Raw genomic sequence first — 49,481 nt, 5'->3', positions numbered from 1 at the left:
AAGTCTGAACGTAATGTAGAGACTGAGCCTAAGACAGCGAAGCCGAGGGTGAACTGTACACGTTGTGGAGGAACATTTTCGGCAAATTCGAATCGGCAGAAATATTGTGACAAATGCAGAGGTAAAGCGAGAAAAGAAAATATTAGGATACGTGTTCGGAAGTTCAGACAAAAAGACGGCTCGATGTAACGCTTTAGAGGTGGAAAAAGCCCTATAAACAAAGGGTTAAAAATAGGTAAAAATGAGGAGTTGGCATGCTTGTACCTTTTCGTCACTTTTGCATTTTCTAATGCGTTACATGATTGTCTTGAGCATGATATTCAATATGATACAGTTTCAGCATACATATACGTTTCTGAAGTTTAGGCAAACAACAGGCTTGATGTAACGCTTTAGGCTGTCAAAAAGCTATATAAACAAAGGATGAAAAATAGGCAAAAGTGGGGAGTGGGTATGTTTGTACCTTTTCCTCGTTTTTGTGATTTCTAAAGCGTAACAAATCCTGTCCTGAGCATGACATTAAACGGCTCAATACATACATAAGCGTGTTCGGTTCTACAGAGTCGAATGGGCAATAAAGGAGATTAACGAAAATGAATTTAGAACAAGTGAAGCAGTTAATTGAGGAAAACCAAACCAATGAGGAATGGCAAACATATTTTCAGGGTCTGAATCCGTATAGCGTAGAGGGAATGGAGCAATTTATTCAATCTAATTCGCAAGCAAAAAGTTGGTTCGATAGCACGGTGGACAAACGATCCGCTAAATCGCTGGAAACATGGAAGGCCAACCATTTGGAAAGTGCAGTGGATGCTGAGATCAAGAAGCGATTCCCGGCTAAGGATGAAAAAGAAATTGAAGTTGAGAAGCTACGAGCTGAAGTGGAGCATATGAAGCTAGAGAAGCAGCGTGAACGATTAACCAGCCAAGCAATTAAAATAGCATCCGAGAAGAATCTTCCACTCCCGTTAGTGGATTTTTTTGTTGGTGCAGATGAAGACACAACGACAGCGAATTTAGCTATGTTGGAACAATCACTCCAACTGGCTATCCAACAGCAAGTGGAGCAACGGCTCAAAGGGGATGGATATACCCCTCCGGCTAGTTCAACAGGTAGCACATTTACATTGGATTCGATTAAAGGGATGTCCCCAAACGAGATTAATCAGCATTGGGATCAAGTCAAGCAAGCATTACAAAACAAATAATAATTAACGAAAAGGACAGGGTGACTAGAATATGACAGTACAAAATTTTATTCCTACCATTTGGAGCGCACGTTTAAATGAAAGTCTGAAAAAGAATCTGGTATACGGAAATGTGGTCAACACCGATTATGAAGGTGAGATTCAAGGGCAAGGCTCTACAGTAAAAATCAATTCGATTGGGGCAGTAAGCATTGGCAATTATGATAAGGTGGCAGGAATCGGTAATCCACAGGAACTGGATGCTACACAAAAAACATTGGTGATTGATCAGGCGAAGTATTTCAACTTTCAAGTGGATGATGTAGATGCTGCCCAAGCGAATGTGAATCTGTTGGATGGTGGGATCATGGAAGCTTCGTATGGGCTTGCTAATGTGGTGGATCAGTATCTGGCTGGATTTTATACGGAGGTCAAAGCTGAAAATACGATGGGTAACGATGCAACGCCGATAATTCCTACAAAAGATACAGCCTATGATTTACTGATTGATTTAGGTGTGCTATTGGACGAAAATAATGTACCTGAATCGGAACGTTTTGTAGTGGTTCCTGCATGGTACTATGGCTTGCTGCTGAAAGATGCCCGTTTCACCAAAGACCCGAATCTTATCCGCACAGGCTATGTGGGAGATATTGATGGCATGACCGTTTATAAATCCAACAATGTGCCAAATACCGCAGGAGCTAAGTATAAAATTATTGCAGGTCATAAAAGTGCCATTTCCTTTGCAGGTCAAGTGGATTCGGTGGAAGCATTCAGACCAGAGAAACAATTTTCAGATGCAGTGAAAGGGTTGCAAGTATTCGGAGCCAAATGTATCAAGCCGGAAGCCATCACTGTACTTACAGCGAATAAGTCTTAATTGAAAGTAGATGATATGAGAACACATTATAATAGAAGAAACACGTTCGGGGTGTCCGTTTTGGATGCCCTATTTTATTTTTTTGGAGGGTAATAAGATGTGGTTTTTGAATCAGGAAACAGGATGTATATGGGAAGTCACAGATCAGGAGTTAATGCTGCGGTTACAGGCCAGTGGGCATTATGAGCAAGTGGAGGAATCTCAACCAGATGAGACTGAAGAAGATGAACCTGTAACGAAAGTTCAAGCTGCCAAGAACATGAAGCGTAACGAGAAGGCACAGGTAAAGGAGGAACAGGAGCCAGCACATGAGTGAGCTAATGGATTTGATGAAACGATTATTAGGCATGGAACCAACGGACATATCCAAGGATGATATCCTAATCCACTATTTGAATAAAGCGAGGAGTAATATTTATGGCTATTGTAATGTCTTAACACTACCAGTGGAATATGATGAAGTCATGGTCGATTATGCTGTGTATCTTTATAAAAATAGGGATTCGGTTGGACTTATAACTAAGCAAGAAGGTGAACGCTCAGCTACCTATGAAACAGGGATTCCGACAAATATTCGACTGGCTCTTCCTCTGCCTAAAATCAAGGTCGGAACAGATTAATGTTCTACGATACGAAGTTGGAAATTTTAGATGCTGAATTCATACCTATTCGGTCAATGATGGCAGATGTACAACCTTATCGTAAAAGCTTTTCATTTGAAGATGGTTACACACTGGAGACTACATATCGAGCTTTCTGTCCACTGGAATCTTTATTGCTGTCGAACTGCTATATTCGAATTAGCGAAGATATTTTTATTATTTTGGATAAGAAGGAATGGAGTGATTATGTGGAGTTGTACCTGTATCGCTGCAAGCCAGATTTTGGTTTGGAGGTGGAGGAGTGACAAGGAGCCTAGAGCCGATGATAGATTTCTTCCTGCGAGAGAAAGGCGAGCTTGTACACATAAACGGTGTAAGACAGCTTGGTCTGATTCGAGATGCGACAGATACCATTCGGATGACCGATGAAAAAATTATTCGAGCAGCAACACCTTTACAAACAGGTGATATCGTAGATTATCGCTATGAACGATATTTAGTTATCAGTCAGGTGGATCGAAATGAACAGTCTTGTCGAGGCAGAATGAAAAAATGTAATCAACGGCTGGCTTTGAACTGGAACGGGCAGATAAAATGGATTGATGCTGTGGTGGAAGCCAGAACGTTTTCAACGGAAACAGGTAAAGTTATCTCCATGCCAGAGGGACATATCCTGGTTACAGTACAGGACAACGCAGATACGAAGGGCATTACATTAAGCCAACGATTCTATATGACTCATCAGCCATTTAAAGTGACTGGAATTGACCGCACGATGAATGGCATCATCCAGTTAAGCTGCACATTGGATAGCATAAATACAGCTTATGATGACTTGGAAAATAACATCGCAGACCGATGGAAATATGAGATTGCTCATACCTACGCATTACATATCAATCACGGAACGATAACCTATGTACGGCTCAACGAAATAATACCGTTGAATGTGACCGCTACGGATAACGGGAATGAGATGGTTAATCCAGCCATAACTTTCATTTCAAGCGATCCGAATGTGGTTAGTGTAGATCAGCAAGGCCAGATTATGGGCATCGCTTTAGGACAAGCAAGCATCACCGCAAAACTAACGTATCATCCGACAGTACGAAGTACCATTGAATTGAGAGTCGTTGAAACGGGAACGCATATCTATTCGATAGCCATTATCGGCAATCCCATCCTCAAAACAGGACAAAGTGCATCATACTTCAGCCATATCTATGACAATGGAGTGGAAGTGTTTGACCAGTCGGTAGAGTGGAGCTTATGGAACCAAGATGATTCAATTCCGATCATGGGGAGCATAACAGCCAGCACAGGAAATAGCGTAACCATAAAAGCAGGAAGCAGTAGTGGAGCAATCAACAAAGCCCTTGTACTGACTGCCATCTTAGTAAGCGATCATAGCATTACTACAGAAAAGACCATTAGCCTTAAGAATTTATTCTAAGCATTATATCTATCGGCTTGCCTTAGAGGTGAGCCATTTTTATTTCAAAGGAGCACATACATATGCAACGAAAATCCATCGACTACTTGCTCAGTCTAAGCCTATTAAAGCAATTGAGATCACAAAATGTCATTACAGAAGAAGAGTTCATCGCGATTGATGAGCTTAATAAAAAGTCTTTCAAATAGCTATAACATGGGCAGAAATGGACTTGATGATGTGCCGCAAGCATTATACCATGTGACCGTATAAAGAAGATATCGAAGGGAGAAACACCTATGGCCCAAGCTACAACCGCAAAAAAAGTCGTGATCGTTCCCATTAAAACGATGGACATCGTAGAAGGAATTCAATCGATTCAAAAGAAGAAAGTCGCTGCCTATTGTCGGGTCAGTACCGATTCCGAGGAGCAAAAGGAAAGCTATACCAATCAGGTCAACCATTATACCCAATACATTCAAAACAACTTGGAATGGGAAATGGCTGATATTTACGCCGATGAAGGGATCACTGGAACCAGTACCAAAAATAGAACACATTTTAATCGGATGATACAGGATGCTCGAAATGGTAAACTGGATCTCATTCTGGTCAAGTCGATTTCAAGATTTGCTAGGAATACACTAGATTTATTAAAATATGTACGGGAACTGAAAAGTCTCGGAGTCGCCGTATTCTTTGAACGGGAGAACATTAATACGCTAGATACCACAGGTGAGGTATTGCTGACCATCCTGAGTTCACTTGCTCAAGACGAGAGTCGAAACATTTCTGAGAATAGTCGATGGGGCATATTACGCGGCTTCCAAAACGGCAAAGTCTTCTGCAACACGACTCGCTTTCTCGGCTACGATAAGGATGAACATCGTGAATTGGTGATTAACGAGCCAGAAGCAGAGATTGTACGCAGAATATACGAGGAGTATTTGGATGGGAAAAGCTATCAGGCGATAGCCAGAGGATTGATGCGAGATCACATTAAAACAGTCACGGGTGGCGATACGTGGTGGGATTCCTCGATTACATTAATTCTGACCAATGAGAAATATTACGGAGCTTTGCTTCAGCAAAAGACGGTAACGGTAGATTTTCTAACCCACAAACGAGTAAGGAATAAAGGACAAGAACAGCAATATTTAATTGAGGACAACCATGAGCCGATTGTATCCAAGGAACTATTTGAAGCGGTGCAAAAGGAAAAGGAATGGAGGGCCAAGCTGAAAGGTAATGTCATGGGGGATAGTAAAAGATATTCCAGTAAATATGCACTCAGTAGCAAAGTATATTGTGGATGCTGCGGAGCTATTTTTAAACGCCGAACCTGGAACAGCAATAATCCATCCAAAAAAGTAGTATGGCAATGCAAAACGTATGTCAATAAAGGTAAAGTAGCCTGTGATGCCAAATCAGTCGATGAACCCATTTTACATTCCGCGTTTGTACGATTGTTCAACCGGATGTATGAGAACAAGAAAAGATTGATTAAAACGCTGAAAGCCAATATTGAATCGGCACTTTCCAGCAGAGTAGAGCAAACATCGTTATTAGACATCGAAGGACAGATGCAACAATTGAAATCCGACTTGAAGGAATTAGTGAACCTCAAGCTACGGAATCAGATTGATGAGATTGTATATGATGAAGAAACGAACAGACTTTCAAGTGAACTCAATGAGCTACGACAACAGAAGCTGACACTGGAGCAGGAGCATGAGCAGCAAGCGAAAATCAAGGAGCGTGTAGATGAAATCATCCAAGTACTAAGCACACAGCAGGATATACTGGAACAATTTGATGATAACCTATTTAATGCGTTGGTGGAGAAGATAACCATTCTTTCACCAGCGCATTTTGTTTTTACCTTGAAAAGTGGAATGGACATAGACGAAATACTGGACTAACGAAATCTTAGACTAAAGTGATCAAAAGCTAACGAGTAACTGTGGTTTGTACGACGGGAAGAATTAATCGAATCCCGTCTTTTACTCCTTCCATATAGATGGACTGTTTGTCCTGACTTAGCTGATAACCTATGGCTTCTTCCCATTCAGATAACAGACGTTGGATATCTTCGTTTTGGTTGGTTTTGAATTGATCCATTTGAGTGAATAGATTTTTGTCCTCAGATAAACATGAAGCCTGTTGTTCACTGGCTAGTTCTAATTGATAAAAACGTTGGCGTAATGCTTCCTGAAACCAATCTGGCCAATTTGACATGGTACATTTCCCTCCCGTTGTTTGAGTGTGTGTATGTTAACTCTGATGGAGAGGGATGGCAAGTCATTGTTTTAGAGTATTGGGGTTATTTCTTCCTCCTTTGAGCTTGGGCATGCCAAAAAGCTCATTCCTCGCTTAAGGTTCAAGTTTGGAATAAGCTTTGAAAGTTTATCAAGTGTTTGAATCATTTTGTGTTTGGTTTGCTGGTTGTATTGTACGATCTTGTTGTTGGGTCTGTAAACGAGTTCACACAAAATACTTGACAATCCCGAACAAGCTTTTCAGTTATTTATTATGTCTATCCGTTACTTTCAATACTCTTAACTTCTACCATTTTTAGTTCAATCCAATTCATAACCATTTCTGCCTCTTCTTGAGTAATCACTTTTTTCTCTTTTTTATATTTATAAGTTTCATAAGCCCATACTAATATAATTTTCACAAATTCAACTGTCTCTAATTTACAGATCGGTTCAATTTCATCTTCTTCCTCGTCATAAAATGGATCTTCAATTATTGTATAGTCTCTATAGGATATAACGCTTGATGCATTTCCTCCATGTCTATATTCGGGTATATTTCCCCTTAATAAATCAACATAATTATCAATATCAATTTTCAAATCTTTAAATCTCCAAGGTATATCAGATCCTAAGGGATCACTTATCATATTTGCGAACTCCAGTGATTTTTCTTCGTCAAAATCCAATACAACTATATTGAATTCGTCCATATAGTTCAATTTATATTTATATTTAATCATTATTCGAACACCCTCCAATTCAATATACTGGATAAGCTGAAATTATCTTATCATTTCTTAAAATAAACTCTATTCCCATTCCAGTGCTTGTTTTCCCTATATATTTATTGTTTTTTATAATTACTTTATTTTTAAAAGCTTCATTTACTGATTCTATCACCTGTTGTGGTGTCCATTCCTTTGGAAAAAATGTGGATTTAGGTCCTTTTAATACTCCATTAATTTCAATATTGGCTTGATAGACACCAAACTCATTAGGTGGGTCAATATTTCCGACAATTTTACCGTTACTATTCGGCATCCCTTCATAATGAAAACCATTGGCATTTCCATTTTTGAGTATTTCACCATCAAAAATATGGTTTAATCCATTTTCTTTAGTCCCTTGTTTAAAGTTTTCTGTGTTTTGTAGACTTTCAAGCCATTTCTCTTTCTCTACAACAGGCTTACCACCTTGTCCCGTCCTCTCAATCTCTATCTCTTTATTGGGCTTTGTGTTTGGAAGTTGGGGTGACTCTGTTTTTTCATTTATGATTTTAGGACTTGAATGAACCGGCTCTTTACCTGGTAATTTTAGTGTAGGTTTGGGCTTGAAAAATGAACCGGCTCCCTCAACGATCCCTGCTACACCAATGATATTGGACCAATGCTCTGATGACAAAGGATCTTTAGGTGTCAACGCTCCACGTATAGTCTCTGTTATTCCGAATGTAGCAAAATTGATAGCGTCACTACCAGATTTACCTTGATTACGTGCACGCTCCATATAAGCCTGATACAATCCTTTAGGTATTCCAAATGACCAATAATCTAAAAATTCGCCAATTGAGTTTCCTTGATTTTGGTACCTTACGTTATTAGCCTGCTCTATGCCTTTGTATAATTCAACTAGGCTATCTGCCGACTTCACAGTCGCATTTTGTGCTGTATGTGCCTGGTCCATTGCTATTTGGCCTTTTACCATCTCACCATTACCCGTATAATTTAGATAACGATCCCACCAAGATTTAGGCTCCTCAACTTGTAGTTTCGGTTGTTGTGCCATGTAGCTGTCATAATTTGATCTCCAGCGTTGTCTCAATTCCATAGGAATCTGCTGATAGGCATGAGCCATAGCATTCGACTCTTTCAGCAGGTTCTGAACCAGTTCCAATGGGCCTCCAGAATTCGCTATATGACGCGCACTTGTATATGCTTTTCCTAAAATCCACTTGCTATAGTAGGCTTGTTTGGCTCGCTCATGCTCATACTCACTAATCAACCCCTGCATGGCTAAACCAGCCAAGTGTTTCAACGGATGTAAACCGCTACCCTCACTGCCTCCAACCGTTGGCGTTCCTTTACTACGAATAGGGATGGCTCCAGTTGCTTGTAACACCGTTGCTGCTACTTTACCTGCTGGCCCACCAACAGCATTCAACATCACACTGGCTACGTTCCCTACTGCTGGAATGGAGCCTAACAGTTTGGATATCGTCCCCATCAAGGCATTCGCCTGTTGAAGTGCTGCTGGAGTCGTAATTTTTGCTTTAGGGGTAGGGGCTTGGCTGCTAGATGAATCCTTTGCTGCTGATTGGGCTGCTTCATAAGCTTTTATACTCATTAATGGTGGTTCAGGTACAGGAGGGAGGTCAGCCACGAAAACGGGTGCTTTCACCGTACCTTCCTGATAAATCACTGGAGACTTGGTATCCGTCTCACCATCCAGCACCATGCTACTTTCTCCACCTTTGAGATACAGCGCCGTTCCAGCTTCCAGAGACAGTTCCTCACCTGCATCGAGCTTCACGTGACCACCCTGAATCTGCACATTCCCCGGACTGCTAACGGTAATGCCACCATCTTCATTTAGTGTAATTGAAAATCCATCGGAGGTGGACAGGGTCAATTCATGCTCAGACATTTCTACCCCGCTACCTTGTGCATGCTGCCAGACCTTAACCTCTGGTTGTCCATGAGCGTGGCGTTGTTGTCGCAGCGAATCCGTTACATAGGCATCCTGTTCGCGGTGTGTAGGCAGATACAGTTCAACCTGTTCCCCGATTTCAGGCATATCGTACCAGCCACTGTGTTCTTCGGCGACATAACGGGTGGCTACAGGAAACCAACAGGCTTTGGCAGGATCTTGCTTCGGGTCGATGTCCAGTTGAAGCTGTACGAAATCCTGCTGTACCTTGAGCACCGTTCCTGTCAGCGAAATCCCGGTGGCCTGATCATTTTCATACCGGGCATAGCGAATATTCTGTTCGGTTTGGAGATCATAACGGGTACGCAGTAAGCCATCCTCTAACCGTGTCACTGCCCGAACCACGACCAGTTCTTTACCTTGTCCAATGGGTAACGTGATGAGGTCACCTAGAGCGTAGTATTGCAGGCTTTCAATTGTATAGGTGACATACGAGCCAGCACGTTCTCCCGGCTTTTCGGCATCCAGTTCATGAAACGTTTTTCGTACCCGATAAAATACATCCCGTTCTACCTTGTACTGTTTGCCTTCCGGCATCCCGAAGAAAACCTTGGGCGAGGCTGCGGTTACCTCTGGCACAAGTACGGAGCCAAAGCGAGAAGCGAGGCGTTTTAAAAATGCCCAATCCGTCTCCTCATATTGTAAAACAAAAGTATCCAGTTTAGCATAATTAGTTACGGTATCAATGGCGTCTCCATACTGATATTTACGAACCATCGAGGTGACTAGATCATCATAGGTACGGTGAATATCCTGATAGGAACGTTTTTTTAGTTTAATATCCATTTGATAGGAATGCGAAGCAGCCTTCAGTTCAAAGGTATATACTCCACGTATACAATGTACGGACATTTGCGTAACGATCCCGTGAAACAGTCTTCTTAGCGATTGTCCTTGATCATCCAACTGACGAATCACAATCGGCTCTTGCTCCATATTTTGTCCGATACATGCGGCTCCCTGTTCTTCGGAGAGCATACCACTGATATGTAAAAAGGTATGATCATTAATGGTACGTGTTATTTGAAGTTGTTCAATATGTTGTGGCTGAAAGGGACCATAAAAGCGTAGGCTTTCATACCCGATTCCATCTGATAGTAAGCTCAATTGAGTTCATGTCTCCTTTCCAGATGTGATGGCTGATTTCAAAAGTAAAGTGCAGCATGTTTAATTCGAGTCTGACGAATAGAAGAAATGGATGGTACAAATTTGAGTCGAGATAGATATGTATCACTGAGTTTATTGGGTACAAAAACGTTCTTAATCAGATACAGGAGTTCCAAGTAAGATTTCATTCAAGAAACAAAAGGACAGCAGAAGATATTTAATTACGAACCCAGCATGTGTATTTATCGGTTGAAAGAGAGATTTAGTTTACAGAATGACCCATTGGTTGGTGTATTTACTATGTGTATTTTTGGAAGGGAGAGGTATGGGAATAGAGAAAGCTGATAGTAATTTTGAGCAATTGCTTTTCAAAGTCAGGAAGGGGGCTGATTTAATTGTGATTATGGATTCGGGTAAATTAAATACAGGCTCATATGGAATTAGTAGGATCGACAGAAGTGAAGGGGGAACAGGCATCATCTGGGAAAAGGGGGTGTTGTGAGAAGGAGCGGCTTTTGATATTATAGGTAATATATATAATAAAAAGGAATATATCCCTTTCGCTGTCTCGACACATGTGGAGTGTATTGCATGTTTGCTATACAAGGGTTTAGAGTATCATAAGTTTATTTTAATGTCTTCCGATATTTTTCGTCCTACATCTTCCAGAATTAATTCATCTAGGTCACTATTATTTTCCTACCATTGCTACGTATCCACGTACCACATCTAGTACCATCCTTTGCTACACTGCTTATATAAAGGAGATGATAACTTGGATACTCAACCGAAACAGCCAAAGAGCGAGGAACATACGAAGCCATCCGAAAATACGGCTGATCAATATGAAAGCTTGGTGCAGCAGGAAGACGAACACATAGAGAGACTTAAAACTTGCACAAAGCTCATTTTGGATGCGCTGGCTATTATTTCGCAGAAAGCGAGCGTACTGCACATGGAAACGGTCAAAGAAGCGGAGCGTTCGGCTGAAAGCTTTCCGTAGGAAAACTGCTTCGTAAGCATAAACCTTCACCGGATTTTTACCGTTAAAATATAATAAAAAACCTGGGGGCAACAGCGATCGAAAGAATGATCCGTCCACGTAGCGGCCTTAGATGCAATACTTTCTCAATCCAGCCCGTAATCAAAATGCGTCAAATAACCCGATATGACCCTTCACGGTCTAATCGGGTTTTCCCATTATCCCTCTCCCGATCCCCGCGCATAGATCTTCACGCCCCTCCCAACGCCGACACCCAGATAGTTACACCCACTCCCAACATCATGTATAGTAAAGTTATGGGAAATGAACATGAACCCGCAGACCACTATGCTTAACTGTACTATTTCTATAATGCAAAAATGCAAAAACGAGGAGGAACGTGATGATACATCCAACACAGATTCAGGATATGCTGCAAGCCGCGCTGGAGACGGGCGGAGATTTTGCAGAGGTGTTCGTCGAGGACCGCACCAATGGACAATTAGGTATGACCGGGGGAGTCGTCGATACGGCGCTGTCAGGCCGGGATTTCGGGATTGGTATTCGGATCATGAAGGAACATTTTTCGGTGTACGCCTACACCAGTGACATGAGCCAGCAGAGCCTGATTCGACTGGCCAAATCGGCTGCCAAGGCCATTCGCGGGGGTGGAGCGTCAGGTACACAACCGATCACACTCCATCCCCACGCGATCCTTAATCACCATCCGATTGCTATCATTCCCGACGGCTCACAGAAACGCGCCAAGATCGACATGATGAGACGTGCGCATGAGGCGGCAAGCCAATACGATCCTTCTATCACGCAAACCTCCATTGGGATTAGCAACTCGTTCCAGAACGTGCTGATCGCCAATAGCAACGGACTGCTGGTGGAGGATACCCGCACGTATACTCGGATGAGAATAAGCGCCATTGCGACCGCTGGGGAGCATAGACAATCCGGTTTTCGCGGGCCGGGAGCTTATGCGGGGACTGAATTCCTGGAGAATCTGAATATCGAAGAAAATGCGAGAGATGCGGCCCGTATTGCTACCACAATGGTAACAGCAGGATATGCGCCTAGCGGCAGACTGCCCGTGGTGATTGAGAACGGCTTCGGTGGTGTTCTTTTTCACGAGGCGTGTGGTCACGGGCTGGAATCTACGGCGGTGGCACATGGAACTTCCGTGTTTGCGAATAAGATCGGGCAGCAGGTGGCTTCGCCGCTCGTCACGGCTGTGGATGACGGAACCATTCAGAACGCGTGGGGATCGCTCAATATAGATGATGAAGGAGCGCCGACACAGCGCAACGTACTGATTGAGAACGGTATTTTAAAAGGATATCTGATCGACCGCATGGGCTCGCGCCAGATGGGTGTACCTGCGACAGGATCGGGACGAAGACAGTCCTATAAATTCGCGCCTGCTTCCCGCATGAATAATACGTTTATTGCTAACGGAGATTCGACCCGTGAAGAGATCATTGCGAATACGGAGTACGGGATCTATGCCAAATCGCTGGGCGGCGGTTCAGTGAACACCTCGACGAGCGAGTTCAATTTTGCGGTCGAAGAGGCGTACATGATTCGCAACGGCAAGATTGCCGAGCCGGTCAAAGGCGCAACGCTGATCGGAAAAGGGATTGAAACACTCCAAAATATTGATATGGTCGGTAACAATCTGGATCATGGTCAGGGGATGTGCGGCTCGGTCAGCGGAAGTCTTCCGGTCAACTGCGGACAGCCGACGATTCGAGTGTCCGAAATGACCGTCGGCGGACGGAAGGGGGAATAGGCGATGAATATTCAGCAATTTCAGGAAGCGTTGTTCACGAAAGGTCGGGAAATCGGCTACGCGGATATGGAAATCTACTATGTAAATGGACGTTCTACCTCGGTAAAGGTACTGAAGGGAGAAATTGAACAATATACAATCGTTGAGAATGGCGGACTTTCCTTCCGGGGCGTCATGAACGGGAAAATGGGCTATGCCTCTACGGAGAAGCTGGAGCCGGACGTGATCAACTTTTTATTGGAGGAAGCACGCAGCAACGCGGACATATTGGAGAGCGAGGAACAGGATGAACTGTTCGAAGGCTCTGCAAGCTATCCCGAGCAGGCTGCCCATGCCGCCGCGTTAGCTGACACGGCTCCTGAAATTCTCATTGAGGCTGCAATGGAGATGGAGCGTACAGCGCTTGCCGCAGATCCACGGATTGTAATGGCTCGACATTGCTCGGTCAGCATTCGTGAAAATGAAGTCCTGATTGTGAACACGAAGGGGCTGCACTGTCATCGCCGCAAAAGTCTGGCGACCGCTTATGTCTACGTGATTGCCAAAGAAAATGACGAGACGGTTACCGGGGGCTGGCATGATTATTCCCTGCGGAGTGTGGAAGAAATCAATATTGCAGATGTGGCGCATAAAGCCGTAAAAGAGGCTGTTTCCAAGCTGGGTGCGCACACGATTCAATCGGATAACTATCCCGTCATTTTCCGTCATGATGCAGCAGCGCAATTGCTGGCTGCGTATACGTCGGTATTTTCAGCGGAGTCAGTGGATAAAGGCTTCTCACGTTTAGCAGGGAAATTAGGGGAAAAGGTGGCAAACACCAAGCTCACGCTGGTGGATGATCCGCTGATGGAAAATGTTCCGGCAGGTAGCACATTCGATGCTGAAGGTAGTGCTACACGTCGCAACGAGATTATCAAGGACGGGGTACTACGGACATACTTCCATAACCGCAAGACAGCCCGCAAAGCCGGAGTACAAAGTACCTCCAATGCTTCTAAAGGCGGCTACAACGGTAAAATCGGCGTCTCTTATCATAATCTGTATGTGGCTCCCGGTTCTTCTACCTTGGAGGACATGATTCGCAAGATGGATCGCGGGGTGATGATTGTGGAGCTGCAAGGATTGCATGCAGGTACGAATACGGCGTCTGGTAATTTTTCGCTGGCTTGTCTGGGATACTTGATTGAGCAGGGGAAAGTGGTCAGAGCAGTCAATCAAATTACCGTATCGGGCAACTTCTTTGACGTGCTGCAGCAGGTAGAGGAAGTTGGCAACGATTTGCGTTTTACGGGAAGCTGCACTTCACCTTCGCTCAAGCTGGCTGCACTCTCGATTTCAGGGTCATAATCACAGGAGCAACCTCCTCTTTTTCCATACTCACAGCCTGTTACTGATGCCCCGATTGCCTGCGGATTACAGGTGTTTGGGACATCGGGGTATGGTAAAGTAGGAGAAAGTTCTTAAAATATTTAAAAAGGGCTTGGTTACAGCACCGCGACAGGGTATTATAGACAATAATATATTCGACAAAAATTTCGAATTGAATTTTTATTGGGGGATGGATATGAGATATATAAGCACTAGAGGTGGAGTAGAAGCCAAAGGATTTATTGATACCGTGCTCATGGGGTTAGCTGATGATGGTGGCCTGATGGTACCGGAGCAAATTCCGGTGGTGTCGGCAGCTACGCTGGAGCAATGGGCAACATTGAGCTACAGAGAGCTGCTGCTGGAAGTTTTTGCGCTGTATATCAATGATGAAATTCCTCGTGAAGATTTGGAGCAACTGGTGGAGCGTAGCTATGCGAGCTTCCGTCATCCCGAAGTCACGCCAGTGAAGAAGATCAACGATTCTCTATATATTTTGGAGCTGTTCCACGGGCCTACGTTCGCGTTCAAGGATGTGGCGCTGCAATTTATGGGTGAATTTTATTCCTACGTGTCCAAGAAACAGAATGAGATCATTCACATTTTGGGCGCAACCTCGGGCGATACCGGGGCGGCAGCGATTCAGGGCGTGCGTGGCAAGGAAGGCATTAAAATCTGTATTTTGCACCCACACCAAAAGGTGAGCAAGGTACAAGAGCTGCAAATGACGACCGTTGATGATAAAAATGTACTAAACCTGTCCGTAAAAGGGAACTTTGACGATTGTCAGAAGGTCATTAAGGACCTGTTTGCCGATCTGGATTTCAAAGGTAAACATCATCTGCGGGCGATTAACTCGATCAACTTTGTACGTATTTTGGCGCAAACCGTGTATTACTTCTATGCTTATTTCCGGGCACAGGAGACTGCGGGTACGAAGAAGATTAATATCAGCGTGCCATCCGGTAACTTTGGCAACATCTTTTCCGGCTTTCTTGCGAAGAAAATGGGCTTGCCAATCCATAAGCTGATTATTGCGACGAATGAAAATAATATTTTGGAGCGCTTCGTGAAGACTGGTGAATACAAGCCGGGTGACTTCAAAAGCACGTATAGTCCTTCCATGGACATTCAGGTGGCGAGCAATTTCGAAAGATACCTGTACTACTTCCTCGGAGAAGATGCAACGAAGGTATCTGAATACATGAACACTCTCAAAACCGAGGGACGGATTGTGATCAGTGCAGAGGATTTGAAACGGGTACAGCAGGATTTTGAAGCCCTTGGCGCTTCGAACGAAAAGTGTCTGGAACTGATTAGCAAATACAAAGCCGAATATGACTATTTGCTGGACCCGCATACGGCTTGCGGTATCGCCGCGTATGAGGCGTATAATGGCGAGGGAGAAGTATGTGTGACCTTTGCAACAGCGCACCCGGCCAAATTCGATGAAGCGATCCGTCTGGTGGACATTAAGCAGGAGTTCCCAGCGCAGATTGAGCAATTGTTCTCTAAATCGCAGCAACAGCAGGTGGTAGAGCATGACGAAGCGGAAATTGTACGTCAGCTTGAAGCCTTCTATGTGTAGAAGACAATCACGCTAAGAACGGGTGCCAGGACATCATGATACGATTGAACCCCAAGAAGGCTATGCTCCGTGTGTAGCCTTCTTTTAATTATTTTCATACTTTTGGATAAACTATCCATGTAACGTCCATTCTGGATTATAGATGTAAATCTCATTTTGTTCACATTATTGTACCATGTGGAGTAAGGTATAAATACCTCGTTTCATCGTAAAAATCCCCGTAGAACAAAGGATTTTGGCTTGGTAATATGACAAGAAATGATAGATTCATAGAGATATTTGATGAAGGGGCCAAAATTTTTTTATGAGCAAATTAGATGTATTTTTATAAAAAATCATGTATAGTTAACTAAATTTTATGAATACATAAAACCCTACTCTCAAGAACACGGAATAAATCCGTTCCGTTCTCTAGTAGAGGAGTTAAATATAAAGGAGTGTTTTAGAAAAGTGACCATTATCCGTTCAGAGCAGAGTCAACAGGCAGCAGCCGAATATGTGCAGTCCGTTTTTGAGAAGGTTATCGCGCGCAATCCTCATGAGAATGAATTTCATCAAGCCGTCAAGGAAATATTGGATTCGCTGGTTCCGGTACTGGCCAAGCATCCCAAGTATATGCAGCAGGGGCTTTTGGAACGGCTTGTGGAGCCGGAACGGGTCATTACCTTCCGTGTGCCTTGGGTAGACGACGCAGGGAACGTACAGGTCAATCGTGGCTTCCGGGTGCAATTTAATAGTGCCATCGGTCCTTATAAAGGCGGAATCCGTTTTCATCCGTCGGTGTATCTGGGAATTGTCAAATTTTTGGGCTTTGAGCAAATTTTCAAAAATGCGCTGACAGGTCTTCCAATTGGCGGCGGCAAAGGCGGCTCCGATTTTGATCCCAAAGGGAAGTCAGATAACGAAGTTATGCGCTTTACACAAAGCTTCATGACCGAGCTGTACAAATATATTGGCCCGGATACCGATGTTCCGGCAGGGGATATTGGTGTAGGCGGGCGTGAGATTGGTTACATGTTCGGGCAGTACAAACGGATTCGCGGGGGACATGAAGGTGGCGTCCTCACAGGTAAAGGAATTCATTACGGGGGCAGTCTTACACGTACAGAAGCGACTGGATATGGTTGCGTGTATTTTGTAAATGAAATGCTGTATGCTCAAGGCTCATCCTTTGAGGGTAAACGTGTGGTCGTGTCGGGTTCGGGGAATGTATCCATTTATGCGATTGAAAAAGCACAGCAGCTTGGCGCTACAGTCGTTGCCTGTAGTGACTCGAATGGCTACATCTATGATCCGGACGGCATTGATCTGAATCTGGTGAAGCAGCTTAAAGAAGCCAATCGTCTGCGCATTAGCGAGTATACCAAAGAGCGTCCAGGCGCAATTTATACGGAGGGCTGTTCCGGTATCTGGTCGATTCCATGCGATATCGCACTGCCGTGTGCCACACAGAACGAAATTGACGAACAAGCAGCACAATTGCTGGTAAGTAATGGCGTAAAAGCTGTGGGTGAAGGTGCGAATATGCCATCCACGCTGCAGGCTATTGAAGTATTTTTGGGCAATGGGGTTCTGTTTGGACCAGCCAAAGCGGCCAATGCAGGCGGGGTTGCGGTTTCTGCGCTCGAAATGTCACAGAACAGCATGCGCCTGTCATGGACCTTCGAGGAAGTGGACACCAAGCTGCATGATATTATGAAGAATATTTATGCGAACAGCGTGAAGGCGGCTGAGGAATACGGCGTGCCTGGGAATCTGGTTGTAGGGGCGAACATCGCCGGATTTGTCCGTGTGGCTGACGCTATGCTGTCTCACGGGATCATTTAATCGGGGATAATACAAACGGGCTGGAGAGGGCAAGAAAGCTGTACAGCGTTGTCTGTATGGCTCTCCTGATCTGCTATCGTATGAATGTAGTTTATACGTGATCTCATAAGTAGTTATACAAGAAGAAGCTGGGTGCCCTTGCAGGGGTGCTCAGCTTTTATTTGATAGGGTCACTTTATTTTTCACAGGGTCTTGATTTATTTTTAAAGAAGATGTATATTACTTGATGGATCAATAATTGATGGATCAAAGGTTGGATCGTCATGCCCAGTGACATGCTTAAGGGAGGAGAGATTACGATCACCCAGACATCACCCGAGGCTGACTATATTTTTGACGCGCTATTGCTGTTGAACAAGCAGATTAGCTCCAAGTTTGAGCGTTGTGCAGGAATCAGCGCATCCAGATTACAGCTGTTGTGCAAGTTGTATCAGGTGAAGGAGATTAGTCAAACCTTGCTGCAAAAAGAGGTTGGCATCGACGGTGCAGCCGTAACCCGCCATTTGAAGCAGCTTGAACTGGCAGCCATGGTCACACGACGCACCAAGCCGGAGGACAACAGGGTTACGCTGGTTAGCCTGTCCGATTTTGGACGTGAGCGTATTATTACCTTTAGACAGGAACGCTCGCAGTTTGTGGCCCGGCTGCTCCAAAGCTTCGACGAGGCCCAGCGACACCAATTAGCCGATATGCTGCAAGTTATGAATGGTCATATGTCCGAGATGGACTGACCCCAATTATATTACACCCATAGGGGAAATAAGGAGAGATTTGAATGAGTAATACGAACCCATCCAATATCGTTAAAACAAATGATTTTAAAGAAATCACACTGGGTCGCCGTTCTGTCAAAGTATACGATCCGTCCGTGAAAATCAGCCGCGAGGAAATGACAGAGATTCTGACTGAAGCGACACGCGCTCCATCGTCCATTAACCTACAACCTTGGCGTTTTCTTGTGATTGACAGCCCGGAAGGTAAAGCAACCTTGGCACCGCTCGCCAGCTTTAATCAACGTCAAGTCGAGACATCTTCGGCAGTTATTGCCGTGTTCGGAGATTTGGACAACTTTGAAAATTTCGAGCAAATTTTCGGAGAAGCTGTAGAATTGGGCTATATGCCAAAAGATATTAAAGAAATGCAGCAGGAGAAAGTGGCAGCCCATTTTGCAGCGCTTGATCCAGTCGTGAACAAAGAAACCGTCCTGATCGACGGTGGTCTGGTATCCATGCAGTTGATGCTGGTGGCACGTGCTCACGGTTACGATACGAATCCAATCGGTGGATATGACAAGAGCAGAATCGCTGAAGCCTTTGGTCTTGATAAAGATCGTTATGTACCTGTAATGCTCATTTCCATAGGTAAAGGAACCAATGAAGGCCATCCATCCACTCGTCTGCCGATTGACCAAATCGCACAGTGGAAATAATAGAAACGAATTAATACCTATATATAAAAAAAACAGGCGGACAAAGGAACAATCCTTTGCTTCGCCTGTTTTTGTGCTGCTGGAGTGCAATAAAACTTATTTTAATCCTATGATCATCGAGTTCTCGTATTAACTTTCCGACACATCGGCAGGGTCAACAGGGTCAGGCAGAGGGCTGTGAAGTCGCTTGGGCCATGTAATTCGGTGGGTAGTATGGCTAAGCTCCTCATAAAATAACAGGTCTTTCCTGAACAGACGTATAACCAGATGGAAAAAGAACCACGTATTGATGACCAACAATATCAGGCTGATCAGAACACTCGCCCATGGAGGGACTTGAGGCCAAAACACGGGTCCACCCAGTACGTAATTAATGCCAAAATACACCCAGTACAAGAGGCTGTAGCGCTTCATGAGCTCCCACAGGGAAATACGTTTTCCTGTCCCCGCAAGATGTATCCGCACCAGCCATTTACCCGGGGTTCGTCCATTCGTCAGGTAAGGAATCAGCACGAAGTATACTCCACTGGATACCCAGAAGGCGGCGGGTACACGGAGGTATTCCATAACACCAAGCAAACCTGCCCAGATAATGGAATCCACGAAAAAGGCTACGCCCCGTCTGGTATAGGATACCCGCTTGGTTGTGATGTCCAAATGCTTGTCCAGATGCTCCAGACGCGGGAGAAAACGCGAAAACCACTCGCCCAAAAGAAAGCCCAGCATGCCGCCCAATGTATTTGCCATCAGATCGTCCACATCGAACACACGATACGCATGGTCAAAAAATCCGTACAGTCCTGTTAGCTGCGTCACCTCAAAGAAGAGGGAAAGGCCAAAGGACAGGACCAGACACCATCCCCACCGTGCACGGAAATAATAACGTAAGAACATACCGAAAGGCGCAGTCATAAGAACGTTAAAAACGACCTGGAGAAAAGCGCGTTCCTTCAGCAAATGCAGATAGCTGGAGGGTTGGGAGGGAGAGAGGGATGTCTCCCTTATAATGTCGTGAATAAACTGTAAGGGCATTAGCTGCAATGCGCCTCCGGTTAACGCCGTATTATGACGCGATGCCGGAAGTGGCAAAATTACCAGAAAGAAAGCATTCATCAAGTATAAAAGCAACAGGTAAAGCAGCAATGCTCTCGTTTTATGGATATAACCATGCCTGCGGTACTGTACGATTAGAAAAGGCAGCGTAAACAGCAACGCGGCAAAAGGAAAGGCAAGAAAGGCGTAAGAAACAGGAAATAAATACGCTTGAATCATGAGCTGCTTACGCCTGCTTTCCCCGGAACTTCACCAAAGACCAGATAATCAGGAACGCCATGAAAGCCACGCATACGCTGATACTGATCCGATTTTGCGGATCAAGCAAGAACAGGAATGCAATCACCCACAGGCATCCGACAGTTAACGCTGTGATATAAGGAAATCCCCATATTTTGAAGCTTGGCTCTATCGGGTAAGATTTGCGCAGCTTTAACTGGGACAGGCAAATACAGCTCCAGACAAGCAAAACGACAAAGCCCGGTACTGCCATCAGAATACGGAACAGTCCGTCTTGAGCGATATAAGCGACCATCGAACCGACAATCAGGATCACGGCACACCATTTGAGACTATTCACCGGAACCCCATTCGAGGATACCCGGGCGAGTGATTTAGGACCTTCTCCGTTGACTGCTAGCGAATGCAGCATGCGTGTAGCCCCGTAAATCCCCGAATTGGCGGCAGACAGTACGGCGGTAATCAAAATGAAGTTCATGACATGGGCCGAGCCTTGAAGTCCTGCCGAAGACAGCACCTGTACGAACGGGCTGGTATTCGCATCCAGCTGATTCCAGGGAATCAAGCCGCAAATGATGAGAATCGGCAGCGTATAGAACAACACAACGCGAAAAATAAAGCTTTTAACCACCTTGGGAAGTACCTTTTCCGGATTCTCTGTTTCTGTTAACGTCAGGCCAATCAGCTCAGAGCCTCCGTAGGAAAAGGTAACCACCAGCAGCGCTGAGAAAATAGCCAGCCAGCCATTGGGGAGAAATCCGCCATGCTGTAAGTAATTGCTCAGATAAGGCGGAGTTTCAGTTGGGATAATGCCGAACAGGATACAGCCACCCAATGCAATAAAGATGATAATCATGGCAATTTTAATACCCGCAAGCCAAAATTCCAGTTCCCCGAAACCGCCGACACTCAGCATGTTGACCACAATAATGAAGGCTGCACTCGCTAAACTGAGTACCCATAGGGGAACGTCCGGTAACCAGTATTGCAGGAAGCTTCCCGCTGCGATAACCTCAATGATACAGACGGCCAGCCACATGAAGCAATACAACCAGCCGATGATAAAGGAAAGCCGTTCTCCAAAAGCTTTGCGAATAAAATCCTTCATATTCATGTTGGGATAGACGGTAGCCATCTCGGCAATCGCGCCCATGACGACCAGGAGTAGAAGTCCCGCGAAGACATAGGATAAAATAACTCCAGGCCCCGCCAAGCTGATCGTTTCGGTACTTCCTTTAAAAATGCCGGTACCGATAACTCCACCCATAGCCATAAAGGTAATATGCCTAGGGAGCAGCTTTTTGTGCAAAGTTGCTTCATTTGATTTCAATCCGAAATCCTCCTTCATCAAGTCGATCTTCAGCAAGCCCAAACAGGGTTGCTTCAATTAGATTTATACTACATGAAAATATCCAATTAGGAAATGAAAGAAATAGGATTTGGCAAGGAATTAACCATATATTATTCTACGATGACTAAAATGGGAGGGATACTGATGAGAAATGTGTAGAAGAGCAGTTTAGAGGCAGAATGATGGTGCTGACGATTGATTTGTCTGCGGTCATTCTGCCTTTTATTACTACTCTCAGCGGATATTTAAGTGATCATGCAGGGGTATCGCATTGTGGTGAAGGATTAGCTGCGCAATATTCCTTTGGCCCGCACTTGCTTAAGCCAACCAGGAAATTCGTTTAGCAGACGGTCGTACAATTCTGCGTCTGTCACGGAGTCGATGTCATCCAAGGCAAAAAAATCTGCATTATCCACTACGCGACCGCGCAGATCATCCAACTTTTGAAGGACTCCATAATCGGCATTACCGAGTCCGACGAATTGCCAGAAAATCGGAACTTTCGAGTACTTGATCAGCAACTTTGATATTTTTTTCGTTTCATACACGCCGCCATCACTGAAAAAGATAATGTAGGTTGGGATTGTTTCATTAGGTACTTCTTTTGTATATTTTAAAATGATATCCGTCATCACTTCAGGCTCATTGTTACCTATTCCTATTTTCCCATATCCAGGTTCTGGGAAAGTTCGTTTTACGTAATTCTCGTAATTCCGTTCCGTGACGCTTGGAGCGCGTTGGGCTTTGTCTGCAAAAAACCATACGTCCATTTCACCGTCATCATCCATGCAGGCGGCTACAGCCAACACACGTTCGAAGGCTTTTTGCACGGTTCCCAGTGAGTACAGCTTCCCCATGGAACCAGAAGCGTCTAATACAACCGCTACTCGTGCCTTTTCACGGTCTATCTGTTTCTTTTTCAGTGAAATTTGCACACTCTGCTTAAGTAAATTAATTTTTCCGCTACCGGGAAAGGAAGCATTCGCCTCCGCTTTGGCATTCACAGTATTCGTCGGCGCTGCTGACGGCTCCTCTTCTTCCACGGTGACGCCATGAGCCTCGGCAAGCGGTTTCAGGCCCCCGTTGAAGCCACGTCCAACTGCGCGAAGTTTGAAGCCTGACGTATGGCGGTATATTTCAGCGAATACGAGGGACGTTTCTTTGGTGGCCTCGGTAATGCTATAGGCGATATGTACCTGCCTGCCCTGAACGGTCAATGTGCAGCCAATCACATCGGCAAAAGTACCTGGACCATCCAGAGTGGCGGCAAATACACATTTATCAACTCCAGTTCCTTGCAAAGCCCTTAAGGCTACAGTGAATTCAGCAGTTTTGTCATTCGGACGCTGTAACCGTACATGGTCATGCGGATCAGCTGGTTGATTGTAAAAAATGAAATAGTCATCCGAAGCGACTTTACCATCTTGGCCTACCATAAAACAGCTAACATCCAGCTCGGCTGGCGCATGCTCCCATGTAATTGTGATCCGTACTGTATCCTCCTTACCTAAAGGTGCATTAGCTCCTGTACTTAATACCATTTTTGAACCATTCATGCTGTCTACCTCCTATGTATTTCAAAATCGTTATATTTATACAAATTGTACCATGGAAATCGTTTATTCGCCTTATTTCGAGCAGGAATTTTTGTCTCATGGTAGACATAGTAGAAGATGATATATAATGAGGTTGGTTTTGAAAAATAGGATGGTATTTATGAAGCGGAGGCTTTGACAAGTGAAGCAGGAACGGAAAAAGCGGACAGGTTCCCAAACCGGGACGGGCAAGAAGCATGAGGCTGATGAGCTGAACAAGCTGCTTTCCGCATGGCTCCATTCGTCGATCCGTGTTATGGATGTCCGACATATTCGGCTGGAGCGGGAAGAGCGGCTTCAACCGTATCGTCTTCCGGCGCAGGCTTTCGTATTTGTGTTACAGGGAAGTGTACGCTTGCCTACTAAGGATCAGGATGATATAAGACATTCATGGTACGTGCTGCATGGCAGCAAAGGCCTGGAACTGAATATGACAGCCTCGGAACGAGGGATCGAATATATTCTTGTACTATATAAAGTGGCTTCTCTATCCGGACATACGGTGTATAACCTTGCCCCTGTAGCTCATGGCTTTGTGCCGCCGTATCCGGTTATGTTGTATCAAAAGCTGCAACTGCTGGAGCAGGCATGGTATGATAAGGATACGTTGTCCAGGTTGCAGGCTCAGGGCAGGTTCTATGATTTTGCATATGAATATATGCGGCAATGGCAGGAGCAGAAGACTCGAATGCCTTCACGGGATATGGTGACACAGGCGATTCGATTTATGCAGGTACATTATGCGGAGTCCATAACGCTGGAACGATTGGCTAGATTGTTGGAATGCAGTCCAAGGCACTTGACCCGGTTATTTAAAAAACAAACAGATTGCAGTCCGATTATGTTTCTGATCCGGCTGCGAATGGACAAGGCGAAGGAGCTACTGCGGAAGACAGATGGCACTTTACAGGATATCGCTGCCAGTGTGGGGTACCCGGATGTCTATTTCTTTAGCCGGGCATTCAAAAAATATACTGGCGTATCCCCGGTTCATTACCGGGACAGCTTATATTCATCTGCTTTTGTGAGAGATATAGGTCTGGATAATCCATTAAGCCTGTCCGAATGTTCCATTGATTCGATAAGTGGCGCCCTGCATACTGGTATTGAGGATAATAATCATTATCAAAATTACGATGAAGGGATTTTACGAATGAATAGAAACGCAAGGCATTCCATGGCATTTATTTTATTGCTTAGTTTTACCCTGCTGGTCAGTGCGTGCTCGGGCACATCCAATCCTGCAGCGACGGACAGCACTGCACAAGGGAGCAACAATACATCGGCGGAACAGGCATCACAGGAGCGGGTGCTGAAGGATGTACTTGGGCATGAGGTGAAGGTTCCGGCTCAGCCTCAGCGTGTGATTGCTTCTTATCTGGAGGATCATTTGGTTGCACTGGGTGTTAAGCCTGTAGCTCAATGGTCGGTAGGTAAAAATTCGGTTCAAGGTTACCTGCAAAAAGAGCTGAAGGACGTTCCTACCATCGCCTCTGACCTTCCATTTGAAGCGGTCCTGAACTTTAAGCCGGATTTAATCATTATGGACAGTGCGAGTATGGTGGAGGGTGACAAATATAATCAATACTCTAAAATCGCTCCAACCTATGTCGTAGGCAGTAATCTGAACAACGATTGGCGGCAAGAGTTGCTGACCGTGGGTGAGGTGCTGAACAAGAGCAGTGAAGCGAAGCAGGCATTGAGCACTTATGACAAAAAAGCAGCAGAAGCTAAAGCCAAGCTGATCCAGACTGTTGGACAAAAAACCGCAGCAGCCTTGTGGGTAACGGATAAAAACGTGTATGTCGTGAACCAGCATTTATCCAGCGGTGATGTATTATATAAAGATTTGGGATTCAAGATTCCGCAAGTCGTACAGGAGATTTCCAAAACAGCCAAGGCGAATTGGAGCAACTTATCCCTGGAGAAACTGGCGAAGCTGGATGCGGATTATATTTTTATCGTGAACAGCAAAGGTGTAAGCAAGGACGAAATCATTAAAGATCCGGTCTGGGAAGGGATTTCGGCCGTAAAAGCAGGACATGTATACGATTTTGGGAAAGATTCCAGCTGGTTGTATACGGGGACCATCGCAAATGGACAAATGATTGATGATGTCCTGAAAAGTGTAACTCAATAATATGGATTGCAAACAAACAGCGCTACTCCACTTAACGGCAGATGCCGCAGAAGGGGAGCGCTGTTTGTTTTGTCTTTTTAACTTCGCATGTATTCTTGCCTTGCTGCCCGGTTTTATAATAAAAGATGCCTGCATATGGCAGACATCTGATTTTTCATTCTAAATTAGGCTTTTGGAGATACCAGGATTTTAACCTGATTTTTTTCTTTCAGCAGACCTTCAAAACCTTGCTCAATCACTTCTTCGAGCTTAATACGTTTGGTAACGAGCTTGTCAGCAGGGAAATATCCTTTTTCCATCAAGCTGATTACAGCCGGGAATACATCTCGGTAGCCGATAATGCCGGTCAGATTGCGTTCCTTCATGACAATATTGTTCGGTTTGATCGGAGCTTCTTTTTCAAAAATGCTGACGATCATGATTTGTCCGCTGATTTTAGTGGATTCAATAGCTTGAGCCAGCACAGGAGGTACTCCAGTGACTTCATAGGCTACATCTACGCCGCCGTTAGTCCGTTTGTGCAGCTCTTGCACAACATCATATGTTTTAGGATCAATCACGATAGCACCCAGCTCTTCAGCTTTAGCTTTACGTTCCTCGGAAAGCTCTACTGCATAAATCTCAGATGCTCCGGAAGCTTTCAAAGCTTCAATAACCAGCAATCCGATAGGACCAGCGCCAAATACTACGGCTTTGTCGCCGACTTTCAGCTGGCTTTGACGAACAGCGTACAAAGCAACGGCCGAAGGCTCTACCAAAGCGCCTTGCTCGAAAGACACACTTTCCGGAATTTTGTGTACCATATGCTCATCAGCTGCGACATATTCAGAAAATCCACCGCCGCCGCCTGCCAGACCGAGGAAGCCCAATTGATCGCAAAGGTTATAGCTGCCTTGTTTACATGCAGCACATTCTCCACACGCAAAAATCGGTTCTACGACAACACGGTCGCCAACCTGAATCTTGGTTACACCTTCACCGATTTCGACTACTTGTCCAGAGAATTCATGTCCCATTACGATAGGCGCTTTTTCTCCAGTCAAAGGATGAGTAGCATCTTGGGGAATGAAAATAGGTCCTGCTACATATTCATGAAGATCACTTCCGCAAATGCCGCACCATTCTACTTTGATTTTTACTTTTCCTGCCAGAGCAGCGGGCTGCTCAATGTTTTCCAAACGTAAATCTTTTACTCCATGCCATCTCAATGCTTGCATGTCTGTCATCTCCTTGACGAATATATGATCCTTAATTGCTATAAAAGCGAATGAATTAGGAAACGTTTCCGAAAAATAATATGTCACAATTTTTACACATTGTCAAACCAAATTCATACAAAAAGCACTTGATTTTTGTGCGAATATAATCACTTGTTACTACAGTGCTATATTTGGCTTATCGCTTTGAATAAAGAGATTTTATATTTTTTTTTAGTGAAGCGGCGATGAGGAGAAAACTACTTCAATTTTTAGATACTCATTCTATGGTATAATATCAATATAGAGACTTTATTTTTGAAAGTCAGAAAACGATTCCGACCGTGAAAGGATTTTGGGTGTGCCAGATCAAAAAAAAGTAACCATAGAGGATGTAGCCAAGCGAGCAGGGGTCGGTATTGCGACTGTCTCCAGGGCTATTAACGATAGTGAGGGCATCAGCCCGAGAACGAAAGCATTGATTTTGCAAGTGATTGAAGAAATGGGCTTTACGCCCAACACCTCGGCTCAGAGCCTGAAGGTGCGTCAGACATTCCAAATTGCGCTGGCTGTGCCGGATATTCGTAATGCGATTATTCCCGAGATCGCTTGGTCTGTGGAGCAGGCCGCGAAGCAGCATGGTTACCGTGTCGTGCAAATTAATACCGCCGGGAACGCGAGAATGGAGCTTGAAACGGTACGTGAGGTCAAGAAGCTGCATGTGGACGGGCTAATTATTATGCCGCTGGCGTATCCCAAAATGCTGGTCGATCTGATCAACAAAGCCAGCGTTCCGGTGTCCATTATTAACTATGGTAAAAAGCTGGGCGAAGACGTCAAAGCCGATATCGTCAGCTTGGCCCGACAAGAGGGGCGGCTTGTGATGGAGCATTTGCTTAAAATCGGGAGAACGAGAATTGCCTACGCAGGCGCTGCGAAGGATAAAATCGAGGATAGATACTTCGCTTATGAGCAGTCTCTCCAGCATGTGGACCCTTCCCTTGTTTATTTTGGCGATGATTTCTCTTTTGAAACAGGGCTGCGTGCAGCCGATTATTTTTACAGCTTGAAACACATGCCGGATGCCATTTATGCGGTTAACGATATGGTAGCGATAGGAATTGTGAATCGATTTAAGGCTTTGGGTGTAAAGGTGCCGGAAGAAGTTGCTGTGGTCGGCATTGATAACAATTTATGGGCTACGGTAACGACGCCGCAGATCAGCTCTGTTTCCATTATGGGAGAAGAGGTGGCACGATTGGCAGCGGAGCTGCTGCTCAAGCGGATTCAGGAACAGACACCGGGCGATTACGAGCGTGTGCAATTCGAGCCTCGTCTGATCGTCAGGGAATCGAGTGTGTCTGTGATTCGCAAGCCTACGGTTGGACGTGACTGAGCAAAGGGAATTTTATTTTTTTCTGAAAACGGGAGGTTTGGCCATGTCACGAAGTATTGTGTCCGTTTCTGTAGCTTGTACTGTACTGCTGCTGGACGCAACCGCAATTGTGCTAGCATGGGCCTTTCTAGGTGACTTATCCTCCATCCCTTGTGAATGGGGGATTATTTTATGGTGTAATCAGAAAGATCGTATTTACGGCAGCGGAGTGTGAAAAAAGTAGGTTTTAAAAATAAGTGGTTTACTTTTATAAACGTTTATGATAATTTTATTTCGACAAACATCGAAATAAAGACTGGAAGCAGAAGGGGACTGAACAGGGTGAGAGATGCTACAGACATGCAGCAAGCTGTAAAAATATATAAAGCGCTTGGAGAACCGACTCGCCTCAAAATAGCATTTTTGCTGAAAGAGGAAAGTGACCAGTGCTGCTCTGTTCTGGGTGAGAAGCTGAACAGTGTTGCAATTTCAACGCTATCGCATCACCTGAAGCAAATGGCAGAATCCGGACTGCTGACGTTCCGTAAAGAGGGGACCTTTATTTATTACAGCCTGGATGCTGAAATAGCGAATAAATATGCCCCATACCTGATGACATAATTTTTTTAGTCTTAATTTCGATATTTGTAAAAATATAAAAATATAATAAGAAAGAGGTGTTATATAAAATGCAGAGCACGTGGAAAGTATACATTTTGGCAATAATCAGTTTTTTGGTAGGCACATCTGAATATATTATCTCAGGAATTCTGGACCAAATTGCAACTACAATGGGAATTACGGTGGCTGCCGCAGGTCAGTTAATTACAGTGTTCTCCCTTGCCTACGCGATTGGCACGCCGATTCTGATGGCAGTCACTGCTAAAATGGACAGACGTAAACTGCTCCTGTATTCCCTCGGATTGTTCGTAGTTGCCAATCTGCTCTCCTTTGTTTTGCCGGGTTTTGGCATGTTTATTGCCGCACGTATTCTCATGGCACTCGGGGCCGGGATGGTCGTGGTTACAGCACTGAGTATTGCAGCGAAAATGGCTCCAGCCGGGAAGCAGGCCAACTCCATTGCTACGGTCACCATGGGTTTTACAGCCTCGCTAATTATCGGTATTCCGCTTGGCAGAATGATATCTTCGGCATATGGATGGAAAACCGTATTTGTCGGCATCGCTTTGGCAGGGATTATCGCCCTGATTGTTATCGCTATGACGATTCCCCGTATAAAAGGTGATAAACCCGTTCCCTTACTGCAACAGTTTGCTCTTCTAAAAAAGCCCGAAGTCGCTTTGGGATTAGGCATTACCTTCTTTTGGCTTGGGGGTTATTCCCTCGCGTATACCTATATCTCACCATACTTGCTGGATGTATCAGGTGTAGGAGAGGATATGCTGAGCATCGTATTACTCGCCTTCGGGATTGCCAGTCTGATCGGGTCGAAAATCGGTGGATACAGTGCAGATAAAAAGGGCATTCCCTTTACGTTATTCGGAGGCATGGTGCTGCATATGATTTCGTTACTCTTACTTCCTTTTGCAGCTCACTCCCTGATCGCAGTATTCGCTTTACTGATCCTATGGTCGTTCGCAGCCTGGACATCGGGGCCGACTCAACAATATAATCTGGTCACTCTTGTACCAGAGTCTTCTGGCGTGATGCTGAGTCTTAATCAGTCTACGATGCAGCTTGCAATGGCAGCTGGAGCCGGAATTGGTGGCGTGGTTGTAGGTCAGGTTTCGCTGGCTTCTATCACCTGGTTTGGAGCAGCAGGGGTCGCTATCGCCATTGTGGCTACGTATTTGCTTTCGCGGAGATCCTCAGTTCAAACGCAAGTGAGTGTTACGGAATAAGGTTTATTGGTAAGTAGAAAAGAGGGGACCCGGCCATGGAGGTGGTTTGGAGGCGATCTTAAACTTAGCAGCAATATCTCCTCTATATAAGCCGAACTGGAAAGTTACTATGGTGCCACTGCGCAGTCGGATGGTGCTTCCCATCGCAACCGCTTCGCTTGTACAGCACCATTCCGCCTACTTCGTTTTGATGTGAATTTTTCAAGTTAGGCTTATATAGTCGGACTATTACTCAAATTGAATGTTGGTAATTTTACCACCCTCGATAAATCCTTATAAACTTGATTGGATGAAGGCTGCAAACAGTTAGTGAGAAAGCTTGTTGAATCTATCAGGATTTGAACTTCTGCGCTATACGCTTCTTATTCTTTTGACGCCAAATCCATCTTTCGATAAAGTTTTTTTCTTTTCTTTCCTGAAGTGTTTCCTTCATTCCCTTGATGAGAAATTCGGATCTCCGCTTGTCATTTCTGCTAATTTCACGCAGTTCCTCAATAAATCTAGTGTCCATGTCCGCATCTCCGTTAGTTCAGGATTATACAATGTGCTAAGCTAGATTATACAGAACGTATGTTCCTTTTTCAAGTCTGTCACGTGTTTATGAAATCATAGAATGATTTTGTGAAATGGTAATCCCAGGCCCAAACCAATTCTTCCAGTGGACATAAGCTAGAATTGAAAAGGAGGGATTACAACATGATCTGCAAAGCATTTGTATCTCAAACGTATCCGCGTCTTACTGTCTTTGGTGAAGAAAATTTTCGGGGGGCCAGCAGAGTATATACGGGAAATTCAGGTATTCGTGATACGGAAACCGTTCTCGATGGCATAGAGAGCCTGCGTTTCTTTTCTACAAGCAGCGATGCTACACTGGTACTCTTTACCCGCACGCGCTTTAAAGGTAATTTTCAAGTCTTTAGAGGCAATCGCCGCTTCGCCGACCTGGATGATCTGATTCGTGGAAATGATGTAGAATCTCTTATCTCTACCAATCAACGTTTGACGTTGCAGCAAATCCGTAATATCCGCAGTACCGGGAAACTTCCATCCGGCTATCGTTTGATCTAACGACCTCCCTTTCGACTTAAGGAACATTTTACAAGACTGTTTCAGGAGCTTGCAAGTTTCGGGCTTCCAGGGCAGTCTTTTCCGCTCTGAGCCAGCATCCTTTGAGCAATTAGCATAAGATGCTTCGCAACCTCCGAAGACAGAATGCCGAAAATATTTTCAATTTGCTTAATGGATTCGGAGCAAATAAGATTCCCACAGACCATAAGCGCAAGAATGAGGACGAAACAAATACAGCCTCTTGATAAAATGAGTTACATCACATATCAGGAGGCTATATTTATGAATAAAATACAGCAATTTAAAGCACTTCATACATCAGAGGAACTTTTGTTTTTGGGGAATGCGTGGGACTTGTTATCTGCCGTGGCTTTGGAGAAGGCAGGCTTTCAGGCGATTGGCACGACGAGCTGGGGGATTGCAAATACGCTTGGATTGTCCGACGGTGAGCTTATTGATTTTGACCAGCATATAAGGATTATTCAGACGATTGCAGATCATGTCCAGATTCCGGTGTCGGCAGATATTGAGGCAGGGTATGGGGAGGACACAGCAACGATTGTCGAGCATGTTTTAAGGACAGCAGATGTGGGAGTCGCAGGGATTAATATTGAAGATTCATTAAAACAGCAAAAGGGACTTCGAGAAGTGGTTCTGCATAGTAACCTTCTGTCCAAGATTAGAGCAGCACTGGATGCTCATGGATTTAACGATTTTTTTATAAATGCAAGAACGGATACATATTTGCAAAAGGATACCCCGCTTTTGGAAACGATCGAACGAGCAAATGCGTATGTGGAGAGTGGAGTCAGCGGAATTTTTGTTCCGGGTTTGAGGGTTGACGATGAGATCAGGGAAGTGGTATATCAGGTACGTGCTCCGCTTAATATTTTATCCTTGCCGGGTCTGACGAATGTCAGTAAGCTTCAGCAATTGGGAGTGAAACGGTTTAGCTTTGGCAATGCCTTTTCGGATCATATCATGGTTGCTTTGCAAAAGAACGCCGAGCAGTTAATAGAGCTACAAGATACTTCGCATTTATATGGGGGATGATGAACTTTAGAAAGGAAAGGACAGGATATTCGCTCATGGCTGAAATCAATCTTTCTTTTGAAGAAATGTGGGAGAAAATTATGGCGTGTGATCGTAAATATGACGGGTTGTTTTTTACCGCGGTGAAAACAACCCGAATATACTGCCGACCTTCCTGTCGATCCAAAAAGCCGAAAAAAGTAAATGTTGAGTTTTATGATGACATCGACACTGTGGAAAAGGCGGGGTTTCGTGCCTGTAAAAGATGTCAGCCTCATATTGATCATTCACCGTATATCAGGCTTGTCCAGACTGTGGTTACCTTTCTGGTCAATCACTATAAGGAAAGATTGGTATTGCAGAATATTGTGGATTATGCTGGAGCAAGTCCCTTTTATCTGGATCGAATCTTTAAACAGGAAACCTCAGAAACCCCGCGTACCTATCTGGAAAAAATAAGAGTGGATAAAGCAGCATATCTGCTTAAAAGCACGGATTGTACCAATCTTGAGATTTGCTATGAGACGGGCTTTCAAAGTCCTTCGAATTTTTATAAGGCATTTCGCTGTTTGAAGCAGTGTTCCCCTAGTGAATACAGGAAGCTGAACAGGTGAATAGATGCTGTAGATCTATACACACAGGAGGTTGTTATCCTTTTATGAGCAGGCTATATTTATTGAATTATGCATCCCCGATTGGAGAGATAGAAATATGGGGCACAGATGAGGCCGTCCATTCTATCATGTTCTCTGATCGGGATACATCAACTACCACGATGCTGGACGAGACTTCACACCCCGTTTTAGAGGCGTGCGCTAGTCAGCTTGACGAGTATTTTAAAGGTACGCGCTATGAGTTTACGTTTCCTTATGCTTTTGAGGGCACAGATTTTCAGAAAAATGTATGGGATGCTTTGGTGAAAGTAGGCTACGGTGAAACAGCGGCCTATAAAGACATTGCCTTTTCGATTGGAAATGAAAAAGCCATTAGAGCTGTAGGCAGCGCCAATGGGAAAAACAAGCTGAGTATCGTGATTCCATGCCACCGAATTATTGGTTCCAACCAGAAATTAACGGGTTATGCGGGGGGCTTATGGAGAAAGGAATGGCTACTCAGGCATGAGAATCAATTCAAGGAGCTAAATATGAATATGGAACAACAGTGAAAAAAGTAAGGTTCCATATCCATAATTGTCATCAGATGGAATGAACTTCATCTAACCCTATGCTATGATTTACCAAAAAGAAAGATTCAAAAAGGGGAAATAAGGATGAAGTTCAGAAGGACTATATTTTTATTTATGTTTTCAACGATGCTCATGGGTTTGTTTGCTGTAGGAACAGAAAGAGCACATGCAGACAATTCTATGGTACTAAGAGATGGAAACAAGCTTATACTTATACTTGATGATGGTAACGGGATCAACAAAGAGTTTAAATTTAATATGGACTATAGTATTAAGCAAGGTACTCCAATTCGTTTGTACAGCAATCTTACTGAAATTTTCCCCGGAGATTTTTCGGTTGATTATGCTAATTCTACGATAACAATTTCGGATACTCACGCAGCACCTTATCCAGGATCAAAGAATTATATTGAGTTTCCGATTGAACCAGACATGGAATGGTCTGCCGGAAAAATGTGGGGTGTAGCTCTTCCTAATGGAGATGGTCTGAGTCGTACTTTTAAAATAAAGACCCGCAACGTGATTAAAGAGGGCACCAAGACTCATTTAATTATTGACAATACGCACATTTCTCCCTCTAATTTCACAGTTGATTACGTGAACAAAACACTAACGATTGAAAATAAAGCACCAGCACCTCCTTTTGGAGCGAAAATTGAATTTTACTACAATAAATTGGACACCATCGACACAGAGCCATCCGATAAATTCTCAATAATATCATTTTTCCGTGATCCAAGAATCATTCAGCTTGAAGCGGAATCCAAAATGGCTCCAACGGTCAGTGAACCAGTGGCTGCTCCATCTGTTGATGAGCCGAAAGTAACGCAGCCCGTTATCGAGTCTAAAGAGGATCAAGCTGTAGATGAATCGCCCGAGATTCCTTTGTCTATACCGTCTGGAGAACACTTTCCGGGTACGTTTACGATCAATTCTTCGGGTACTTCGTTTACGATTCGTTTGAAGATGAAAAATATTCAGCCCACGTACACTTCCTACGTTATGGTGAAAAATTCGGAAGAACAATTGGTTAAACGCATCCAGTTCGATCCGGCAACAACGTTTAGCTACCCTTTGAGTAACCTGAACTTGTCTACGGGCGGGTACTACTTTTATATTAAAATGATGGATCAGTCGGGCAATTCGGCAGCGTCTGTCCCCCAGTTTATTCCCGTAAATAATTACAAAGCTCAGGTTTTGGTGTTTATTGATGGGAAACTGCAACAATATGAGCAGCCTGCGACTTCGATTAGCGGAAGCATGCTGGTGCCGTTTCGTGCTGTTTTTGAGGCGCTTGGAGCGAAGGTGAAATGGGATGGTGCTACGAAGACCGTTACCGCGACCAAAGGGAATACAACGATTAAGTTAACCGTAGGCTCCAGAGATGCCTATATCAATGGTAAGTTAGTGCGTCTCAATGCGGCGCCGAGATTAATTAACGGCAAAGTGATGGTTCCTATTCGATTTGTAAGTGAGGCTCTGGGAGCCAAGGTGAAATGGAATATTGCCGCTCAGAGTGTTGTGATCTTTCTTGCCCCGCAACAGATTTTAACAACAAATGAAAGTGAACAATTAATGGATGAAGACGAGGGCAACACTGAGCCACAATCGAAGCCTACCATACTGAACAATATATCCAGTACCATCACCAAATCTTCTAATATCGTTTTCGTTATTGATGTTACGAGTAGTATGACAGGAACGCTGGATTATGTAAGACAGAAGGTTAAGGGCTTTGTTGATTCGGTTCCATCAGGCTCCCAATTTGCCGTCGTTGCGTTTCGGGACATTAATTTAACAGCAGATAAAGATTTGGAGTATTTTGATTTTACAGCGGATAAGAGCAAGCTAAAAGGGAATTTGAATACGTTACGTCCTTCTGCTGGCGGGGATCTGAAAGAATCCGGGCTGGAGGCCATCCAGCTGGCTGTAAGTAAATTTTCCAAAAGCTCTAATTCCAAAACCATCATATTCATTACAGATGCACCCGTACATGATAAAAATACAGCGCTGGGTAAAGCCCGTTTTTCAGTGGATGAAATAAACGAGCAATTACAGAAAAATGGCGTTACTTTTAATGCGATAGTTCCTGCAAGCGGACTGGCCAATAAACAAATGAAAAAGCTCGTAGATAGCAACCAAGGAGCCTTGTATGATATTAAGGATGCCAAGCTAAATCTGGCGAAGTAAATAGTACAGTTGAAAGGCGCTTCCGAAATGGGAGCGTCTTTTTTCATGCTGCGAAAAGTGGTTTTTTTTATTATGCAGAAGATGTGTTATCAAATATTGTTGACAGTTATCAAAATATCATTGTAGTATTTATAAACACATAAGATTACTCGGAATTTGATTGGGCTGCAACATTCTAGCTCAACAAAAAACAGATGATATCAGGGGGGAGAAATCGAAATGAAGAAAAAATGGGTTCCATTTATACTGCTGGTGGGAGCAGTCGCACTTTTTATCTCTGGCTGTGGCAGTAAGAATACGACGGGAAATGCTGCGAGTGAAGAAAAGAAGACACTGCATATCAGTTTTAATCCAGGTCCTTATAGTGATCAGTTCAAGAATGGAGTGGCTCCGTATTTGGAGAAGAAGGGCTACAAGATTACATATAAAGAATTTACAGACGGCGTTCAGCCCAATGTAGCTGTGGCTAATGGAGATATTGATGCTAATGTGTTCCAACATTCGCTCTATCTGGATTCTATGAATAAGCGGGAGAATATTGATCTGATTGGAGCTGTGCAGGTTCCGACTCCGCCAATGGGATTGTACTCCAGCAAGCATACCAGCCTTGACGAAGTCAGCAACGGTGCTCAAATCAACCTGCCGAACGAGCCAGTCAATATGTTGCGTGCGCTGAATATTTTAAAGGAAGTGGGCTGGATTACGTTAAAGGATAATATTGATCCACTGCAAACCTCGGTGAACGACATTATCTCTAATCCGCATCATTTGCAATTTGTGGCGACCGACCCTGCACAGGGACCGCGCGCACTGGAGGATGTTGATTTTGCCGCTATTCAGGGGAACTTTGCCGTTTCGAATGGAATGAAGCTGACCTCGGCATTGCAGCTTGAAAAAATGACAGACCCGTTCACGAACGTGGTCGCTGTGGATAGCAAGAACAAGGACAAGCCATTCGTCAAAGACATCATTGAGGGGTATCATTCGGATGAATTCCAAAAGTACATCAAATCGAATCCGGTTTATGAAGGCTATAAGCTGCCAAGCTATTTCAAATAATATGAGTTTATTGTCTTCTGCGAGCTGGCACTGTCAGCCTGTATCTTATGGATAAAAGGTGGAGATGAACGTGATTTTTTCATCCTCTGATCTCGTCAAGGCGCTGCCTGACAACTATTTTAGCGCAATTGACGACAAAGTGAATCTGTATAAAAGCAGAGGAATAGATGTAATCAATTTGGCAGCCGGCAACCCGGATCAGCAGACACCGGCGCATATCATCAGCGCTTTGAAGGAAGCAGTTGATCAACCGGTAAATCAGGGCTACCCGCCTTTTCACGGGAAAAAAAGCACACTGGAGGCAGTCGCCGCGTTCTATAAACGGGAGTATCAGGTGGAGCTTGATCCCGATCGGGAGGTTGCCGTATTCAACGGCTCCGCCATAGGCGTAATGGGGATTCCGCAGGCATTGCTAAATCCCGGTGACTGGTTGCTGACCACCGACCCGGCATACCCGCAATATGTTTCCGCTGCTGCGCTGGCAAGAGCCCGTATCCATACGATTCCGCTCCATGAGAAGGATAGATTTTTGCCTGATTATACCACGGTGCCGGAAGAAATCGCCCAACAGGTCAAATTGCTCATGATTAATTATCCGAACAATCCGACTGGCGCCGTGGCTACTACGGATTTTCTGACGAAGACGTTGGACTATGCCGCTGAGTACTGTTTTCCGGTTATGAACGATTTTGCTTACGGTGCCCTTGGGTTTGAGGGGCATAAGCCGCTCAGTCTATTGCAAATCCCCGGCGGCAAGGAATGTGGTGTCGAGACGTATACGGCTTCCAAAACGTACAACATGGCGGGCTGGCGTTTCGGCTTTGCTGTTGGAAACGCATCTGTCATCGGTGCGCTCAAGCATTATCATACGCATGCCTACAGCACTGTTTTTGGAGCGGTACAGGATGCGGGAGCGGCGGCATTGCTGGGCTCGCAGGAGCCGGTGCGGGAGCTGGCTGCATTATATGAACGGCGACGTGATGTTCTCATTGCGGCGTTGCGTGGTATTGGCTGGGATGTAGCCGCACCCAAAGGAACTTTTTTCGCCTGGTTCAAGGTGTCTGAGGGCTATACCTCCGCTTCTTTTGCGGACTTTTTATTAGACGAGGCCCATGTTGCAGTGGCTCCCGGCGAAGGCTTTGGTCTTGCCGGAGCATCCTATGTGCGGGTGAGTCTGGTGAACAGTGAAGAACGGCTACTGGAGGCGGTGCAGAGAATAGCCGCAACGGGCATTTTTAAAAAATAAACTAAAATGCAGGGAATTCATGGAGGGAGCGAGAAACGAACTGTGAGTATAGCCATTATCGGAGCCATGGAAGAAGAAATAGCAGGTTTGAAAGCGCAGATCGAAGGGATAAGCATGACCCGGATCGCGAATGGAATTTTTTATACAGGTCGTCTTCAGGGCAAGGAAGTTGTTCTGCTGCAATCGGGAATTGGTAAAGCGAACGCAGCCTTGACTACGGCGCTGCTGATTGAGCGCTTTAACCCGGAGCTTGTCATTAATACCGGGTCTGCTGGCGGGCTTGATCCAGCGCTTCGTGTTGGGGATGTCGTAGTGGCGACCGAGCTGACTTACAGCGATGTGGATGGAACGGCGTTCGGCTATACCTACGGGCAGGTGCCACAGATGCCGGCAAGTTATCCGGTGGAGCAAGCGCTGCTTGATTTTGCGACAGAAACTCTGGCAGAAACCAAGATTGAGGGGCAGATCGTTACCGGGTTGATTACGACAGCAGACTCCTTTATCTATCAAGCGGAGCGGGTCCATTTTATTCGCAGCCAGTTTCCGGAAGCCAAGGTGACGGATATGGAAGGGACCGCGGTCGTCCAGACAGCGTATCAGTTTGGTGTCCCATTTTTGGCTGTTCGTTCTCTGTCTGATCTTGCCGGCGCAGAAGCAGCAGGTACTTTTGACTCCAATCTTGACTTGGCTGCGACCAACTCGGCAGCCGTGGTTGTAGCTCTTGTAGCTGCATACGATAATTTTAGTGAATCTAGCGGACGTTAGCAAAAAAAGCCACTCCTTCGAAAATGGATTTTTCCATCTGAAAGAGTGGCTCTCTTGATTAAAAGCCATGTATAGTACATGTAGCTTTAGTATTATTTTAGAGGAACCTGCTTGGACAACTTTTCAAACTGCTGCAACTGAGGTGTGACCTTGGCGGTAGTGAACAATTTTGATCAAGTGGTGTGCCGCCTGGCGTGCCACTTTTAATTTTTTTATTCTGAGTAATTCCTCCACTTCCGCCGTCTTGTCGAGGGTGCCGGATAGCCCCCTTAATGAATGGCATGATGAGCCAACAGCGTTGTTTCTCCGGCTAGGCTATTCCCACATATGAAAAAGGGAACTCCCTGATTGGTTCAATTGAATAGAATACTTAGAATTAGAGAGGGTGAAAAATTGAATCTTGGGGGAATGGATGATGCATCGATTAACCGAAGCAATAAGGATGATAAATATTGTGAAAAAAGGATCAAGGGTTTGAAGGGGATCAGTAGATACATACCTAATCAGCATGGAGCATGGGCCATGCTCATTCTTCCATTTTTATTCGGTTTAGCGGCTTCTCAAGGGGAATTCATTCATATACCTCTATTCATGTGCTGGTTTTTTATCTATTTATTCAGTTTTCCTGTCCTCCAATGGATCAAAACAGGTAACCGTGAAAGATACCGAAAACCAGTTGTTGTATACGGAGCGATACTCCTTCCCTTTTTAGCTTCACTGATATGGGTTAAGCCTGCGTTGATCTGGTATGGAGTTCTGCTGCTGTTCTTTTTTATGGCTAATATGTACTATGCAAAAATGAAAAATGAACGTGCCTTGCTCAATGACATTGCCGCAATTATACTTTTTTGTTCTTTTATTTATCCTGTTGTTCATATTGGAGAAGCAGGGGATTGGGGAATATCCACGGAGCTATTTTTGCTTTTGGTGTCTTACTTTACGGGAACTGCTCTTTATGTTAAAACGATCATCCGTGAAAGAAAAAATACACGCTACTATTATGCTTCTGTCATCTATCATCTGATCATTATGCTGTTTGCTGCCTGGATAAAGGTATTTTTGGTCGCTCCTTTTTTAATTTTATTATTACGAGCTATATGGCTTCCTAAATTCGAATTAAAGGCAAAACAAGTTGGCATGGCTGAAATTGGATTTTCATTGATGCTCTATGTATCTGTGTTGTTTTTATATTTCTAAAAAGGAGAGACATCAATGATATCTTTGGAAACACCACGAGATTATCGCGAGAACCCGTTTATCGTCATTTGGGAGGTAACGCGAGCTTGTGCTTTAAAATGCCTTCACTGTAGAGCGGAAGCCCAGTATAAGCCTGATCCTCGTCAACTGACATTAGAGGAGGGCAAGCAACTGATGGATCAAATCGCTGAAATGAATCATCCGCTGGTGGTTTTCACAGGTGGAGATCCGTTATCGCGTCCTGATTTATTTGAGTTGGCTCAATATGCATTTGAAGAGAAAAAGCTGTCGGTTTCCATAACTCCCAGTGCCACCCCTAAAGTGACACGAGCAGCGGTCGAAAAAGCAAAGCAAGTTGGCTTATCACGGTGGGCTTTTAGCCTGGACGGTTCATGTGCAGATATTCACGATCATTTTCGGGGGACTGTGGGTTCTTACGATACAACCATGCGGGGAATTGGTTATTTGAAGGAAATGAACATTCCTATTCAAGTGAATACGACGGTGTCCCGGTACAACCTTCACGATCTGGAGCAAATTGCAGAAAAGGTAAAGGAAATGCAGGCGGTGTTATGGAGCTTGTTTTTCCTTGTTCCAACCGGACGTGGTATGGAGAAAGATATGATTACTCCTGATGAGCATGAAGCTGTAATGAAGTGGTTGTATCAAATACAACAACAGATGCCTTACGGTGTAAAGGCTACAGAAGCACCTCACTATCGAAGGGTTGTACTGCAGGAAAAGAACAGAGCAGGTAAGAACAGTGCAACGTTCGAGCAAAAAAGGGCAGATGTTTTGGGACGTGCCCCTAAAGGCGTAAATGATGGAGATGGATTTGTTTTTATCAGTCATATCGGCGAGGTGTACCCGAGCGGTTTCCTGCCCCTTGCATGTGGAAATGTACGAATGGATAGTCTGGCACGTATTTATCGGCACTCTCCGATCATGAACAGGCTTAGAAATAAGTCTCTGCTTAAAGGAAAATGTGGAATCTGCGAATTTAATACCGTCTGTGGAGGCTCCAGAGCAAGGGCTTTTGCAATAACAGGAGATTATTTGGAGAGTGACCCTTATTGTGCCTATATGCCTGGGGCTAAGGAAGGAAAAGAGCTTTTATGAAAAAAAGTCCTAAAAAAGTCGTTGTTCTCGGTGGAGGAATAAGTGGTTTAAGTGCTGCCTTTTACGTGAAAAAGCTGGCTGAGGAGAAGCAAGTGGAGGTAGAGATTACACTGGTTGAGAAAAGCGACCGGCTGGGAGGAAAGCTGCAAACCGTTCGCCAAAACGATTTTATGATCGAAAAAGGACCGGATGCTTTTCTGGCCAGAAAAACGGCCATGTTGGAGCTGACCATGGAATTGGGACTGGAAGCAGAGCTGGTATCCACAAACCCGAAGGCCAAATCTGCCTGCATTTTGCATAAGGGCAAGCTTCACACGATGCCGATGGGCTTCATTCTGGGCATTCCAACGAAGCTTACCCCTTTCATTCGGACGGGACTTATCTCTCCGCTGGGAAAAGCACGGGCAGCCCTGGATTTAATCATCCCGGCGAAGAAAGGCGATATGGACGAGTCTCTGGGAAATTTTATCAAGCGGCGCCTTGGCAAAGAAGTTCTGGATCAGATTACAGAACCTCTGCTGTCTGGAATTTACGCTGGCGATACACATTCTCTTAGCCTGATGTCAACCTTCCCTCAATTTAAGCAGATGGAGCAGAAGCATGGGAGTCTGATTAAAGGTATGACTAAAGGAGCGGGGAGAAAGTCGGCTGTACAAGAAAAACTGCCGGATATCGCCAAGAAAAGCATGTTTCTTTCCTATCGACAAGGCTTATCTACAATCGTGGAGCGGCTAAAGGAGAGGCTGCATACCGTACATTTTGTGATGGGACAGGGTGTGGCTGAAGTAAGAAAAGAGGACGGTTATCAGGTAATCCTGGATCATGGACAAGTCATAGATGCAGATGCAGTGATCTGCGCTGTTCCAGCCTTTGTGGCGGCTAAATTATTTTCCGGTGTTGCAAGTGTCAGCTTGCTCAATAAGATCAGTTACGTTTCGGTAGCCAATATTGCCCTTGCTTATAAAAATACAGAGCTTCATCTTGCCTTTGAGGGAACCGGATTTTTGGTGCCGCGCAAGGAAGGTAAAAAGATCACAGCATGTACGTGGTCCTCGACAAAGTGGAGCCATACTGCTCCAGAAGGATATACGCTGTTACGAGCATATATCGGACATGCAGGCGCACAGGAATGGATACAGATGACGGATGCTGAGCTTGTGGATGCCGCGCGCAAAGACTTGAAGGATTTAATGGGCTTGGAAGCGGAACCGGAATTCGCCGAAGTTAGTCGGTGTAATCAATCGATGCCGCAATATCCGATTGGACACAAGGAGTATCTGGCAAAGGTTAGATATGATTTATCTCAGTACTCTCCAAATGTATTTTTATGTGGTGCTGGTTATGGAGGCGTTGGAATTCCAGATTGTATCGCTCAAGGGAAAGAAGCGGCTGAACAGCTGATTTCAGCTTTTTAATGACAAAGCTCTTTCCTGCTTTAGAAGAGGGGGCTCCCGGATGGGCTCAAGTTGAAAGGAGGAGTAGAACATGATCCAGTTAACGCTGAATCCGTATGTATCCAAGCTGCAAGACGAGCATCAGGCTGTGATAGAGATACTAAAGGAATTACGCTTGATCACAAACGGCTTTGAGCCGGTACAGCAGATATTTTTAATCATATTCTTCTTGAGAATTGCACATTAATCGAACGTACGAGACAGGCGCAGCTCAAAATATAATCCATCATATGAAGAAAGACTAAACTTAAGGAGTCAAACAAAATGAAAAAAATTATTAAACATAGCCAGACGCTCTTTTTTGTTTTTTCCATTGTGTTATTACTTTCAGGGTGCGGTGCGGAGCAACAATCAGCTTCAAATGTTAGCAGCACAGTCCAGAACGAGTCTTCCAGCCAGGATTCTTCGAAAAAGGCTGAAACTGTTGAACTGACCATTTCCGCAGCTGCGAGCTTAACAGATGCGCTCAAAGAAATCCAGAATTTGTACGAGTCAACTCATAAAGATGTCAAATTGAATTTCAACTTTGGTGGCTCTGGTGCGCTGGAAAAGCAGATTGAGCAAGGAGCACCATCAGACCTGTTTTTGTCCGCTTCGAAGAAAAACATGAAGTCTCTCGTAGATCAGCAGCTAATAGAGAGCGATAAACAAAAAACATGGCTGACGAACGAATTGGTAACGGTTATTCCTGCAGACGGGACGATGAACATTGCGAGTGTAACGGATTTAACCAAGGAAGTGGTAAAAAAAGTGGCGATTGGCATTCCTGAAAGTGTCCCTGCAGGCAAATACGCACAGGAAGCGCTGACGAACACGAAGCTATGGGACGTATTGCAGAGCAGGCTGGTTCAGGCAAAAGATGTTAGACAAGTGCTGCAATATGTGGAGACTGGAAACGCTGATGTCGGATTTGTATATAAAACAGATGCATTGACTTCGCAAAAGGCGAAAATCGCCTTTGAGATGGACCCTAAAACCTATTCATCTGTTGAGTACCCCATCGGAATTGTCAAAGCTTCAAAGCACACTCAAGAGGCCGAGGATTTCTATGCATACCTTCAATCACAAGAATCTCTGAATATTATGGCTAAGTATGGATTTACCATACCGAAGTGAACATGCAAGCTATAGATTGGAATGAATATTGGCCTCCTATCCTGTTATCGTTGCAGGTGGCACTGTTATCCAGCATTCTGGTAATCATAATAGGCCTGTTTGCGGCATGGTCAATGTCTCGTTTGGGGCTATTTAGAGGGAAAACGGCCGTTGAAACCTTGCTTATGCTGCCTTTGGTACTCCCACCGACCGTTGTTGGCTTTTTACTGCTCATATTGCTTGGACGAAAAAGTGGATTGGGACGTATTGTAGAACAATGGTTTGGCGAACCAATTGTATTCTCGTGGTGGGCTGGGGTTATAGCAGCGGTGGTAGTGGCTTTTCCTCTTGTCTATCGGACGCTGAGAATGGGATTGTCTTCTGTTGACCGGGACTTGGAAAACGCGGGACGTTCGATGGGTGCAAGTGAATGGCAGGTTTTCCGATATATCACCTTCCCTTTAATTTTCCCTTCTTTTAAAGCGGCCTTTATACTCGGTTTTGCCCGCGGTCTGGGCGAATTTGGTGCTACGCTGATGATTGCCGGAAATATTCCGGGCAAAACCCAGACCATTCCGACGGCCATTTATGTTGCGGTGGATTCTGGTCATCTTCCTATGGCCTGGGCCTGGACATGCTCCATCATACTCATTTCTTTTATCATGCTCCTGTTAACGGGCCAAAAGAACAATTAATCACTTCATATAAGCTTCCCTTTGGCAGAGGGAGGCTTTTTTGTATCTTTCCATAGAACGAGGGATTTCCTGTAGCGCTATAGGACATTCCCTAATGGGAACAGAGATGAATGAATTACATAATGAGAATAAGCGAATGAATCTTGCCCTAGCAACTGCGTTGGGATTTTTCATTCTAAAAAGGAGTGTTGGTCATCGATGAAAAAAAAATACAACCTCAACTTTTTTAAACCGATCGAAAGCTATTCGGGAAATTGGTCAATCCTTGAGGAAAAAAATAGAGAATGGGAAAACGTGTACCGTCAGCGTTGGTCTCACGACAAAGTGGTTCGGACGACGCACGGTGTTAACTGCACCGGCTCCTGTAGTTGGAAGGTTTTTGTGAAAAACGGCATCATTACCTGGGAAAATCAGCAGATCGATTATCCTTCCTGCGGCGTTGACATGCCGGAATTTGAGCCGCGTGGATGCCCGCGTGGCGCTACATTTTCCTGGTATGAATACAGTCCATTACGCGTGAAATACCCCTATATGCGCGGTAAGTTATTGCGGCTTTGGTTAGCCGCCATTAAGGAGCATACGAATCCAGTAGACGCATGGGCAAGCATCGTAGAAGACCCTGAGAAAGCCAAGCTCTACAAATCGGCTCGCGGAAAAGGCGGGCATGTCCGTGTCGGCTGGGACGATGTCCTGCGTCTGATCTCGGCGCAGCTCATCTATACCATCCGCAAGTACGGTCCCGACCGGATCGCGGGCTTTACGCCAATCCCGGCGATGTCAATGATAAGCTACGCTTCGGGAGCCCGGTTCATTTCGCTACTCGGTGGGCAGATGTTGAGTTTTTACGACTGGTATGCAGACCTTCCGCCTGCATCTCCTCAAATTTGGGGTGAGCAGACGGACGTGCCGGAATCTTCTGACTGGTACAATGCGGGTTACCTGATCATGTGGGGATCGAACGTACCGCTTACCCGGACGCCGGACGCGCATTTTATGACGGAAGTACGTTATAAGGGGACAAAGGTCGTATCGGTGGCTCCCGACTTGGCGGAGAATGTGAAGTTCGCTGACAATTGGCTCGCACCGAATCCGGGTACAGATGCTGCCGTGGCCCAGGCTATGACGCATGTCATTCTGGATGAGTTCTACAAAGAACGCCAAGAACCCATGTTCATTAACTATGCCAAACAATATACAGATATGCCGTTCATGATTCTGCTTGATCCACACGAAGGAGTCTGGAAAGGTGGGCGTTTTCTACGGGCGAGTGACCTTGGGGATGTTTCTCAGCATGCGGACTGGAAACCGGTCATATATGACGAAGTGGCAGGGGAGATGCTGGTCCCGAACGGTACGATGGGACAGCGCTGGGAACAGGATAAGAAATGGAACCTGATCCTGGAGCGAGAAGACGGAACGAAGGTTGAGCCTGCCCTTACTGTGGAAGGTCATGGCGAGCAATGGGAAGAAGTCGTATTCCCTTATTTTGATAACGCCGGTAATGGAACGTTCAAACGTGTAATTCCGACCAAAAAAGTGCGCCTGGCAGATGGCTCGGAACGTTACGTAGCAACCGTGTACGATTTGATGATGAGCCAGTACGGTGTCGCGCGCAGTGACAGCCCTCATAACGCCAAAGATTATTACGATGCAGCTTCGCATTATACCCCTGCCTGGCAGGAGAAGATCACAGGAGTGAAGGCATCTGTTGTGGTGCAGATTGCTCGGGAATTTGCTCAAAATGCTATCGATACCAAAGGGCGCTCCATGATTATTATGGGTGCGGGGATCAATCACTGGTTCAATAGTGACACGATCTATCGGTCCATCTTGAACCTGGTCATGTTGACAGCTTCCCAAGGCGTAAACGGTGGAGGCTGGGCGCATTATGTTGGTCAAGAAAAGCTCCGTCCCATCGAAGGCTGGTCATCGATTGCCTTTGCAAAAGACTGGCAAGGGGCGGCTCGACAGCAAAATGCTACATCGTTTTTCTACTTTGCAACAGAGCAGTGGCGTTACGAAGAAAGTGGAACAGACACCTTGAAGTCACCGATTGGCGGGGATGTCAGTTACAGACATCCAGCAGACTACAACGTGCTCGCAGCGCGTCTGGGTTGGCTGCCTTCTTATCCACAGTTTAATAAAAACAGTCTGCTATTCGCCGAAGAGGCTGCGCAATTAGGCAAGAAGTCCAACGAGGACATCATTAATCATTCTGTGGAAGAGATTAAATCACGTAAGACACGCTTCGCTGTAGAAGATCCTGGGGCAGCCGAGAACTTCCCGCGTTCACTCTTTGTTTGGCGATCAAATCTGATTTCAAGTTCGGCGAAGGGACAAGAGTATTTCATGAAACATTTACTCGGAGCATCTGATGCCCTGCTTGCCCGGCCGAACGAAGAACAGAAACCTGAGGAAATCGTCTGGAGAGAAGATGTAGAAGGAAAGCTTGATCTGATGGTTGCACTTGATTTTCGGATGACAACAACTCCATTGTACGCGGACATCGTGCTTCCGGCGGCAACCTGGTACGAAAAAACAGACTTGTCGTCAACAGACATGCATCCTTTCGTGCACCCGTTTAATCCGGCTGTTAATCCACTGTGGGAATCTCGCGCGGACTGGGATATTTACCGCCAGCTTTCCGAAGTCTTTTCGGATATGGCAAAAGAGTACCTACCAGGAATATATAAAGACCTTGTGACCGCGCCGCTCTCACACGATAGTATAGGCGAAATTTCACAGCCGATGGGTCTTGTAAAGGATTGGACGAAGGGCGAGATTGAAGCGACTCCGGGTAAAACCATGCCGAATTTCAGCATCATCGAACGCGATTATACTAAGATTCACGATAAATTTATCTCACTCGGTCCGAATTTGGCTACTGGGAAAACAGGTGCGCATGGCGTCAGCTTCTCCGTAGCAGACGAATATGAGGAATTGAAAAAGTTGAACGGAGTTTATTACGATGATTCCATTAAAGATGGTTTGCCTAAAATACAGACAGCTCGTCAAGTGGCCAATACTATTCTTCACCTTTCATCCGCGACCAATGGACAGGTCTCACAAAAGGCTTATGAGCAGGCAGAAAAGCTTCACGGTGTTGAACTCAAAGACATCTCGGCCGACCGGGCAGCGGAAAAGATCACTTTCCAAAGTATCACGGTACAGCCCCGTGAGGTTATACCGACACCGGTATTTACTGGATCGAACAAGAAAGGACGTCGCTATTCACCATTTACAACGAATATTGAACGTCTCGTTCCGTTCCGTACTTTGACAGGAAGACAGCACTTCTATATAGATCATGAAATTTTCCAGCAGTTTGGGGAGTCATTGCCAATCTATAAACCTACTCTGCCGCCGATGGTGTTCGGCACGCGTGATCGGGAAATAAAAGGCGGACAAGATTCACTTGTCCTACGTTATCTGACTCCGCACGGTAAATGGAATATTCACTCCACCTACCAGGATAACCAGCATATGCTTACGCTGTTCCGCGGAGGTCCTACGGTATGGATCAATAACGAAGACGCAGCGGCCCACGATCTTGCCGACAATGACTGGGTAGAGGTGTACAACCGTAACGGCGTTGTAACCGCCCGGGCCGTTGTCAGCCACCGGATGCCAAGAGGAACGATGTTTATGTACCATGCTCAGGATAAACACATTCAAGTGCCGGGCTCCGAAATCACGGATACGCGCGGGGGCAGCCATAATGCGCCAACAAGAATTCATCTCAAACCAACCCAGATGGTTGGCGGATACGCTCAGCTTAGCTACGGGTTCAACTATTACGGTCCGATCGGCAACCAGCGTGATGTGTACGTAGCGGTACGTAAAATGAAGGAGGTAAACTGGCTTGAAAATTAAAGCTCAAATTGCCATGGTCATGAACCTGGATAAATGTATTGGCTGTCATACGTGCAGCGTGACATGTAAAACAACTTGGACAAACCGCAAAGGCGCGGAATATATGTGGTTCAACAACGTGGAAACCAAACCCGGCATCGGTTATCCGAAGCGTTGGGAAGACCAGGAGCAATATAAGGGCGGCTGGCAGCTTCGCAAAGGGAAGCTCGAACTGAAGTCAGGGAGCAAGCTATCCAAGATAGCGCTTGGCAAAATTTTTTACAATCCCGACATGCCGGAAATGAAAGATTATTATGAGCCCTGGACCTACAATTATGAGCATTTGACCAATGCCAAAGAGCAGAAGCATTCTCCGGTAGCACGCGCGCATTCTGCGGTAACGGGGAAAAAAATGAATCTGGATTGGGGCCCAAACTGGGAGGACGATTTGGCGGGTACCCATGTGACGGGTCCACTTGATCCGAATATTCAGAAAATTGAAGAAGAGATCAAATTCAATTTCGAGAAGTCATTCATGCTGTATCTCCCTCGGCTCTGCGAACACTGTCTGAATCCGAGTTGTGTCGCATCCTGTCCTTCAGGCGCCATGTACAAACGGGATGAGGATGGAATCGTGCTTGTGGATCAGGAAGCATGCCGCGGCTGGCGGTATTGCATGACAGGCTGTCCATACAAAAAAGTGTACTTCAACTGGCAGACGAACAAAGCGGAGAAATGTACCTTCTGTTTCCCGCGTGTGGAAGCCGGGTTGCCAACAGTCTGTTCCGAGACATGTACAGGACGAATTCGTTACCTCGGCGTTCTGCTGTATGACGCGGATCGAGTTCACGAGGCTGCTTCTACGCAGGATGAGAAAGAACTGTATAAAGCACAGTGCGACCTGTTCCTGGACCCAAGTGATCCGGCGGTGATTGCTCAGGCGAGAAAAGACGGCATCTCGGAAGACTGGATTGAGGCAGCGCAGAACTCGCCGGTCTACAAGCTTGCCATTGAGTACAAGCTGGCATTCCCGCTTCATCCGGAATATCGCACGCTGCCTATGGTCTGGTATGTACCGCCACTTAGCCCAATCATGAATTACTTTGAAGGGAAAGACTCGATCGAGAATCCGGATATGGTCTTTCCAGCTATCGAAGAAATGCGTACCCCCATTCAGTACCTTGCCAATATGCTGACGGCGGGTGATACGCAGACGGTGAAGGAATCCTTGCAGCGGATGGCTATGATGCGCTCCTATATGCGTGCCCAGTCCACAGGACAATCTTTTGATGAAAGCCGTCTTGAACGTACCGGCATGACACCACTGCAGGCCGAGCAGATGTATCGACTGCTGGCAATTGCCAAATATGAGGACCGTTTCGTCATTCCGACGTCGCATAAAGAGGGGTATGCCAATCCATACCGGGCTCAAGGATCTGCCGGTTATGGCGACACTCTGGGAAATATGGGCTCTGGCTCTGGCTCTGGCTGTAGCGGTTGTAGCCTGGCAAGCTCAATGGGGATGGAAGAGCCTTCAAAAA

44 protein-coding genes and 2 pseudogenes (1 of these 46 cut by a window edge) are annotated in these 49,481 nt (G+C 45.2%); 38 read left to right on the top strand and 8 right to left on the bottom strand.

What is annotated here, in order from left to right:
• The 9 genes and pseudogenes from ABIA61_RS09710 to ABIA61_RS09670 form a co-directional block, all read left to right on the top strand.
• A pseudogene (locus tag ABIA61_RS09710) lies at nucleotides 1-189 on the top strand (hypothetical protein); the annotation flags it as partial.
• Between the two features lie 404 nt (nucleotides 190-593).
• Nucleotides 594-1,208 (top strand): DUF4355 domain-containing protein, encoded by a 615-nt coding sequence (locus tag ABIA61_RS09705; protein WP_404580647.1) that lies wholly within the window; start codon nucleotides 594-596, stop codon nucleotides 1,206-1,208.
• A gap of 31 nt (nucleotides 1,209-1,239) precedes the next feature.
• Complete coding sequence (locus ABIA61_RS09700) at nucleotides 1,240-2,070, top strand: phage major capsid protein (RefSeq protein WP_404580646.1); 831 nt, start codon at nucleotides 1,240-1,242, stop codon at nucleotides 2,068-2,070.
• A 97-nt stretch (nucleotides 2,071-2,167) separates the two neighbouring features.
• A complete protein-coding gene (locus ABIA61_RS09695) occupies nucleotides 2,168-2,386 on the top strand; it encodes a hypothetical protein (protein ID WP_342416717.1) in 219 nt (72 codons plus the stop codon).
• Nucleotides 2,379-2,690 (top strand): phage head-tail connector protein, encoded by a 312-nt coding sequence (locus ABIA61_RS09690; RefSeq protein WP_342416718.1) that lies wholly within the window; start codon nucleotides 2,379-2,381, stop codon nucleotides 2,688-2,690. Before ABIA61_RS09695 ends, ABIA61_RS09690 begins: the two co-directional genes overlap by 8 nt.
• Nucleotides 2,691-2,749: 59 nt before the next feature.
• On the top strand, nucleotides 2,750-2,977 hold the full coding sequence (locus ABIA61_RS09685; protein ID WP_404580645.1) for a hypothetical protein: 228 nt from the start codon (nucleotides 2,750-2,752) through the stop codon (nucleotides 2,975-2,977).
• Nucleotides 2,974-4,125 carry an Ig-like domain-containing protein gene (locus ABIA61_RS09680; protein ID WP_342416719.1) on the top strand — a complete coding sequence of 384 codons (1,152 nt, stop codon included), beginning with the start codon at nucleotides 2,974-2,976 and terminating at the stop codon, nucleotides 4,123-4,125. Before ABIA61_RS09685 ends, ABIA61_RS09680 begins: the two co-directional genes overlap by 4 nt.
• A gap of 62 nt (nucleotides 4,126-4,187) precedes the next feature.
• On the top strand, nucleotides 4,188-4,313 hold the full coding sequence (locus ABIA61_RS09675; RefSeq protein WP_268794278.1) for an SHOCT domain-containing protein: 126 nt from the start codon (nucleotides 4,188-4,190) through the stop codon (nucleotides 4,311-4,313).
• Nucleotides 4,314-4,403: 90 nt separating this feature from the next.
• Nucleotides 4,404-6,026 carry a recombinase family protein gene (locus ABIA61_RS09670; RefSeq protein WP_404580644.1) on the top strand — a complete coding sequence of 541 codons (1,623 nt, stop codon included), beginning with the start codon at nucleotides 4,404-4,406 and terminating at the stop codon, nucleotides 6,024-6,026.
• Between the two features lie 28 nt (nucleotides 6,027-6,054).
• Here the strand turns inward: ABIA61_RS09670 and ABIA61_RS09665 are convergent, their stop codons facing one another.
• From ABIA61_RS09665 to ABIA61_RS09655, 3 genes are all read right to left on the bottom strand, one after another.
• Nucleotides 6,055-6,342: a hypothetical protein gene (locus ABIA61_RS09665; RefSeq protein ID WP_404580643.1), complete on the bottom strand. Its 288-nt coding sequence runs from the start codon at nucleotides 6,340-6,342 to the stop codon at nucleotides 6,055-6,057.
• 298 nt (nucleotides 6,343-6,640) lie between these two features.
• Nucleotides 6,641-7,105: a hypothetical protein gene (locus ABIA61_RS09660; protein ID WP_404521913.1), complete on the bottom strand. Its 465-nt coding sequence runs from the start codon at nucleotides 7,103-7,105 to the stop codon at nucleotides 6,641-6,643.
• Nucleotides 7,106-7,124: 19 nt separating this feature from the next.
• Complete coding sequence (locus tag ABIA61_RS09655; protein ID WP_404580642.1) at nucleotides 7,125-10,178, bottom strand: EndoU domain-containing protein; 3,054 nt, start codon at nucleotides 10,176-10,178, stop codon at nucleotides 7,125-7,127.
• A gap of 325 nt (nucleotides 10,179-10,503) precedes the next feature.
• Between ABIA61_RS09655 and ABIA61_RS09650 the strand changes: the two genes are divergently transcribed.
• The 8 genes from ABIA61_RS09650 to ABIA61_RS09615 all read left to right on the top strand — a co-directional run bounded on the left by ABIA61_RS09650 (nucleotide 10,504) and on the right by ABIA61_RS09615 (nucleotide 19,170).
• Entirely contained in the window at nucleotides 10,504-10,680 is a 177-nt protein-coding gene (locus ABIA61_RS09650) for a hypothetical protein (RefSeq protein WP_283652760.1), read from the top strand.
• A gap of 273 nt (nucleotides 10,681-10,953) precedes the next feature.
• On the top strand, nucleotides 10,954-11,181 hold the full coding sequence (locus tag ABIA61_RS09645; protein ID WP_283652759.1) for a hypothetical protein: 228 nt from the start codon (nucleotides 10,954-10,956) through the stop codon (nucleotides 11,179-11,181).
• A 382-nt stretch (nucleotides 11,182-11,563) separates the two neighbouring features.
• Nucleotides 11,564-12,958: a TldD/PmbA family protein gene (locus ABIA61_RS09640; protein ID WP_404580641.1), complete on the top strand. Its 1,395-nt coding sequence runs from the start codon at nucleotides 11,564-11,566 to the stop codon at nucleotides 12,956-12,958.
• A 3-nt stretch (nucleotides 12,959-12,961) separates the two neighbouring features.
• A complete protein-coding gene (locus ABIA61_RS09635; protein ID WP_404580640.1) occupies nucleotides 12,962-14,305 on the top strand; it encodes a TldD/PmbA family protein in 1,344 nt (447 codons plus the stop codon).
• Nucleotides 14,306-14,522: 217 nt separating this feature from the next.
• Nucleotides 14,523-15,914 (top strand): threonine synthase, encoded by a 1,392-nt coding sequence (gene thrC / locus ABIA61_RS09630; protein WP_404521145.1) that lies wholly within the window; start codon nucleotides 14,523-14,525, stop codon nucleotides 15,912-15,914.
• Between the two features lie 450 nt (nucleotides 15,915-16,364).
• Entirely contained in the window at nucleotides 16,365-17,741 is a 1,377-nt protein-coding gene (gene gdhA, locus ABIA61_RS09625; RefSeq protein ID WP_283652755.1) for an NADP-specific glutamate dehydrogenase, read from the top strand.
• A gap of 275 nt (nucleotides 17,742-18,016) precedes the next feature.
• Nucleotides 18,017-18,472: a MarR family winged helix-turn-helix transcriptional regulator gene (locus tag ABIA61_RS09620; protein WP_283656306.1), complete on the top strand. Its 456-nt coding sequence runs from the start codon at nucleotides 18,017-18,019 to the stop codon at nucleotides 18,470-18,472.
• A 44-nt stretch (nucleotides 18,473-18,516) separates the two neighbouring features.
• Nucleotides 18,517-19,170, top strand: a complete 654-nt coding sequence (locus tag ABIA61_RS09615) for a nitroreductase family protein (protein WP_283652754.1) — start codon at nucleotides 18,517-18,519, stop codon at nucleotides 19,168-19,170.
• Between the two features lie 129 nt (nucleotides 19,171-19,299).
• On the opposite strand, the gene ABIA61_RS09610 is transcribed toward ABIA61_RS09615, so the two are convergent.
• The 3 genes from ABIA61_RS09610 to ABIA61_RS09600 all read right to left on the bottom strand — a co-directional run bounded on the left by ABIA61_RS09610 (nucleotide 19,300) and on the right by ABIA61_RS09600 (nucleotide 23,370).
• Nucleotides 19,300-20,442 (bottom strand): VanZ family protein, encoded by a 1,143-nt coding sequence (locus tag ABIA61_RS09610; RefSeq protein WP_283652753.1) that lies wholly within the window; start codon nucleotides 20,440-20,442, stop codon nucleotides 19,300-19,302.
• A gap of 7 nt (nucleotides 20,443-20,449) precedes the next feature.
• Nucleotides 20,450-21,793, bottom strand: a complete 1,344-nt coding sequence (locus ABIA61_RS09605; RefSeq protein ID WP_283652752.1) for an amino acid permease — start codon at nucleotides 21,791-21,793, stop codon at nucleotides 20,450-20,452.
• 305 nt (nucleotides 21,794-22,098) lie between these two features.
• On the bottom strand, nucleotides 22,099-23,370 hold the full coding sequence (locus ABIA61_RS09600; RefSeq protein ID WP_283652751.1) for a VWA domain-containing protein: 1,272 nt from the start codon (nucleotides 23,368-23,370) through the stop codon (nucleotides 22,099-22,101).
• Nucleotides 23,371-23,551: 181 nt separating this feature from the next.
• Here ABIA61_RS09600 and ABIA61_RS09595 point away from each other — a divergent pair, with 181 nt between their 5' ends.
• Nucleotides 23,552-25,549 carry an ABC transporter substrate-binding protein gene (locus ABIA61_RS09595; RefSeq protein ID WP_404521149.1) on the top strand — a complete coding sequence of 666 codons (1,998 nt, stop codon included), beginning with the start codon at nucleotides 23,552-23,554 and terminating at the stop codon, nucleotides 25,547-25,549.
• A 164-nt stretch (nucleotides 25,550-25,713) separates the two neighbouring features.
• Here the strand turns inward: ABIA61_RS09595 and ABIA61_RS09590 are convergent, their stop codons facing one another.
• Nucleotides 25,714-26,766, bottom strand: coding sequence for a 2,3-butanediol dehydrogenase (locus ABIA61_RS09590; protein ID WP_283652749.1), 1,053 nt, complete (start codon nucleotides 26,764-26,766; stop codon nucleotides 25,714-25,716).
• Between the two features lie 340 nt (nucleotides 26,767-27,106).
• Between ABIA61_RS09590 and ABIA61_RS09585 the strand changes: the two genes are divergently transcribed.
• From ABIA61_RS09585 to ABIA61_RS09570, 4 genes are all read left to right on the top strand, one after another.
• Nucleotides 27,107-28,141 (top strand): LacI family DNA-binding transcriptional regulator, encoded by a 1,035-nt coding sequence (locus ABIA61_RS09585; RefSeq protein ID WP_404580639.1) that lies wholly within the window; start codon nucleotides 27,107-27,109, stop codon nucleotides 28,139-28,141.
• A gap of 43 nt (nucleotides 28,142-28,184) precedes the next feature.
• Entirely contained in the window at nucleotides 28,185-28,355 is a 171-nt protein-coding gene (locus ABIA61_RS09580) for a hypothetical protein (RefSeq protein ID WP_404580638.1), read from the top strand.
• Between the two features lie 125 nt (nucleotides 28,356-28,480).
• A complete protein-coding gene (locus ABIA61_RS09575; protein WP_404580654.1) occupies nucleotides 28,481-28,741 on the top strand; it encodes an ArsR/SmtB family transcription factor in 261 nt (86 codons plus the stop codon).
• Nucleotides 28,742-28,809: 68 nt separating this feature from the next.
• Nucleotides 28,810-29,982, top strand: a complete 1,173-nt coding sequence (locus ABIA61_RS09570; protein ID WP_404580637.1) for an MFS transporter — start codon at nucleotides 28,810-28,812, stop codon at nucleotides 29,980-29,982.
• 331 nt (nucleotides 29,983-30,313) lie between these two features.
• Here the strand turns inward: ABIA61_RS09570 and ABIA61_RS09565 are convergent, their stop codons facing one another.
• A complete protein-coding gene (locus ABIA61_RS09565) occupies nucleotides 30,314-30,493 on the bottom strand; it encodes a hypothetical protein (protein ID WP_283652745.1) in 180 nt (59 codons plus the stop codon).
• 185 nt (nucleotides 30,494-30,678) lie between these two features.
• On the opposite strand from ABIA61_RS09565, the gene ABIA61_RS09560 reads away from it, so the two are divergent.
• From ABIA61_RS09560 to narH, 16 genes and pseudogenes are all read left to right on the top strand, one after another.
• Nucleotides 30,679-31,050, top strand: coding sequence for a hypothetical protein (locus ABIA61_RS09560; RefSeq protein ID WP_283652744.1), 372 nt, complete (start codon nucleotides 30,679-30,681; stop codon nucleotides 31,048-31,050).
• A 282-nt stretch (nucleotides 31,051-31,332) separates the two neighbouring features.
• Nucleotides 31,333-32,103 carry an isocitrate lyase/PEP mutase family protein gene (locus ABIA61_RS09555; RefSeq protein ID WP_283652743.1) on the top strand — a complete coding sequence of 257 codons (771 nt, stop codon included), beginning with the start codon at nucleotides 31,333-31,335 and terminating at the stop codon, nucleotides 32,101-32,103.
• Nucleotides 32,104-32,138: 35 nt separating this feature from the next.
• Nucleotides 32,139-32,696 (top strand): bifunctional transcriptional activator/DNA repair enzyme AdaA, encoded by a 558-nt coding sequence (locus ABIA61_RS09550; RefSeq protein WP_404580636.1) that lies wholly within the window; start codon nucleotides 32,139-32,141, stop codon nucleotides 32,694-32,696.
• 44 nt (nucleotides 32,697-32,740) lie between these two features.
• Nucleotides 32,741-33,247 (top strand): methylated-DNA--[protein]-cysteine S-methyltransferase, encoded by a 507-nt coding sequence (locus ABIA61_RS09545; protein WP_283652741.1) that lies wholly within the window; start codon nucleotides 32,741-32,743, stop codon nucleotides 33,245-33,247.
• 105 nt (nucleotides 33,248-33,352) lie between these two features.
• Complete coding sequence (locus ABIA61_RS09540) at nucleotides 33,353-35,458, top strand: stalk domain-containing protein (protein ID WP_404580635.1); 2,106 nt, start codon at nucleotides 33,353-33,355, stop codon at nucleotides 35,456-35,458.
• A gap of 219 nt (nucleotides 35,459-35,677) precedes the next feature.
• On the top strand, nucleotides 35,678-36,517 hold the full coding sequence (locus tag ABIA61_RS09535; protein WP_283652739.1) for a MetQ/NlpA family ABC transporter substrate-binding protein: 840 nt from the start codon (nucleotides 35,678-35,680) through the stop codon (nucleotides 36,515-36,517).
• A gap of 70 nt (nucleotides 36,518-36,587) precedes the next feature.
• Nucleotides 36,588-37,763, top strand: a complete 1,176-nt coding sequence (locus tag ABIA61_RS09530; RefSeq protein ID WP_283652738.1) for an aminotransferase class I/II-fold pyridoxal phosphate-dependent enzyme — start codon at nucleotides 36,588-36,590, stop codon at nucleotides 37,761-37,763.
• A gap of 42 nt (nucleotides 37,764-37,805) precedes the next feature.
• Nucleotides 37,806-38,528, top strand: coding sequence for a 5'-methylthioadenosine/adenosylhomocysteine nucleosidase (locus tag ABIA61_RS09525; RefSeq protein ID WP_283652737.1), 723 nt, complete (start codon nucleotides 37,806-37,808; stop codon nucleotides 38,526-38,528).
• Between the two features lie 408 nt (nucleotides 38,529-38,936).
• Nucleotides 38,937-39,725, top strand: coding sequence for a YwiC-like family protein (locus ABIA61_RS09520; RefSeq protein WP_404521243.1), 789 nt, complete (start codon nucleotides 38,937-38,939; stop codon nucleotides 39,723-39,725).
• Nucleotides 39,726-39,740: 15 nt separating this feature from the next.
• On the top strand, nucleotides 39,741-40,844 hold the full coding sequence (locus tag ABIA61_RS09515) for a TIGR04053 family radical SAM/SPASM domain-containing protein (RefSeq protein WP_404580634.1): 1,104 nt from the start codon (nucleotides 39,741-39,743) through the stop codon (nucleotides 40,842-40,844).
• A complete protein-coding gene (hemY, locus tag ABIA61_RS09510; RefSeq protein ID WP_283652735.1) occupies nucleotides 40,841-42,259 on the top strand; it encodes a protoporphyrinogen oxidase in 1,419 nt (472 codons plus the stop codon). The genes ABIA61_RS09515 and hemY overlap by 4 nt, the downstream gene beginning before the upstream one ends.
• 85 nt (nucleotides 42,260-42,344) lie before the next feature.
• Nucleotides 42,345-42,520, top strand: a pseudogene (locus tag ABIA61_RS09505) (iron-sulfur cluster repair di-iron protein ScdA); the annotation flags it as partial.
• Between the two features lie 42 nt (nucleotides 42,521-42,562).
• Nucleotides 42,563-43,414 carry a molybdate ABC transporter substrate-binding protein gene (gene modA, locus ABIA61_RS09500; RefSeq protein ID WP_404580633.1) on the top strand — a complete coding sequence of 284 codons (852 nt, stop codon included), beginning with the start codon at nucleotides 42,563-42,565 and terminating at the stop codon, nucleotides 43,412-43,414.
• Nucleotides 43,415-43,416: 2 nt separating this feature from the next.
• On the top strand, nucleotides 43,417-44,088 hold the full coding sequence (gene modB / locus ABIA61_RS09495; RefSeq protein WP_404580632.1) for a molybdate ABC transporter permease subunit: 672 nt from the start codon (nucleotides 43,417-43,419) through the stop codon (nucleotides 44,086-44,088).
• A 198-nt stretch (nucleotides 44,089-44,286) separates the two neighbouring features.
• Nucleotides 44,287-47,961 (top strand): nitrate reductase subunit alpha, encoded by a 3,675-nt coding sequence (locus tag ABIA61_RS09490; RefSeq protein ID WP_404580631.1) that lies wholly within the window; start codon nucleotides 44,287-44,289, stop codon nucleotides 47,959-47,961.
• Nucleotides 47,951-49,481: the 5' portion of a nitrate reductase subunit beta gene (narH, locus tag ABIA61_RS09485; protein ID WP_404521155.1), read on the top strand. It continues 53 nt past the right edge of the window; only the first 1,531 of its 1,584 coding nucleotides appear in the window; it begins with the start codon at nucleotides 47,951-47,953; its stop codon lies beyond the right edge, outside the window. Before ABIA61_RS09490 ends, narH begins: the two co-directional genes overlap by 11 nt.

The sequence above is a fragment of the Paenibacillus sp. RC21 genome (genome assembly GCF_044907935.1).
GTDB classification, from domain to species: domain Bacteria; phylum Bacillota; class Bacilli; order Paenibacillales; family Paenibacillaceae; genus Paenibacillus; species Paenibacillus terrae_A.
Note: the sequence above shows the minus strand (reverse complement) of the source record. Positions and strands in the feature narration are given on the sequence as shown.

Coding starts and splice junctions, on each gene's coding strand:
- ABIA61_RS09700 (WP_404580646.1), top strand. CDS start 1,240: ATGACAGTACAAAATTTTATTCCTACCATTTGGAGCGCACGTTTAAAT.
- ABIA61_RS09635 (WP_404580640.1), top strand. CDS start 12,962: ATGAATATTCAGCAATTTCAGGAAGCGTTGTTCACGAAAGGTCGGGAA.
- ABIA61_RS09610 (WP_283652753.1), bottom strand. CDS start 20,442: ATGATTCAAGCGTATTTATTTCCTGTTTCTTACGCCTTTCTTGCCTTT.
- ABIA61_RS09580 (WP_404580638.1), top strand. CDS start 28,185: ATGTCACGAAGTATTGTGTCCGTTTCTGTAGCTTGTACTGTACTGCTG.
- ABIA61_RS09575 (WP_404580654.1), top strand. CDS start 28,481: ATGCAGCAAGCTGTAAAAATATATAAAGCGCTTGGAGAACCGACTCGC.
- ABIA61_RS09705 (WP_404580647.1), top strand. CDS start 594: ATGAATTTAGAACAAGTGAAGCAGTTAATTGAGGAAAACCAAACCAAT.
- ABIA61_RS09675 (WP_268794278.1), top strand. CDS start 4,188: ATGCAACGAAAATCCATCGACTACTTGCTCAGTCTAAGCCTATTAAAG.
- ABIA61_RS09535 (WP_283652739.1), top strand. CDS start 35,678: ATGAAGAAAAAATGGGTTCCATTTATACTGCTGGTGGGAGCAGTCGCA.
- ABIA61_RS09660 (WP_404521913.1), bottom strand. CDS start 7,105: ATGATTAAATATAAATATAAATTGAACTATATGGACGAATTCAATATA.
- ABIA61_RS09615 (WP_283652754.1), top strand. CDS start 18,517: ATGAGTAATACGAACCCATCCAATATCGTTAAAACAAATGATTTTAAA.
- ABIA61_RS09540 (WP_404580635.1), top strand. CDS start 33,353: ATGAAGTTCAGAAGGACTATATTTTTATTTATGTTTTCAACGATGCTC.
- thrC (WP_404521145.1), top strand. CDS start 14,523: ATGAGATATATAAGCACTAGAGGTGGAGTAGAAGCCAAAGGATTTATT.
- ABIA61_RS09640 (WP_404580641.1), top strand. CDS start 11,564: ATGATACATCCAACACAGATTCAGGATATGCTGCAAGCCGCGCTGGAG.
- ABIA61_RS09685 (WP_404580645.1), top strand. CDS start 2,750: ATGGCAGATGTACAACCTTATCGTAAAAGCTTTTCATTTGAAGATGGT.
- ABIA61_RS09520 (WP_404521243.1), top strand. CDS start 38,937: ATGGATGATGCATCGATTAACCGAAGCAATAAGGATGATAAATATTGT.
- modB (WP_404580632.1), top strand. CDS start 43,417: ATGCAAGCTATAGATTGGAATGAATATTGGCCTCCTATCCTGTTATCG.
- ABIA61_RS09665 (WP_404580643.1), bottom strand. CDS start 6,342: ATGTCAAATTGGCCAGATTGGTTTCAGGAAGCATTACGCCAACGTTTT.
- ABIA61_RS09545 (WP_283652741.1), top strand. CDS start 32,741: ATGAGCAGGCTATATTTATTGAATTATGCATCCCCGATTGGAGAGATA.
- ABIA61_RS09620 (WP_283656306.1), top strand. CDS start 18,017: ATGCTTAAGGGAGGAGAGATTACGATCACCCAGACATCACCCGAGGCT.
- ABIA61_RS09560 (WP_283652744.1), top strand. CDS start 30,679: ATGATCTGCAAAGCATTTGTATCTCAAACGTATCCGCGTCTTACTGTC.
- modA (WP_404580633.1), top strand. CDS start 42,563: ATGAAAAAAATTATTAAACATAGCCAGACGCTCTTTTTTGTTTTTTCC.
- ABIA61_RS09590 (WP_283652749.1), bottom strand. CDS start 26,766: ATGCAAGCATTGAGATGGCATGGAGTAAAAGATTTACGTTTGGAAAAC.
- ABIA61_RS09555 (WP_283652743.1), top strand. CDS start 31,333: ATGAATAAAATACAGCAATTTAAAGCACTTCATACATCAGAGGAACTT.
- ABIA61_RS09565 (WP_283652745.1), bottom strand. CDS start 30,493: ATGGACACTAGATTTATTGAGGAACTGCGTGAAATTAGCAGAAATGAC.
- ABIA61_RS09695 (WP_342416717.1), top strand. CDS start 2,168: ATGTGGTTTTTGAATCAGGAAACAGGATGTATATGGGAAGTCACAGAT.
- hemY (WP_283652735.1), top strand. CDS start 40,841: ATGAAAAAAAGTCCTAAAAAAGTCGTTGTTCTCGGTGGAGGAATAAGT.
- ABIA61_RS09650 (WP_283652760.1), top strand. CDS start 10,504: ATGGGAATAGAGAAAGCTGATAGTAATTTTGAGCAATTGCTTTTCAAA.
- ABIA61_RS09515 (WP_404580634.1), top strand. CDS start 39,741: ATGATATCTTTGGAAACACCACGAGATTATCGCGAGAACCCGTTTATC.
- ABIA61_RS09670 (WP_404580644.1), top strand. CDS start 4,404: ATGGCCCAAGCTACAACCGCAAAAAAAGTCGTGATCGTTCCCATTAAA.
- ABIA61_RS09490 (WP_404580631.1), top strand. CDS start 44,287: ATGAAAAAAAAATACAACCTCAACTTTTTTAAACCGATCGAAAGCTAT.
- ABIA61_RS09570 (WP_404580637.1), top strand. CDS start 28,810: ATGCAGAGCACGTGGAAAGTATACATTTTGGCAATAATCAGTTTTTTG.
- ABIA61_RS09550 (WP_404580636.1), top strand. CDS start 32,139: ATGGCTGAAATCAATCTTTCTTTTGAAGAAATGTGGGAGAAAATTATG.
- ABIA61_RS09600 (WP_283652751.1), bottom strand. CDS start 23,370: ATGAATGGTTCAAAAATGGTATTAAGTACAGGAGCTAATGCACCTTTA.
- ABIA61_RS09690 (WP_342416718.1), top strand. CDS start 2,379: ATGAGTGAGCTAATGGATTTGATGAAACGATTATTAGGCATGGAACCA.